The organism is Blautia sp. AM47-4 (assembly GCF_003479865.1).
Taxonomy (GTDB): Bacteria; Bacillota; Clostridia; order Lachnospirales; family Lachnospiraceae; genus Fusicatenibacter; species Fusicatenibacter saccharivorans.
The window spans coordinates 54,751-112,421 of record NZ_QUHY01000002.1 but is presented as its reverse complement, the minus strand read 5'-3'; the positions used below and the strand labels follow the sequence as shown (position 1 = coordinate 112,421).

The following is a 57,671-nucleotide window of genomic DNA, read 5'->3' as shown; positions in this document are numbered from 1 at the left end:
TGCACAGCAAGAGGTGGAAAATACATCTGCATATGTAAAAAAAGGCTTAAAGATGAAAATGAAACGAGGAGAACTCGTTGGATTTCAGGGATGCTTAGGTTATGATTATGATGTGGTGACTAAATCGCTTTCTGTTAATGAAGAAGGTGCGGAAACAGTTCGATACATATTTGATAGATATGTTGCAGGAGCTGGAAGTACGATGATTGCAAGGGAATTAAACGAACAGGGAATCCCAACCATTAAGGGAAATCCATGGACCTCTTCCAGTGTGATGGGAATTATTAATAATGAAAAATATAAAGGAGATATTTTATTAGGAAAGACTTTTACAGTAGATCCAATATCAAAGAGAAGGTTGGAAAATCTTGGTGAAGAAGATAGGTTTTATATAAAGAACCATCATGAAGCAATTATATCAGAGGAAACTTTTGCAAGAGCCCAGGAAATACGAGAACGTCGTAATGGAGGACGTAAAAAGGGAGTTGCCCCTGGGAAAAGAGAAAAATTCAGCAGACAGTATGCATTTAGCTGTATGTTGGAGTGTGGATTTTGTGGTGCGAATTTATCAAGGCGAAGGTGGCATAGCAGCTCAAAATATACAAAAACTATTTGGCAATGCGTGGAATCAACGAAGCATGGTAAAAGGTTTTGCCCAGACAGTAAAGGAATTCCAGAGCAGGTTATAGAGGATGCTTTTATTGAATCTTACCGCATGTTATGTATGGATCATAAAGACGTGTTGGAGGAATTTATTAAGAGAGTTGAGAAAACTTTATTGGAAGATTCGATAGAAGATAAAATTGAAAAGCTTAATAGAAGCGTTTATAATATTCAATACAAGAGAAAAAAGTTGCTGGAAAATTATTTAGAAGGTGTTGTGGCTAAAGACATTTATGAGGAAACAGATATGGGATATGAAAAGCAATTGTCTGAAGCAAAATCACAGCTGAGTATGTTGGAACAGCAATATGACAATGAGGGAAGCTTACAAAGAAGACTTGCAGATTTTAAGAAGGCATTGTCAAAAAATCAAGTATTAGAAGAATTTGACAGAGGAATATTTGAAAGTATCATCGAAAAAGTTATTGTCGGTGGTTACGATGAAAATGGAGAGAAAGATCCCTATAAAATTATTTTCATATATAAAACAGGATTCAAAAATGAAATTGGAAACGCAAAAGAACGATTTGGGAAGAAATCAAAAGCAGTAGAAACAGTGAAAGAAATGTGTTCCCATATCGTAGACGAGGTAAAGGATGTGTGTTCCTATGTTAGTGACAACACATGTGGAAACGGTTGTCTTGCTTTCCAAGGGCGAGGTCGACTCGAAAAAGATTCGGGTTGAGTTCTCTTTGGAAGATATGGATATGTCCGAATTTCAGGATGGGGCAACCTACACCCAGATCAAAGACTATGTGCTGGAGCATAGCGGGTTAAAGGTATCCAATCTTTATATCTCACAGATTAAGAGGAAATGTGGGATTGAAGTTGGCAAGAATTACAATTTGCCGAAGTCCGAGGATTCCAGACAGCCCATGTGTCCGCCGGAAAAAGAGAAAGCAATCCGAGAAGCATTCAAATATTTTGGGATGATCTAACATCCCGCAAAATGGAGGTTTCTTATGGATAGATTGATTTCTTGTGAGTTTAACATGGATACCGCTTGTGTAGAACTGAAATTCTTAGATGGCAGCATGATTGCCATTGATACCATCGCCGTGGAGAATGAGGTTGCCGATAATATGTATCAGCGGTCAGAACTGGATTATCTGATTTACAATGACCCGGTTGGATATGCAGACTTGATATTGAACGGAAACCCCGAAATTTATCTAAAAACTGTAACTGAATGTAAACCCTTAGATTAAAACTCAGCCCTCTGCCTTTTCATTGGCAGAGGGCCGTTTTTTGCTTAACAGTTATTGAGCATCCCTTAATTGCTCTACAACGCTGCATTTCGCTGCGTTGTCATACATCATGCAAGGAATCAGCCACCCCAGCAGAAGAAATACCGGAATTGTCAGCAGGACAGGCAGAATGGTGAATCGATACTCAAAGAACCAGAACATACTGCCCAGCATTTTTCCCGCAAGAGGTCCCATCACCAGCGACAGCATAAAGGCCGCCGCTACGGAAGACATTGCGTAAAACAACCCCTCATAGATCAGCATGGTTTTGAGCTGCCGGTTCGTCATTCCTACAGCCTGAAGCACAGCAAATTCACGGCGGCGGGAAAGAATACCGGTCATCATGGCGTTGAAGAAATTCAAGAGTCCCACCAGCCCGATGATAGCACAGAGGATACCACCGATCAGAAGGAACATCTGCCGGAACTGAGCAAACTCGGAGCGAGCCGTGGCCTTGCTTTCATACATCAAGGGCGAAAACTCACCGGCAGTGAGCTTCGATAGATATTGCTCTGCTTCGGTCTCGTCAGCTTCGTCTGCTGTGTCGAACAGGTAGAGCATCGGAATGGCCGCACCACCGCTGTCCCTCTGTGCGGTATCCACAGACAAAACTGTCTCATATCCAATACCACCATAACGATAACTCATGGAATACGGAAGCTCTACCAAGGCGCAGACCGTGTACGCTACATCTCTGGCTCCATACAGTTTTTCCTGAAAGTACTCCTCCGGTGTATCTTCGGTGCGGAGTTCCCCGGTGCGGCTGTCGATATATTTCACATCGTCCGCATAGGTGGCGGTGATCGTGTCTCCCACCTTGGGGTAGTATTCAGGATTGGGCAGATTACCGTAGTCATCTAAGGAAACCGCAATGGCAATGGCGTTATTGTCCGGCTCCAGCATAGGAGAAATATCTCCGTCGAACACTTGCAGCTTGTCAAACAGGCTGTTATCCAGAGCCTCGATTCTGGTATCTCCCATCACCATATTGCCCCGGTGCTCCAGACGGCTCATATGGCTGTCCAACTGCTCGGCGCTTTCGTACCTTGCATAGTCCTGCCGCAGAGCATCCTCCGTCATCCACAGATATGCGGGTTTTCGCACAGCATATCCCGTGCCGGAAAGACTGGCCTTTGTGTTTGCTGCGATCTCTTCGATCTGTTCCGGCGTGATGAATTCATCTGCCGGGTTGTAACGGAAATAGTCGGGCGTGCTGACGATAAAATCGGCGCAGGTCATGAAGGATACATACTTCTCCATGCTGAAGCCGCCCACAAAGGCACACAGCGCATTGAACAGTGTCACCGACAGTGCCAGAGACAACACCACCAGTACCGTCTTTTTCTTGTTTCGTCCCAGATTGGCAAAGGCCATCTGATGGAGCTTTGCTCCCCGGGTGCTGCGCCGTTTTTTCTTGGTCTGCATTGCATCCGTATATTTGGTAGCCTCCACCGGAGAAACCTTGGCTGCCATTTTTCCGGGCTTGGAGCAGGACAAGAGCACTGTCAGCAGAGCAAACAGCACGGAGCCAACAAAGATCACAGGCGAGGTGCTGATGGTAGTGATGCCCACCTCCAACTGGGTGGAGCGCAAGACAACAGGTACCAGAACAGCGCCGATGCCGTAGCCCAGCAGCAGCCCCGCCGGAATGCCGATCAGACAAAGCAGAAGTGCCTGCTGGCGAATGATGCGTTTGAGCTGCCGGGGCGTTGTGCCAATGGTTTTCAGAAGCCCGTAAAACCGGATATCCCCCGCAACAGAGATCTGGAAAATGTTATAGATGATAAGATACCCGGTGAAAATCACCAGCAGCAAAAAAGCTGCTATGGCGATCACAAGTTCCGGATCGAGCTGCGACTCCAGCTGGGATGAGGTATATCCCCAGTTGACGCCGATCCGGACGCTGTTGGGATCGGTATAGCTGTCCCATGTGTAACCAAGATCGGTATCCACCTGCTCCATCTGCCCTTGAATGTTTGTGCCGGAGGCCAGCATGATATTCAAATCGGTGCGGAAAGGCTGTAAACCTGTTTTCACTGCCTGCGCTTCGATGTCATCTGCGTAATCACGGCTGATGTTGATGTAATGAACAGGCATTAGTTCATCATAGTCCCAATAGCCCACCAGCGTAAAGGTATCTGTTACAGTAAAGGCGGTTTGGTCCTTGTCCGTAATGGAATAGGAAACCGTGACCTCGGCGCCCAGCTCCGGCGTTACGCCAAGCAGCTGCAACGCTGCCGTATCCATGGCTACCTCTTTGCCGCTTTCGGGCATCCGTCCGGTAGTAGGGGTTGCATAGCTCCATTTAGTGCAGTTGGCATCCATGTAGCTGATCTCTGCCGGTATTTTGGCAAAGACCCCCTCCGCAGTGATACCGATTACCTTCCGTGCCCCCGCAGCCTTCACCTTTGGGTGGGCAGCGATGCGTTCCGCCTGCTCGGGGGAAACATCCTTAAAGGTGCCATGCGCATAGCCGCCTACCTGCCGAAACTGGTAGGTTTCATAGCTGGCGTTCAACGACAAGACAATGGTGAACATGGACGTAAATAGCAGCGTTGTCAGCGCAATGGCAAAAATGGCGATCAGATTGCGACGACGGTTCGCATAAAGAGATTTTAAGCTGAGTTTCCGAATACATTTTCTGTTTTTGACATTCATCGTAACCACCTCCCGTTAGTTTTGGGAGACGATCCGACCATCTTCGATACGGATAATGCGGTCTGCCATCTGTGCAATTTCTTCGTTGTGAGTGATCATTACGATTGTCTGGGCGAACTTTTGACTGGTGACTTTCAAAAGGCTCAATACATCCTGACTGGTTTTGGAATCCAGATTACCTGTCGGTTCATCTGCCAGAATGATAGCGGGTGCTGCCGCCAGCGCACGGGCGATTGCCACACGCTGCTGCTGACCGCCGGAGAGCTGATTGGGCAGGGCATCCAGACGCTCATCCAGCCCAAGGGTCTGCACGATCTGCTGTACGAAATCCTTGTTGACCTTGCCACCGTCCAGCTCAATGGGTAGAACGATATTTTCATACACATTCAGCACCGGAACAAGATTATATGCTTGGAACACAAAGCCGATTTTCCTGCGGCGGAAGATGGTCAGCGCTTCCTCCTTCAGGGAGAAAATATCCTGTCCGTCCACCATGACCGTGCCACTTGTAGGGCGATCCAGCCCGCCCAGCATGTGCAGCAGCGTGGATTTGCCGGAGCCGGATGTGCCGACAATTGCAACAAATTCGCCCTTCTTTACACTTAAATCAACTCCATCCAACGCATGAACTGCGTTATTGCCGGAGCCATAAATCTTTTTCAGGTCTTTTGCCTGTAAAACATCCATAAATGAGTACCTCCATGAAAAAATCTGTATGTATGAAAGGAAATCATCCTTTGATACATACAGATTATCGCATAGGAATCTTTCCACATTCTTTCCGGCGGAAAATGAAATCTAACAGTTTTGATAGAATTGTTGTTATTTCGGCAGAAATATGGAAAACGTACTTCCTTTTTCCGGAACGGAAGCAATCTTGATATAACCTCCCTCGCCGGATATGATCTGTCGGGCAAGGTATAAGCCGATGCCGACCCCTTCCTGCTCCTGAACCGCCTTTGAGCGGTAAAAGCGAGCAAATATCTTCGCTTGCTCAGTTTCCGGTATGCCTGAACCGGTATCCGATATATCGATCCTTGCAAACATTTCGTAACTTACGGCAGAAATCCTGATTGTGCCATGCTCTGTATATTTGATGGCATTGTCTACGATATTCGCCAGCGCTTCCGCTGTCCATTTGAAGTCGAATACAGCAAAAGCATCTGTATCCTGCATTTGCAAAGACAATCCTTTTTCAGAAGCCTTGGCAGTATATTGTTCTACCACACTTTCAAGTAGCGGCTGCAGCGTTGCTTGCTGAGGGGAGAGTGAAATGATCCCGTTTTCCAGTCTGGAAAGCTTTACGAGAGAATCGATCAGAAATCGCAGCTTTTCCGATTGTTTGTACAGCGCCTCCACATTTGCCTTCGCCGATGCAGGCAGAGTTTCCTCCATCAACAGCTCGCTGTATAACAGCAGATTTGCAATCGGCGTTTTCGTCTGGTGTGAAATGTCCGCAATCAAGGTTTTGATTTTGTCTTTTTCCTGCGCTACATTTCGAGAAGATGCTTCTGCGGCAGAAAGATAGTGTGCAAACTTTGTTTCCAATGCAGACAGCTGGCTTTCATCAAAATTGGTTTCAGAAAAGGAGCCGGTCATGGCAGCGTCCAGCATCCTTTCGATTTCTTCCATCGTTTTTCTGGTCTTTCTCCGCTCCCATAACACAACAGCTGCCGCCGCCAGAAAACACAGCAGTATGATCACAATACCGGTTTTATTCATCTTTTGTCACCCAGCTATAACCGATTCCATAGACAGTTTTAATGTATTTCTGTGCACCAAGCTTATCCCTCAGACGCTTGATCGTAACAGACAAAGCGTTTTCATCCACATATTCTGCGCCATCTGTCCAGATCCGGTCGACAAGGTCTCCACGGGTCATGGTTCGACCACGATTTTCAACAAGCAGACGCAGTAATTTTTGTTCTGTTTTGCTCAATTCCACTTTTGAATCTCCCACATAAAAGGTCATAGTCTCAAAGTCAAAGTGAAATAGATCCATATGGAACGGCGCATTTTTATGGTTTGACGCTTGCTTTCGCAGTTGGGTATTCACCCTTGCCCGCAAAACCGAAAGAGAAAAGGGTTTGGTAATATAATCATCAGCGCCCCTCTCCAGTCCGTCTACGATGTCCAGATCGGTGTCGTTGGCAGTCAGCAGAATAACAGGAACTCCGGGCAGGTTTTCCTTGACCTCCCGAAGCAGCTCAAGCCCACTGCCATCCGGCAGATTGATATCCAACAGGATCAGGGATACACCGCTGCAAAGCAGCTGTTCCTTCGCCGTTTTTAGGTCTTGGCAGGATATAATCTGACGGTCATCTGCTTTCAGTGCTTTACTTAAACCCTGATTCAACCCTATATCATCTTCAATAATCAATAATTGTTCCATGTATCTCACTCCCTCGTTATTCAAAGGCCACCATTATTTCCTTGGGCAATTTTTCGTTCTCACAGTTCAGAAGATAGGCGATTGCTCTGCTTGCAAATTTGTTTGTTTTCACTGTATCCCAATCGGCAAGCAAAATAACCTCTGCTGTACCGTTCTCGAAATCCAATGATATTTCGCCCCATTCTCCGTCGCAGTCTACCTGATATTCGTAGATTGCGGCGGCGATTTTCTTTTTGCGTTTGGTTTTGGATTTTTGTTTCAGCCGGACAGCATGGATTGCGCCCTCGGCAACCAAAAACTCGGTCAGCCTGTCCACTGCTCTGCGGTAGGCTCGTTCTGCACCACTGGCTGTGCTTCCCTCAAACATAACCGCCAGTTCTTCAAAGGTGGGGCGGTCTTTCCATGAGCTGACACGCCCACAGGTCATGCAAATTGCTAACCGTTTTTCGAGCAAGGTCTGTTCCCGGTAATTCAGTTTCTCAAATGCCCGCTGCACCTTTTCTGCCTGTATGCTGTTCCAGAGGATGTCGGTATAGTTCCAAGTATCATCCAAGGCAACATCTTCGCCGGTTTCCTCGCCGTCTTCGTCTGTCACATAGAAAGGCTGCTGATTGCGGATGCCACGGACAACTTTCAGATATTCTTCCGCAAGGGCAAGATCACAGTTGTATTTCTTGGAAAACTCGCTGACCGCATCCTTGGTGTTATGGTACAGCCATGCCATTGACCGCACCATTTTATAATTGGTCAGAGAAGATACCGACCATTTTTCTTCGCCCATGCGAAAACGGAGCATAGCATCCCGGATGAACGGATAGATGTATGTAGCATACTCTGCGCCCTTGGCAAGGTCATAGTCCATCAGTTTTTGGAGCATTTGTTCCCGGCAGGAGAGCTTTATATCTATAAATCGGTCTGTGTCGTACAAATCGCCGCCATCCACACCGAGAAAGTCTTTGATGCGCTTGTTAAGCTGCGGCTCGTAGTGGTGTAGGAAGAATGAGAAATATATCAAATTCTTTTCCTGCAAGGCAGACAGGATATATTCGTTCAGATTGCCCACCGCTGGAGGCTCCGGTGCCAGTTGGAAGATGCGCTCTGCCACATAGGGGATGATGCCGTTAACAGACGGATTGACAGGGTGTTTCAGTATGTATCCGGTCATATTCCATGTAAAATCATTCAGCATAGCGCACCTCCTTCCGGTTTACCATATCAGTATTTAGAACTTTCTTTGCAAATACACCATATCCACCAACTGTACACCACCTTCATATATTGGGTGGTCATAATTGTCTGTAAAGAAATTTGGTATTATGTGAGAACGGACAAAACCACATTTTTCATAGAATGGTATTGTCAGTGGACTATCGCCCGTTCCAACTTGCAGAACAGCATATTGTCCGCTGTATTTCTCGATGATAAAGTCAATCAAAGCTTTTGCATAGCCTTTGCCTTGATGTTCTGGAACTGTTGCAATGTTCTTAATTTCAAGCACACCATTTCTTTCGCCGGTTATGACACATTTGCTTTTAACTCCATTATCATCGAGGATATACATCCTGCCATTATCAAGATAGCAATCTACCATGTTTTCCTGCTCATCAGCCAATAACAGCAAATCCAGATATTCCTTTTTGTTTTCTGTAACCTCAATAATTTTCATTGTTTATACCTATAAGTTACTTTCAATGCTTCTTTTTTCAAAGCAGCCTGTCCCATTTCCTTTTCGTAATCGCCCTTGGCATAGGCTACATTGCTCAATGCCCGGAGCATCTTATCTTTTGCCAGCTTCTTCATAACCTCCGCAAGATCAGCGTCCAGAGTACCACGCTTCACATAGCGGTTTATGGTATTCAGCCGTTTCTCATAAATCTGCTTCAGCGGATGATCGTCCGCAAGTTCTCGCTGTTCTCTACCTTTCAAGTTGCCGATCTGTCGGCAAGTGCGGTGCAGCTTGTCCCCCGGTGCATAGCCGCCGCAGTATTTGGTGTGCCTTGCGTTGGTGGTGAGGAACCATTTGCCGCAGATTTTGCATTTCTTCGGGGCATGGCCGACACATAAACCCTCAAAGAGATCAGAACGGAACATCCCCACAAAGGAGACATAGTGCATCCGCTTGACGAGCTTTGCAACTTTTTCGCCGGGAAGGATGACCGATACATACTGAACGGAATTGTTCAGGGTAGACATCCAAGCATTGCACTCTGTGATAGAAAACTCCGGCGGGAAATAGCTGCCGAACATTTTTGCAAAGCCCTCTGCGGTGCGGTCTGCTTCGTTGCCGTCTGATTTTTCTGCAAAATCAAGCATGGCCGTTTGGTATTCCCCAAGGGAGTATGCCAGATGCCCGAAAACTGCGGTATAGCGTTGGAGCATCATCGCATCGGTAAAGTTCTGAATTTCTTCAAACTGCAAGGAATTTGTTGCGGCTTTTGTGGCAAACTCCACATATTTCAGCGCATTGTCTACAGTAAAGACTTTTTCAATCCGTTCTCTGTGCTTTGGTATATCCATATAGGAGAACGGCGGCGTTTTGCTGAGAATCTCTAACATTGTCAATGCAGCTTCCTTTGCCATAGGAAAGAGTGCAGAAGTATCCTGTCCGGCGTTTAATATTCCAAGCAGCAGATTGATTTTCTCGCATTGCTCGTTTATTTTTGCAATGGTATTCACAGGAACATTCAGTGCATCACAGGCAAGCGTACCGACAGGAAATGTTTTGCTCTCATATATGACCGTATCCTGCCAGAAATCCAATGTCATCAATTCTTGATTCATGCTTGCCCTCCTGTCCTGTTTTTTCATTTTTTTAATTATATCATGTAAATGTGAAGAAATCTACGTCCTCAGATAAGTTGTCCTGTTTTTTGAAACAGGATTGTCCTGTCATTAGCCTGTTTTTTGAAAAATCCGTCATAACCATAATAGAAGGAGCGAAGCACCTGCCAATCACGGCGGGTGCTTCGTGCTTTCCAGAATATTATGAACGGAGGGTTTTTTATGACGATCTATGGAACCATCAAAGCGGCAATCAGTGTCAAGCAAGCCGCCGAACACTACGGGCTGAAAGTCAACCGAAACGGTATGGCTTGCTGCCCGTTCCACAATGACAGGCATCCGAGCTTGAAGCTGAATGAGGACTATTTCTTCTGCTTCGGCTGTGGAGCAAAGGGAGATGTGATCGACCTTGTGGCAAGGCTGTTCAATATGAGCAGCTATGAAGCAACGCAAAAGCTGGCTTCGGACTTCGGACTTGACCCGAAACCGCCCACTGCCGCAGCTATGGCCAAGCCAAAGCGTCCTTATATCCGTCAGTTCCGGGAGGATGAAATGCTGTGTTTCCGGGTGCTGACGGATTATCTGCATCTGCTGGAAGATTGGAAAGTGCGGTATGCACCCAAAACACCGGAGGAGGCTCTGGATGATCGTTTTGTGGAAGCCTGCCAGATGCACTGTCCTATCGAATATATGGCAGATGTGCTGACCGTGGGTGATCTGGAAGAGCGGGTGGCATTGGTGGACGAGCTGATGAAGGAGGGAAAAATTACTTTTCTGCAAGAGTACATCACACGAAAGAAAAAGGAGGTGGCGCACCATGGCGAAGAACCGGAAAACGCCTGATATGAATTTGCCTGTCTGGTTTGACGGGCAGAACATCAACGAAGCTCTGTTTTGTGAAGAATTTCTGCAGGAGCGCAGAATCATCTTCGCAAACGGAGCTTTTTTCACGCCCAATGGTCGAGTGACGGACGATCTCCCTCTGCGTGGGGAGATTTACGACAAGCTGAAATTCTGTGCCGTAAACAATATCCCCCGGAAGATCACCAACATTCTGGAAGTGCTGAAACTGGAAGCGCAAGTGCCGGACTTTCCACCGGAGCAGGATCGGATTCATTTGTCCAACGGTACGCTGCTATTGAACGGCACATTTACCGAGGGCAGACCGGCTATCGTGCGGAGCCGTTTGCCGGTTGCTTACAATCCCGATGCTACTGCGCCGGTGATCTGGCTGAACTTTCTGGATGGGTTGCTTTACGCCGAGGACATTCCAACTTTGCAGGAGTTTATCGGCTATTGCCTGATTCCCTCCAACAAGGGGCAGCGCATGATGGTGATTAAAGGCAACGGCGGCGAGGGTAAATCTCAAATCGGTGCGGTACTGTCTACCATCTTCGGCACGAATATGAAAGACGGCAGCATCGGCAAGATTTCTGAAAACCGCTTCGCCCGTGCCGATTTGGAACACATTCTCCTGTGCGTGGATGATGATATGCGGATGGAAGCTCTGCGCCAGACCAACTATGTAAAATCCATTGTCACCGCACAGGGCAAGATGGATTTGGAACGCAAAGGCAAGCAGAGTTATCAGGGTTGGATGTTCGCCCGATTGCTGGCATTCAGCAACGGTGATCTGCAAGCCTTGTATGACCGCAGTGACGGATTTTATCGCAGACAGCTTGTGCTGACCACCAAGGAAAAGCCAGTGGACAGAGCTGACGATCCCGACCTTGCGGAGAAGATGAAAGCTGAAGCCGAGGGTATCTTCCTGTGGGCATTTGAAGGCTTACAGCGGCTTGTTGCCAACAACTTTAAGTTTACGGAGAGTGAGCGTATCCGGGAAAACCGGGAAGCGGTCAAGCGTGACAACAACAATGTCTTTGATTTCATGGATTCCGAGGGATACATCCAGCGTAAAGCGGATGCGTCCATCAGTTCCAAGGATTTCTATGAAATCTACCGGATGTGGTGCGAAGAAAATTCCCTTGCACCGCTGAAAGCCCGCAGCTTCAGCGACGCCATGATTGCCAATGCCAAGAAATTTAATCTGGAACATTGCAACAATATCACCAACTCTGCCGGACGGCGGGTTTGGGGATTCATGGGAGTGGAAGCCATTGCACGACCTCATATAAATGGGTTTTACGGAGATTCGCCGTGTACGTACGTACCGGAGGACATTCCGGAGGAATGGCGGCAGGTCGAGTAAATCCCATTGGCTGGTACGTATGTACGCAGCAAAAGAGCGTGAAACGCTTGTGATAGAAACAGCTCATTCCCTTTATTTGGGCTGTTTCTATTGCAGTGAAAGATTTGATTTTCACTGCCGCCGGGATGGGTGGTGTTTCGCAAAACAGCAGCTATCCGGGCTGAACAACAGAAAACGATGCAGACAGTTTTCGGGCAGTTCAGCAGAGGTCACCGCAGTGACCGCATTCCCCCTCGGGAGAGCCCTCGGAGAGCCCACGGCACTTTGCAGCCAGTATGGATGAAAGTGTCATAGTGGGTTATTACACTTTGAAAAAGTGCCTCTCCGTAGTTCTCCGCTGTCTGCAAATCTCAAAGAAAGGACAAAAATTCTATGGCAAGAAATGATGGAATAGACCGTACCGTAGCCAGAAATCAGGACTTGGAAACCCCGGCAGATGTGGCTAAGGTACAGGAACACAATGAGCGTGAAAAGGACAGCTACAGCAATCAGGACATCGTGCCGGAACGCACTTCTCTGAACGTTCATTTCAAAGCACCCACGGACGATTATGTAAAAACGTTTGAGCAGATGGAACAGGACGGCGTAATTTCCACCAGAGGTCTGAAACCGGATGCCGTCAAATACGGCGAGTTAGTATTTGATGTGAACTCTGCTTATTTCTACAATCATGGCGGCTATGAATTTGCAAAACAGTTTTATGCTGATGCTTACAAAGCCGCCGTGGAGATTGTAGGCGGTGAGCAGTATATCCTCTCCGCTGTGATGCACGCCGATGAGCGCAACCGGGCAATGTCCGAAGCTCTGGGCGAGGAGGTGTACCACTACCACCTTCATGTGGTTTATATCCCGGTGGTGGAAAAGCAGATCCTTTGGTCGAAGCGATGCAAGGATGAAGCCCTCCGGGGAACCGTTAAGGAGGTCATCACACAGGTCAGCCGCAGTAAGAAATGGGAGTCCAAGCCGGTGCTTGACGAGGACGGTAATCCAATGTTGAACGCAAAAGGAAAAAAGATTTTGAGGTCATCCTACAGTATGTTGCAGGATGACTTTTTTCATTTCATGCGAGTTGCCGGATATACCGATCTGGAGCGTGGAGAACGTGGAAGCACCGAGGAACATCTGACTGTGACCCAGTTCAAGGTGCAGGCAGAACAGCAGCGGCTGGAAGCTGTGACCGGGCAGGTGGCACAGGCAGAACAGAATTTGGAGGATGCCAAAGCTGCCACAGCAAAACAGAAAAAGAAACTGGAATCTTTGCAAAAGGAAACCAAGGCGGCAAAGACCATTGCGCTGACAGTGCAGGACATTGAAGCAATGGGCAAAAAAGCCACATTCGGAAACAATATTACGCTGACACCGGATGAATGCGACACACTCAAACGCTATGCGGTCAATGGCATTATCGCCAATGCTGACAACAAGCGTCTGAAAGAAAAACTGGCTTCCGCAGAAAAGACGGTTTCCATCTGGAAGCAGCGGTATGAAGCGGTAAACGAAAAATATATGGAACTCAAACAGAAAGCCCAACCCTTTCTGGATGCACTGGAAATCGCATCCGAAAAGGTTTGGGCTTTTATCAATTCTATCCTCATCAGAGGAAAGGAAACACAGGAACACGAACACCCTGCCCGGAAGCGTGGACAGGATATGGAACTTTGATGGAGGAATCGCCTATTGAAGAAATATTATGAGGAAGCGAAATATAATGCGGCATTTGACCGCTGTGTGGATGTTATGAGCCAGATGCTCCAGAAATATGGACATCAGGTTTTGGATAAATTGGAGCAGGACGCACCGCAGGAAGTGGAGCATTCCGAGGAAAGTAATCAAGCGCAGCTTTTGACGGATAAGGCTGCGTAAAATTTGCAATTTACACGTTGCGTATTCACTATGGCTATGCTATAATGATTACGCAACGTGTATTTTTGCTTTTGTGGAGAAAAGACGGATGGATTGTAAAAACAGAATTATAAAGTTACGTGAAAGCACAGGACTGAATCGGAAAGATTTTTGCAAGCTCGTCCATATTCCTTACCGGACTATGACTGAATGGGAATTGGACAACCGCCATGCACCGGATTATGTGCTGTGGCTTTTGGAGTATTATATCCGCAACGAGGGACTTATGGTAAAAGGAAGGAATGAGGGAGGTGGAGATTCTGAAAAAGAAACAACTTAAATGCTATCTTTATACAAGAGTGTCCACCTCGATGCAGGTTGACGGATACAGTTTGGATGCCCAGCGTGACAAGCTGCGGAAGTATGCGGCATACGAGGATATGATCGTTGCCGGGGAGTATTCTGACGAGGGCTTTTCCGGAAAGAACATTCAAGGGCGGCAGGAGTTTCAACGGATGCTGAATGACATCCAGGACGGCAAAGATGATGTTTCTTATGTGTTGGTCTTTAAGCTGTCCCGATTTGGCAGAAATGCAGCGGACGTTCTGAACTCTTTGCAACTCATGCAGGATTTCGGTGTCAATCTGATCTGCGTGGAGGATGGCATTGACAGCTCCAAGGATGCAGGAAAGCTGATGATCTCTGTGCTGTCTGCGGTGGCAGAGATTGAGCGAGAAAATATCCGCACACAGACAATGGCAGGACGGGAGCAAAAGGCTCGTGAAGGCAAATGGAACGGCGGTTTCGCTCCATATGGATACAAACTGGAAAATGGAAACCTTGTCATTGCAGAGGATGAAGTGGAAGTAATTCGGGTCATTTATGACCGTTACATTCACACTAATGAGGGTGTTGCAGGAGTTGCAAAATATCTGAACCGCAATGGTTATACTAAGAAACTAAGACAGAATAATACCATTCCGGGATTTTCAAGGGATTTTGTGAAAAATGTATTGTACAATCCTGTTTATATGGGAAAGATTGCTTACGGCAGACGAAGAACAGAAAAGAAACAGGGTACAAGAAACGAGATGCACGTGGTTGAGCAGTCGGAGTTCCCGGTTTATGAAGGGCAGCACGAAGCTATCATTTCCGAAGAAGATTGGTATCTGGCACAGGAAAAGCGCAAGATCAATTCCTTTAAGCGGGAAAAGGTCAATAATCCAGACCATGCACACATCCTGTCCGGTATCTTGAAATGCCCATGCTGCGGCAAGAGTATGTACGGCAATATCGCCAAGGCGCACAGCAAGGACAAGAAAACACGGTATTATTACTACTGCAAAAATACGGTTACACCGACAGGGCATGAGTGCAGTTTCCGTCTGAATATCGAGCAGATGGAAATCAACAAATTTGTGGCGAAGGTTATCTCCGCTATGGTCAACAATCCACGATTTGTAGAAGCAATTCAGGCGAAAATCGGAACAGCAGTTGATACAGAAGATATGGAAAAGCAGATTGCTGTCCTACAAGGGCGGCTAAAGCAAGCCTTTGGAACGAAAAGCCGCTTGGAGCGTCAGATGGATACCTTGGACATCAATGATGTCCACTATGACAGAAAGATTTTGGACTTGCAGCGCCGCTATGATGAGCAGTATGATACGATAGAGGAAATCGAAGCTCAGATTGGCGAATTGCAAAGTCAGATCCGCAGCATCCAGCAGGAGAAGATTTCCGGTGACAATATCTATCGCTTGTTGCTGGCATTTGATGAAGTCTACCATCCGCAACAGAAGCGGAGCAGAAAGAGTTTATGAAAGCCTTTATTGAGCGAATTGAGATGTTCCCGGAAAAGAGAAAAGACGGTAGTTGGATAAAGAAGATCGTATTCAATTTTCCTGTGCCTGTTGATGGTGAGGAAGTGAAAGAACTTCCCTTGGAAACTGAAACAACTGTTGAGACGGTTGTTTTGATGTCTAAAAAAGATAAATAAGTGCCATAAAATGGTGAATTTCCGGGCTTTTCGGAAGTTGGGACAAGAAGACTGACTACTGAAAAGCCTTGGTTATTTTGTGGGGAAATGTATCAATGATATAGGATGTGATAGGTTGTGGCTTTGGATTAGATAACAGAAATTGAGTTAGTGAATTAGTTGTTATAGAAAGGATGAATGCAATGGGGATAAAAGCTATTGAAACAAAGTACAATGGTTTCAACTTCAGAAGTCGCTTAGAAGCAAGATGGGCCATTTTCTTTGATATGATTGGACTTAAGTATGAATATGAAGTTGAAGGTTATGAGATGAATGGGGTACGATATTTGCCGGACTTTTATATTCCGAGTCTTGATAGATGGTTTGAAATTAAAGCAAAGCCACTAAGCGAATATGAAATGAAAAAATGTGAAGAATTTTGTTTTAATAAAGATAATGAGAATATAAAGTTTTCAGTGCTAATTGGTTCCCCAGAAGCTGTAAAAATTGATAATTTTGCTGGTGTATTTGAATATGTATGGGAGTGGCCATCTGAGAAGTACCCATCAAATTATAGATTTCTTGCACCTGCTGAATTGTCAGAAAAAGAATTCTATTCTCGTTTTATGCAAGGGCTTTGGGTTGTTCCAGGTGTAACAGAAGAAGAACTTACGCTAGCAGCTTCTGCAGCTAGAGAAGTAAGGTTTGAGTTTGGAGAAGTACCGAAATATAGAAAGGAAGATTAAAGATGGCTGATGATTTATTGAAGAAGGATTTGATTACACATAAAATATATTCGTCATGGCAGTTTGTAGAGTATACTGAAAAAAATATAGCCACAGTACACTACTGTGCCGATACGATAAATAATATTATTAGCAAGATGACAATGAAAACTGTACGATGGCAACAGGATATAGCCTCTGATTTTATTGACGATGTAACTGAGAATGGAAAGAAAGTAAAACGTTTATCGGTAACAACAGAAAATGCACCTACTTACGAAGTAAGGGTTGCAGGAGAAAAAGTAGACCCTTGGTTCCTGTTTGATAAATTGTTGCGTGATTTCTTTCAGTATACGATGAATGCGTTTGATTCTATTAGTCAGATAATAAATGCAGGCTTATTAGAAATTAAATTGATATATTGTCGAAAATGTTTTATGTGTATAGAGGAAAGGAGGCAGCAGATGAAACTTACAGATATGACAATTGAAGAAATGTGTACGACTACAGAAAAGCAGTCATTTGACCGTAAGAGTGCAAAGATAGAAGCGACAGCAATTGCTACTCCGATGATTGCATTTGCAAATGCAGATGGCGGACTCTTAGCTGTAGGTATTGAAGATAATGGAGAGATTACCGGAATTGATGATTACACTAAGAATATCAATGAAATACTTCGTGCCGGATATGATTTTTGTCAGCCATTTATTTTCATTGAAAAAGAAACTATAGATTGCATTGATAAAAATGGTAATGCAAATCATATTTTACTTATTAAGGTTCCGCAAAGTGCAGACATGCATGTAAATCATAGAGATGAAGCGTTCTTGCGCGTTGGCGACAGGTCAAAGAAACTAACCTTTGATGAGCGTATGGAACTTATGTATTCAAAGGGAATGCGTTTCTATGAGGACGAGCCTGTATATCGTAGTACTTTGGATGATATTGATATGGAGTTTGTTGCAAAGTACTGTGAGAAAATTGGCTACGGAAAGACTCCGGAAGAGTATATTAGGCAAAATAAGGATTATATCGTAAGTGTAGCTGGTCGACAGGAAATGAGCGGTGCCGCTATTATGATGTTTGGAAAAGATCCACAGAGATTTTTCCCAAGGTCACGAGTTCGTTTTATACGATATGAAGGAACTGAGGCAAAAGTCGGCGCAGAGATGAATGTTATCAAGGATAAGATGTTCCAAGGCCGTATTCTTGATTTGGTAGAACAGACTATTGAGTATGTGAGAACACAGATTAAGGAGCATACCTATCTTGGACCAGATGCTCGTTTTGTGACAGAACCAGAATATCCGGAATTTGCATGGAAAGAGATTATTGTAAATGCAATTGCACACCGTGATTACAGCATAAAGGGTACGGACATTCAAATTAAGATGTTTGATGACCATATTACAGTGGAGAGTCCGGGAACACTACCGGGAACGGTGCGCCTCAAATATGCGTGAGATACATTTTTCAAGAAATCCGAAGATGGCACAGCTTCTTCATGAGTATGAATATGTGCGTGAGTTTGGTGAAGGCGTAGACCGTATGTATCGTGAGATGGAAGAAGCAGGTCTTCCGGAACCAGAATATAAGACAGTTGCATTTATGGTGCATGCTACGATTAAGAATAAGAAGTATCTTGTGGGTTCTGAATCGACAACTCCACAAGTTAACCCACAAGATAAAACACAAGCTACTCCACAAGATAAAATATTGGAATTTTGTAAAATTCCACGAAGTAAGAATGAAATCGTTGCTTATATGGGCTATAAAGATCCAAGATATTTTACGAAAGAGTATATGAAGCCGTTACTTAAAAATGGGGAATTGGTAATGACGATACCAGATAAACCTAATAGCAAAAATCAAAAGTATGTGACTAAGAAGTAGCATTGTATCTAAGAAACATTTGCAAAAAGGTGTGATTAAAAGATGAAACTTGATGAAGAAATACTTAAAGGAAAGCAATATATCGATAAATTGAGACTAGAATATATTGAGAATCATACTCGCTTTCAGGAACGTGATGAACTTATTGCTGAAAACAATATAGAAAAAAGAGATATAAAGGGATATCATGGACGCGAAATACTTGAATTATTACAAAATGCAGATGATGCTTACCAAAAGAGTATTGATAAAGGGGAGAAGCCTCAATGTGAGCTTAAAGTAACTATTTGCTATAAGGGGAATGTTTTAACTGTTACAAATACAGGAACTTGCTTTGATGAAGCAGGAATTAAGGCAATTGTACAAGGAAATAATAGTCCTAAATCAGGAAAATACATTGGAAACAAGGGGACAGGATTTAGATCTGTCTTAAATTGGGCAGAAAAGGTTAGAATATTTTCGGGGAACTATAATGTTGAATTTTCTAAAGAAATAGCCGAGAAAATTCTTGAAGAACACAAGGAGAATCCTCAGATAAAAAAGCAAATACAGAAGAACAAGAACCTCTATATTCCCATGTTGGCAGTTCCGGTTTATATTGAGAATGGTAGATATAATGACACCACAACTATAGAGGTTGTTATTGATTCGATGAAATTAAATGATGATTTTTCTGTGTCTAGGCAAATTGAGAATATAGACCTTAGGATACTGTTGTTTCTCCCTAATATTAGCCAGATTGAAATTATTACGGATGATAATTGTATAGTTTATAGAAGAAATAATAATCAAGGTGTTGCAGAGAGTATTACCTTGGAAAAAATTGTTGATGAAAACGTGGAAATGCAAGAGGAGTTTTACCTTTATAGAAAAGTAATTACTAATGCAATTGAGGAAGATGAAGTCTTGAAAGATATTCAGCTTTCTATTGCAGTACCTCTTGACATGGATACATTTATGAGCAGATATATTTATTCGTATTTTCCTTTGTTGGATACGGAATCACCTTTTAATTGCGTTTTGCATGCATCATATGCACTTGGAGATCACAGGAACACGGTTAATGTTAGCAAAGAGAATAAAAAAATAATAGAAGAGCAGTTATTGTTTTTAGTTGAGGTTGCTAATCAATTTGTAGATAAAGAACAGTATGATATTGCATATAATCTTTTAATTCCTACTAATTTTTCAAGTAACAAGTGGAGATTTACTTCTCCATTTGCAAAGTTTGAACTAGAGGATTACTATTTGGAAATATTATCAGAACAGAAAATTTTCCGAACTGTAAATGATGAAAATATTTCAGTTAAAGATAAACCTAAGATGATAAGTGGAAATTATCCAGAGTTTTTCAGAGATAAAGGATTTGAAGGTTTATTGAACTCCTTGTTAGACAATAGGATGATATCGTTGATTGAAATACTAGCAAAGAGAAAAGAAATTGATTTATATTTTGAAGAGAGAGAATTGTTACAGATTATTAATTCGCTTTCCAATGATTGGGATATAAAAAAACAAGTGAACAATTTGTGTGGTGGAATACGAGATATAGAAAGTCAATTCCGAATTTGTTAAAAACACAAGAGGATAAATGGCTAAAATATCAAGAAGAATGTTATTTTCTAATCGGTGATTTTGATGAAAAAGGGTTGCCGTCTTGGGTTAAAATACCGGCACTACATAAAGAGTATCAACAAGAATTATTCAACATGGCTGAGGGAGTACAAGAAGTAATAAATGTAAGAGAGCGAGATAAGGAACCACAAATCTCACGTATTATTTGTCAAAATAATATATTTCCTACAATTAATTTTAAATACAGAGATCGTAGCAATATCATATCAACAGTAAATTCATCTGTGGACACATACAATAAGGCGATTGATTTTGTCAAATGGTTATGGGGGAATTATAGAAAAGAAATTGATTGGAATCCGCCGGGGCGTACAGAAGGAACAAGATTTAAATATAATTTTCCTAATGCGAGAGATAAGAGTACCCAAGATGGTGAAAAATTATTTTGGGGATTACAATACAACAATTTTTTAGCGGAAAAATTGTTTGATAATAGCTTTGGTCAGTTTCCACAAATAGAGGTTTTCAATATTAGTGTAGAGGAGAGTGCTGCGTTTCAAGAATTTATAAGTAAGTTTGGTGTTAGGAAGTATCCTGTAATAGAAGTACAAAATGTATACCCGTTGGATTCGTATTCAAATGAATATGAAAATGAAATAAAATTACATGGGGATATAGGTTGTTCAACAACTGTTACTTGTAGGTATCGATTACCATACATTAAGAATCTTGTAGATTTATTAAGGAAATTATCAACTCGAGAAATTGTTGAATGGATAATTAAAGATTCAGAACTTTATGTTTGTTTGAGTAGTCCATTCTATTTTCAAAATGCAAAAATATCTTATTATGGTAGCCGACAACAAGTAGAACGTTATTATTGGGATAAAATAAAAAATTACATTTTGGAAGTGTTTAATGAGGTAAGATGGATTGAAATCGATGGCAAAAGGTATTCGCCAAGACAAATTTTGCAGAATTTTAGGTCTAGAAACAATCAAAGATTTGTTGGCATTGTTCCTGTTATTGGCATAGAGATGCTGGAAAAGATAGCAGAAGAATTGCATGTAGACATAGGTGTAGTGCAAGAGATTTTTAATAAATTTAGTTTTGGAGATAAGATTACAGATTTGAGTTCGGAAGACTTTTATGGTTTAATGCTGCGACTTCCGGAGTTAGATTTTTCACGTAGTGCCGAATTATCAAAAGCTATATATAGAATTATTGAGCAACCAGCGTTTTCGAGAAAATTTGAAAACTCTGATAGCAAAAACAGGTTTTTTGTTGAAGGCAAGATATTAGTCAAATATAAAGGGCAGTTGCAGTATGTTTTAGCAAAAAATGCTTACCTTCCAAGTTCAAAAATAATAAGTAAAAAGAATGTTCCAATAGTTGAAAAGGGACAAAGAACCAATAACAGAAATTTTGTCACATTATTTGGATGTCAGGAGTATACTAAGGAGTATACTGTTGACCCTGGTAGTGTTTCTATTAGTGATGCAAACAGTAGTTTTCAACAATATTATCAAGATTTTAAGAAGTATGCTCGTGCTTATGCAGAGAATAATGATAATATAGAAAAGTATGGTAAGAATCTGAATATTAATCTAGTGAATCGAATTACAATATTAGAAGTTGGGAATCGAATCACAATTGATGAAGAATATATGTGCATTCGTGATACTATGACTAATTGGTACATAACTGTGTTTGATAAAGAATTTGATGTCAATACTGTTTCTGAAATAATAGAAAATATTTATACAAACATAGCGAATACACCCGGCTTTGAGGCGAGTAAGCTAGGTGAATTATTTAGAACAAAAGATAATAGTAACAGGGAGTTTTTGATAAGAAAAGATTTTGGTTCATTAAGTGTTATAGAAGATGCATTCTATCAGAATGAAATTAGAAATAACTTCATAAAAGTACTTAAAATTATTGCACCAACATATGAGATTGATAAAATCTTGATTGATTTTGAAAATTTTTTTAGTATTAAAAATGGAGCTTGTATTATTAGTTTGTTCAGAGAAATAGGGACAGATGTTGAAGAGTTTAGAAATAAGGGGTTTGTGTACAATTTGGATTTGCTTCCTTATTATTGCGAAGTGCTTAAGAATTTTCTGCAAACTGAAAAAAGAAGGTTTAAGGATTATTTGTTTACACGAGCAAAGTCGGATGACAAGTTACAAAAGGACTTTGTTAGTACAGTTTATAGATTTGAGCAATTTTCAATTACTAAGTATATAAATTCTGTTATGTTTAGTGTTGAAGATAAAGTTGTTGAGACTTTTGGTGAATGGAAAACTTCGGAAGATGTATTTTCTGCGGATGATGAGTATGTAAAGAATTATGAAAAAATGAATCCTCAAAAGCTGTATGAAGATGAAATCTCTAATGATGTGAACGCACAACAAATGATTTACTTTGGGAAAGAAAAAGCGTTCAATGAATGGCTAGATTTACATAAAAGATTAGAGGAAAGAAATAATATGCCGGAGAATCCTTATTCAAGATATATAGGGGTGATACCTAAGGTTAATGAGGTTTCATATCACCAAGGTGCAAGTACTACAGGAGGGGCTAATACTGGTAACAGGAATAATAAATCAACAGGAACTTATACTCAAAGTCATGATGAAAAACGTAATAGAAACAAAAAAATACTTGGTAATAAAGGCGAGTTGTTAGTTTATAATTTGCTTTGTAAACGGGTTGGAAAAGAAAAGGTGTTTCCTAGATCAGAAGCTTTTATTGAATTAGGAATCATAAAACCAGGTCAAGCTGTATCTGGAGGATATGATATTTCATATTATGGTGAAGATGGAATAGAGTATTTTGTAGAAGTAAAAACTGGCGACGGGAAAAGTTTTATTATTTCACCTGGAGAACTTCAATATGCGAAAGATAATGCAGAAAAGTATAAGCTGATTATTGTTTATGATGTAGATGCGGAGGAACCTAAGTGTATGGAGTTACCAATGAGGTTTTGGGAAGATTCAAAATTTAGAAAGAGAGAAATTGTAGAAAGAATTGAATTTGAATTTTAGGTTTCTCAAAAGCGTAATGATTCTAAGAAATAGAGTGATGTTGAGGCGTATGTTCCCGACATTGATATCGGGAACATACCTTGAGTGCATGGCTCACCCATCTCGAGTGTATGGGAGAAATCAAGGAAATACGGAACATACATAACTATAGAAAGAACTACTTTCTTCGATATGTTCCCTTTAACAGTAAAACCCCTTGATTTATTCCCGTATACTTCGGTACAATAAATCAAGGCAGACATCAAATCGGAACAATCGAGCCATGTAGAAACAATCTGTAAACTTTGCCGTAAATAAGCGGTTTACGACATGATGTTCACGCAAATTTGGCGGCAATGCCGCCATAATTAAAAAAACATACTAAAAAAGAATAAGAGCACTGAACATCCGTGAATTATGTTCACAGGTTCAGTGCTCTTATTGCAAATTCCGGCTCATCTGACCACGCATTCCGCTAAGAGCTGATCAGTCTTTCCGGATGTAACTGAACGCGTTTCCGCTTCAGCTGTAAGCGCCAAGTATTCCTGCGGATTTTCAAATCCTTAGATTTCCCCTATAATTGCAGCTGATAGATACTTAGATTATTTCACTACAATTATGGAGGATAGGTTATGGCAGGTACTCGCAAGACCCGCGTTCCGATGGTGGAACAGATCAGACTTATCAATGAATGCCGTCAGAGCGGCATGACAGATGCTGACTGGTGTCGTGAAAACGACATTGCAGTAAGCACCTTTTACAACTGGGTCAGCCGTTGTCGGAAAACAGCAGCGGATCAGATCCAAGCGGCGAATTATGGTCATCTTGAGGTTCCACGCCCCAAACAGGACGTGGTTCCCATTGACATTGTTCCGGATCACATTCCGGAACAGCATACCGCATCGCAGATGCTAAATTCGAACCTTGACAATCCACATACGATTGAAGTTTCTATGAAGGATATCACAGTCCGCATCAGCAATGATGCGGATCCTGTTCTGCTCACCAGGACTTTTCGCATGCTTCAGGAATTTTCATGTTAGGTGATGTTTCCGGACTTGAGAAGATCTACATTGTCTGTGGCTACACGGATATGAGGAAATCTATTGACGGACTCTGCACCGTTATCGAAGACCAGCTTAAGATGGATCCGTCGTCCAGTGCTCTCTTCCTTTTCTGTGGAAGAAGACGGGACAGGATCAAAGCCTTGTTCCGCGAACCGGATGGCTTCGTTCTGATCTATAAGCGATTGTCTGTCCGCGGCGGTTATCAATGGCCCAGAAAGCAGTCAGAGGTCCGGAATCTTTCCTGGCGGGAGTTTGACTGGCTGATGTCCGGGATTGATATTGACCAGCCAAAAGCCCTCAAAGCAGAATAAAAAGCGCGTGGATCCTGGCAGAAATCCTGCATAGAAAAATCCGGAAATCCCTTGTAAATCCGGCATTTTTCAGGCGTTGTTTTCCTTTAGTAAAAGCCCCCTTTCTGGTATAATAAAGGAATCAAATCCGAGGAGAGAAACGATGGCTTCCAGTGCAAAAGATATCCAGCTTCGAGAGCTGAAAGATACCGTATCACAACGGAAAACAATGATAGCGGAGCAGACGGAACTGATCAAAGCTCTCCGTCTTATTATTGACGAAAAAACCAGTCATGAGAAAGCTCTTCAGGAACAGGTAGATTATCTGACAAAAAAACTCTTTGGTCCCTCCAGCGAGAGAAGATCTGATGATATTCCGGGACAGCAGAATCTCTTCGATGAAGCAGAAGTGGAACAGGATCCATCCCTGTTGGAAGGCGAAACGGTAATCCGGGAGCATACCCGTAAAAAGAAGGCAGCACATGAGGAACTCTTCAAAGGCCTGAAAGTTGAAAAAGTAGTGGTCCCACTTCCGGAAGAGGATCAGATCTGTCCGGTATGTGGTACGCAGATGGTCCTGATCGGCGAGGAATATGTCCGCCGGGAACTGGAATTCATTCCTGCCACCTGTAAAGTGATCGAATACTACAGCCAGAGCTATGGATGCCCCTCCTGCAAGGAAGGACTCGGCGATACAGAAAAGCCTGTGATCGTAAAGTCTCAGGTTCCGCCAGCTCTGCTTGGAAAAGGACCTGCATCAGCATCTGCAGCTGCATGGACTATGTACCAGAAGTATGCCAACGGGCTTCCACTTTACCGGCAGGAAAAGGACTGGAAGCAGTATGGGGTGCAGATCAGCCGGACGACCCTTGCAAACTGGATCATCTACTGTTCAAAGAACTATTTTCAGCCAATGTACGATTACTTTCATCGGGAGCTGCTGAAACGTAGTTTTGCGATGGCAGATGAGACGCGGGTCCAGGTATTGAAAGAGGAAGGACGCAGGGCACAGACCCAGTCATTCATGTGGCTGTTCCGAAGCGGTGAGGACGGACTTGCGGAGATCATCCTGTATGGCTATTCCCCGACCAGGAGCGGCAGCCATGCAAAGGAGTTTCTGGAAGGCTACAGCGGATATCTGGAAACGGACGGCTATCAGGGTTATAACAGTCTGCCTGGGATCAGGCGCTGCTCCTGTTGGGCACATATCCGCCGATACTTTATCGACGCTGTTCCCAAAGGGAAGCAGTATGACTACAGCCAGCCTGCAGTACAGGGAGTCCAGTACTGCAATCGGTTGTTTGCCATGGAAGACTCCATTAACAAAAAGTATCCCGGTAATTATGAAAAGCGGAAACAACTGCGTCTCGAGAAGGAAAAACCTGTTCTGGAGGCTTTCTGGTCGTGGCTTGACCAGCAAAAGCCCGTCCGGAATACCCGGCTGGATAAAGCCGTGAATTATGTTCTCAACCGGCGTGATATAGCGGAAACCTATCTGGAAGACGGGCGGTGCAGCTTTACCAATAATCTCAGTGAGAATGCGATCCGTCCGTTCGCAGTGGGGCGAAAAAACTGGCTGTTCAGCAGTTCCGTGGACGGAGCGAATGCCAGCGCAGTAGTCTACACAATGGTTGAGATGGCCAAAGCACATGGGCTGAACATCTACGGATATCTTAAATTTCTGCTGGAGAACCGACCGAGTAAAAATATGACCGATGAACAGCTGGCGGAACTGGCACCTTGGAGTGAAAAACTCCAATCTATCAAAAATCGCATGTGAATTATAGTGAATTACTCCAACTCGTAAAGGGCTGGAGTAATCTTGTATCTAACCGCATTATTATTTGGCGCTTACTAAGCAACCCTATGTGCAGATTGACCTGTTATCCTATCTGCGGGAGTTTGAGCCGAGCAATCTTGTTAAGGTCAAAGGCACAAGCAATGTGTACTGTACCGCAGAACACGACAGCTTAAAGATTTCCAACGGTAAATGGTATTGGTGGTCGAGAGGTTTCGGCGGCTATTCTGCCCTCGATTATCTTATCAAAGTCAAGGAATATGACTTTGTGGAAGCCGTGGAAATTCTCACGGGACAGACGATGGCGGACTGGAAGCCACCCCCTGCTCCCAAGAAAGATAAACCGAAAGTTCTGCTCCTGCCGCCAAAAAATAAGGATTGTAACAGAGTGATACAGTATCTTTTCGGGCGTGGTATTGACTATCAGCTCATACAGGAGTGTATCTCAGACGGTACGCTTTATGAGAGTGCCGATTATCACAATGCTGTTTTTATCGGCAAAGATGAAAGTGGAACACCGAAATATGCTGCCCTGCGAAGCACTCTCGGTAGCACTTTTAAGCAGGACGCATCGGGCAGCGATAAGCGGTATTCGTTCCGACTTCTGGCGAGAGAGCCGACGGATACCGTGCATTTATTTGAAGCCGCCATTGATTTACTGTCCTATGCCACTTATGAAGGAATTATCAGCGAGGAATTGTGGCAAAAGGTTCACGCAAAGCGTATGGCAACAGGAATTAAACAGCCATCCAAAATCGGTAAGGATAGGTCACACCTTTTGACGGGGATATTAAAGTGTCCCCTTTGTGGAAGTTCAATGTATACGAACAAACACGCTTGGACAAATAAAGACGGCACATACAAAGAGGTTTACTTCAAAAGAGTGTCCCTATTTTTTATATTAGGGCATTCCATTAGGAGTGCCTTTTTCAATTCAATTTAAAAGGGGGTTCACTATGAACAACACAGCGTTAGGAGCAGAAAACAAAAAGGAACAGACAATCAATTTTATCAGCGAAGCACATGAAAAATTCTACTATGAAAAATTAAAAGAGGTACGCTATCAGGATGTGTACCACAAGGCACTTTGCTATTGCCTTGGTATCAGCGATGATACGAGAAGAAATGTTGATAGCATCTATGATTTTAAGACGTGATGTGTAAAAACTGAGTGTCTGCATGAAGGCTGGCAGACCAGTGGCAGTATGAAGGTGGTGCGAATGGCATTAAACCTGTATTGCAACGGCACATGCCATTATAGGCGGAGTCGTTGGTGTGGTTGTCCTTGCCATAAAAATAGCTGCGATCATCAAAGAAATAATAAATATTATACTGGAATATGCAAGGAGATAGTTCATTTGCTGAAATGCAGGGCAGATATGAGATTGTGGATTTTGTATCTGCCCTCTTTATAACTTCTGGTCACAACGTCCAGAAGTGGAAAGGAAAAAAAGATGGAATCAATGCGTGATACGAAACGGATTATGGAGCGGGAAATTAAGAAAGGCAGTACACCGCTTCAATTTGAACGGATTGAACTGGATGCAGACTGTTATCAGGAGATCGCATCAAAAGAGAAATTGACAGAGGTATTGCAGTATCTCCATAGAGTGGGGGGGATATAAGGCATTGGCGGGCAAGACCGTAATCAATAATGTCTATACGTTTATGAGAGGGAAAACATCGGATTTTACAAGGGCAAGAAGTGTTTTTGACAGGGAGAAAATCTATCAGCAGATGCTGTGGCAGGAGAAAAAGTTACAGCCGACTTATCAAGGGGATTGCTATGTCGAGACGGCAAGATGTTACTTTTCTTTGCCAGAGGATGAATGGGATAAACATAAAATGACGTATCAGAAGAATGAAGCGTTTGGATTTATCATGTCAAACAAGTATATTTTGGGATTATATAAGTATTGCAGGGAAGCTAGGCGGGATTTTGCTGTATGTTCAGCCAAAGCACCGAACAAAGGGGATGAGGTGGTTAATCGGCTTATAGATATGGAGAATGTAAAGGTATTGGCACATTGTCTGTTGCTGGATGATGTATGGGTAGAAAATGAACAGGTTGAGGTAAAATTATACACAATATATGTATTGCGATAATTTTTAAGCCTTGAGAATTCAAAAAATCAAAAATATATTAAAAATATCTTTTTATTTTGGTATAATTGTTTTGGTGTTTAATGGCACTTTCTACTATACTATTGAAAATAGATTCGCATTGGAGGGATGGATAAATGATTAAAAAAAAGGATATTTATGATAAAATCGTTCATGCATTGTCAATTTTTATTGATGAAATAGAAACAAAGGCAAAGAATAATTTATTAGATGATAATGTATTTTCAGAAGACTTTATTAAAGATTTATTGAATGTGTGTATGGGGTGGAATTTAGTAAACCTAAATGAAGATGTAAATGGTTTTCCTGGAATTGATTTGGGAGATAAAAAAAAGACATATTGGTGTTCAGATAACATCTACTAAAACGAGTAAGAAAATAATAGATTCATTAGATACAATAGTTGACAATAAAGTCGATAATGAGTTTAACGAAATATATTTTTTGATTTTAGGAAGAAAGCAAAAAAGTTATGCCGTTGATTTTTCAAAATATAGCACATTAGATTGCTCAGAGAATAATATTTGGGATATTTTAGACATAGGTGAGTGGTGTGCTCATTATGATGCAGTTCATATGGAGCAGGTTTGGAATGTAATCCAAAGAGAAATTGCTGTGGGAGATTCAAAACCAATAATTTCGCTTGAAGTTAAAAAGAATATTTTTGAACTAAAAACTGTTGTACACATGATTTTAGAAATGGCTAGTCAATTAAAGCAAACTCATTATACAGTAGATAATCATGTGGATGAAATAGAAAATATATTAGGCAAATTAGATGAAGTGTTTTCTTATTTGGATGAAAATACATATTTAGTATGTAAAGAAATTCTTGAAGAAGGTTTAGAACTAGGGAATATAGTAAAGAGATACCAAAAATGGGAATGGAAAATTGAAGCAAGATGTATTCGAATATTAGATAGAAGCTTAATAGAAAAAAATTTACAGGAAGTTTCAGAACTGGTTTCTAATAATATTTTAGGAATGAAAAATGGAGTAGATATTATAATTGATGGAGATAGTTTGTTTGATAGACTTATTGCCTTACAGATTGATCAGGATATCTTGTATAAACAATTTTCTGTTACTAAATTTCAGAAAATTGTTGAGCGTAGCATTATGAGGAATAGTAAAAAATGCATAATTGCGTTTTCGAAAGACATAGGTCAGTATAATGATGAATTGATAAGTAGATTAGAGTCTGAAGGTACGAAGGTAAGAAGTTTTGAAAATAGAACCCAGACGATAGAATTTTTGAGCGAACAATTAAGGGGAAAAATTGAACTTACGTTAATAAGCTCAAGGGGAGATATACTGAGAAAGGTATCTTCTGATAGGGATCAGTGTTATTTATATACGGTTTCGTTTAAAAATGACTTACCATCACATTTTATGCCTGTTTTTTTCTCAAAAGGAGATATATCAGAAATAGAATTGAATAATTGTTTTAATTATAAGGAATGTAAAATAGTAAATATTAAGGATATCACAGAATCAATATATAAAGATATGATTGCTAATGCAAATGATTGTATATCACATCAATTAAGAGTTGGCTGGTCTGGAGATGTATATATTTCAACAATAACAGGAGCAGAAGAGATTGAGGATGTAAAATTTAGATGGGAAAGTTGGGACGCAGGAAATGGATACACTGGACCTCGTGCAGCTTCTGATCATGAATATATTAAACAGTCAGTAAAATCATTAAAACAATGTTGGGAAGATGGAGTTCGTGGGTATTGCGATTATTATGCGATAATTTAATCATACAAGTGGTTTATAGGGAAGTAACAGCGTTAAGGCAGGTATGAGTTGTATGTTCAAAGAAGGGAATTATTAAAACAGATAGGCATAGTAGTATCTTTTGAACAATTAGTGAGTTATTATTGAATGATAAGACATTAAAATGAAATTTTATTTTGAGAAAAACTTGATGAAAAATCTTTTTTGAGCATTTTAATGTATTAAAGATTATGATTCAATCGATATAACTGTTATAGTAAAGACGTTTTAATATGGATGAGAAATAACCAGAAGGAGGCCTCTTATTTGAAAAAGAAAAAAGATGAAATATCCATTCGTTCCAGCGCAGCGGAATATCTGACTTATGTTGCATCTATCGGTGATCAGCAAGACAGTATTGAAATGCGCTATGAGGATGAGAATATATGGCTGGCACAGAGGATGATGGCCACACTGTATGATGTGGATGTTCGTACAATCAATGAGCATATTAAGAAGATTTATTCCGACTCAGAACTTGAGGAAGAAGCAACTATCCGGAAATTCCGGATAGTTCAAACCGAAGGTTCACGCCAGGTCACTCGTGATACGAAACATTATAATCTTCAAATGATTATTGCTGTTGGATTCAAGGTAAACAATGAGCGAGCGGTGCAATTTCGTAAGTGGGCAAATGGCATCGTAAAGGACTACACCATCAAAGGCTGGGTTATTGATGACGAGCGTCTGAAAAATGGTGGTTCAGTTCTCACAACAGAATATTTTGACCGCCTGCTTGAGCAGATTCGTGAGATTCGTTTGTCTGAGCGTAGATTCTATCAAAAGATAACGGACATTTATGCAACAGCTCTTGATTATGACCGCACAGCAAAAACGACAAAGCAGTTCTTTGCAAAAGTGCAGAACAAGATGCATTATGCAGTTCACGGTCATACGGCAGCAGAGTTGATTTACGAGCGAGCAGATGCTGATAAGCCACATATGGGGCTGACCACGTGGGCACAACGCTGGAAGGTAAGATAGTAAAAAGTGATGTGAGCGTTGCGAAGAATTATTTGAGTGAGCAGGAAATGCGTTCACTGGAGCGTATTGTATCTGCTTATCTGGATTTAGCAGAGGACCGTGCAGAACGTCATATTCCAATGACGATGGAGGATTGGTCAAAGCGACTGGATCTATTCCTGATGGCTGATGACAGAGAGGTTCTTCAGGATGCAGGAAAAATTACGGAAGAGATCGCCAAGGCTAAAGCCGAGACTGAATTTGAAAAATATCGTGTTATTCAGGACAGATTATTTATATCTGATTTTGATAAGTACATGCTGGAATTGGAAGAGAATGCGAAGAAGTAGCAGCATCGCCATTAAAATTTCAACTTGCCAAGATCGAGTGCATGGGAGTTGGGGTATTAGTCGTGGCGAAAAATAGCTGTTGACCTGTTCTTTGTAGGAAGAACGGACAAGGTTGAGGCGATGGCGGTTTCACGCAAAATTTGACTTTTATGTTGGAATCACTATAATAGTAGAAACGAATAAAAAAGTTGAACTTTTTCCGTGAACAGGCGAGGTTCAGACTGTGATATGGATAGCGAGTTGTATTAATACTTTTTTTCTACAGAATTTGTTGATATGTTTCCGCAAACAAACGGAGATATTTTGTAACACTCTATATTAGTCTGGATCGGTTCCCGAAAACTGACATCAATCTGGACGTATCGTGCCATGTCGAGACGGTTGTTCTTTTGTCCCAACTGAAACAAAAGCCGGATGATTACATTAATGTCACGATTGAACTTGATAATGTGGATATAACATCTGCAGAGACTAAGGCTACATATGATGAGATAAAGAAGTATGTGGCTGAACATAATGCCGGCATGAAGGTTTCCAATCTGTATATCTCACAGGTAAAGAGAAAATGCGGAATTGAGGTTGGAAAGAATTTGCGCGTTGCAACGAGGAGAATGGACTGCTTGCAGGGCAATTCGACGACTGCCGCGACAGACTTGGAACTTGTTCCAAGTCCTAATTTACCTAAAAATGAAGATAGCAGGCAACCGCAGTGTCCAGAAGATAAAGAGAGTGCAATTGTGGAGGCATTGAAGCATTTTAAGATGAATAGTTAATAAAGAGAGGTGCAGATGCTATGCCAGGTATACTCGTGGTTGAAGATGATGAAAATTTAAATCGTGGAATTACATTTTCACTGAAAAAATCCGGATATGAGGTTTTTCAGCAGAATCAGTGAAAAAAGCGAAAAGAATTGCAAGTGATCATAATGTGGATGTTACCATTTGTGATGTGAATCTTCCGGATGGGAATGGACTGGAATTTGTAAGGTGGATGAGATGCAATTATAATACATACATTATTTGTCTTACAGCACTAGATCAGGAGATGGATCAGGTCATGGGATATGAAGCAGGGGCAGATGATTATATTACAAAGCCGTTTAGTCTTTCGGTACTTCTTTTGAAAATAGAAGCACATTTCCGCCGCAGACAGGAGAAAACGGAAGCCGGAAAGATGATTTCGGGAGATATCGTATTTATCGCAGGAGAAATGAAAGTCCTGATAAAGAGTCGTGAAATCAGTCTGACAAAAACGGAGTTGAAAATGCTGACTTTTTTTCTTCAGAATCCGAAACAGATTCTTTCAAAAACACAAATATTGGAAAATGTGTTTGATCTGGAAGGGGATTTTGTGGATGAAAATACAATCGCTGTCAATATCAGAAGACTCCGTGAGAAAATCGAAGACAATCCGGCTGCACCGGTCTATATCAAGAATATCAGAGGTCTTGGGTATATATGGAATCAGGAGGTAAGGCAGTGACAAAGAGATATCGCAAGAAGATTACAGTAGTGCTCTCCTTGGTATTACCTGTCATAGTATTGTTTGCAATATTAAATTGCTTTACCACGTATGTGTTTTATGAAGATTACAAATATAAAATGAATCTTATGACAGAGATTGCTGCAAAGGAAGAATTTTCCGGGCTGGATGCTGTTTCGGAATTGCTTAAGGATAAGGATATTGAAACTAACGAACAGGGAAGGCGATTATTGGAGCAATATGGATACTGGGGAAATAAAGGGAATGTGTTTTATTCGCAATTCCGGCATCAGGTTATGGTGACCGGTGCTGTAAGCACTGTGATATGCGTGCTTCTTTTGATTATTTTATTTTATTGGAAGAAGACAGAAGATGCGTGTCATCAGAAAATTTTAGACCAGTTAGAAGAAATTCTGATCAGATTCCGTGAAAATAAATTTAATGATTTACTGAAAACGGAAAATCACGCTGAACTGGAAAAATTGAATGACCAGCTTGAAGCAATCGGACATCATATTCAGTTGCTAAAGGAAGAAGCACGGGAAGAAAAAGAGAGCACGAAAGAAATGGTTTCTGATATCTCTCACCAGTTAAAGACACCGGTTGCAGCTTTGGATATATGTTTTAGTGTGCTGATGCAGAATGACTTAAGTGTCACAGAACAGGAGGAGTTTCGTATTCGTTGTCGGAGTGCTCTGGATGGACTGGAGACATTATTGCAGTCGCTTCTTGAAATATCCAAGATGGAAACTGGACTGATTCAGATGAATAAGAAAAAACTTCCACTTATAGATACTGTCATATCTGCTGTGAATCGTACATATCCAAAAGCGGATGAGAAAGAAATTGAATTCGTTTTTGACTATGAAAAAGAGCTGGAAACATGCACGATTATGCAGGATAAAAGGTGGCTTGGCGAAGCTGTGATCAACGTTCTGGATAATGCGGTCAAGTACAGTCCGGGTGGTTCAAAAATATTTATCCGGTTACAAAAAAGAAACGATCTTGTAAGAATGGAAATTGAGGATCAGGGAATTGGTATTCCGCAGAATGAGTATCACAAAATTTTTCAACGATTTTACAGAGGAAGTTCCAGGGAGGTCATGGAAAAGAGTGGTACAGGAATCGGACTTTTTCTATCGAGAGAAATTATCGAAAAGCACGCAGGTATGATTACGGTAACCTCCGGTAAAAAGAAAAAAGGAAGCACGTTTGTGATTCAATTACCATATGTTAGTTAAATTTTAAATGAGCAGAAATCTTACAATTCTGTAAGACTTCTGCTCGTTTTTGAAAGTGAAATGAAAGATTATCCTGATACAATTTGGATGTAGGTTGAAAAATGACCAAATATATAAACAGGCAAAGAAAGCGTGTTGAAAAGGTACGTTTTACAGAATTGAAAAGGAGGTAGCACATTGAGTGTGATATTAGAAACCAAGCAGCTTTGTAAGTTTTATGGCGCAGGTGAGAATCAGGTCAAAGCGGTCAATCAGGTGGACATTCAGATTGAGCAGGGAGAATTTGTCGCAATTGTTGGAAAGTCAGGTTCCGGTAAAAGTACATTACTTCATATGCTTGGAGGGCTAGACACCCCTACAAAAGGCAGTGTTACTTTAGCAGGGAAAGATTTATACAGGATGAAGGAAGATGCCCTTGCTGTTTTCCGCAGAAGAAAAATCGGATTTGTTTTTCAGGCATTTAATCTGGTTTCATCTGTTAATGTCTGGGAAAATATTGTACTGCCACTGGGGCTGGATGGAAGAAAAGTGGATGAAGCGTATGTAAATGATATTATTGCAACTCTGGGGATTGAAAACCGGATTTATAATCTGCCAAATCAGTTATCCGGAGGACAGCAGCAGAGAGTAGCAATTGCAAGAGCACTGGTGAATCGTCCGGAAATTATATTTGCAGATGAGCCGACAGGAAATCTTGATTCTAAGACCAGTGATGAGGTAATCGCTCTGCTTAAGATGACAGCAAAAAAATATGGACAGACAATTGTAATGATTACCCATGATGACGAAATTGCACAGGTCGCTGACCGTATTCTGGTGATTGAGGACGGACAGGTGGTGGATTTCAGATGAAGACAATAAGCAGGATTGCATATAGCAATGACAAAAAGAACAAGACAAGAAGTATACTGATTATGATGTCCATATGTCTGACTACGATGCTGCTTGTGATTATCAGTACTGTGGGAAATGGAATGATACGTTTGCAGAAAAGTCAGGCGGCAGGCTCATATGGAAGCAATTATGGTCTGTTTGTCGCAGCAGATGGTACGCAATTAAAAGAAGTGGAACGCAGAGCTGAGATATCTGATATCGGCATCATGTGTACGGAGGGCATCCTGAAAGGAAATGAAAATGGCGGGTTTGTCTGCATGGATGAGACTGCAAGAAAAATGCTTCCCTATAATAAGGAATATGAGTTAAAGGAAGGAAAGTATCCGGAAAAAATGCAGGAAATTGCCGCCGGAAGAGCTTTTTTTCGTGCAATGGGATATGATGATGTAAAGGTCGGAGATACGGTTACACTGGATTACCGTGTAGGGATGCGGTCAGAATATAAGCCGGAAGAGTTTGTTGTCAGCGGAATCCTATATGATCGGGATGAGTATACCATCGAGGCATCTTATGTTGCTTTCGGGTCACAGGAGTTTTATGATGAGCACGTCGCAGAGAATGACAGACAGTATAATATCTATTTTACGTTAAACGATTCTGCAAATGTATCTATGAATAATATTGAACCGGTTATAAAGCAGATTGCAGCAACTTGTGGAATCGAAGAAAAAAACGTTATAGTCAATGATCTCTATTTGCAATGGGTCTTGCAGCCGAGTTATGAAACGATTGCGGTATGTGGAATTCTGATTCTTGCAATTGTACTTTTCTCTGTTGTGGTCATTTATAATATTTTTCAGGTCGGTATTGTCAACAAGATACAGGAGTATGGAAAAATCAAGGCTCTGGGAGCGACAAAAAAGCAGATGAAACAACTGATCTTCAGAGAGGGCATTTTTTTGACCATTTTTTCCATACCAGTTGGATTGATTCTTGGTTTTCTGATTGCAAAATGCGGTTTTAACTGGCTGGTAGAACAGGGAAACCTTGTATCAACCGGAACTGGCTCTATGGGAGTTCAAAATCAGCAGGTGCCTCTGTTTTCCCTGCCTGTTATGCTTCTCTGTATTTTCGTATCATTTCTTACCGTTGCTTTGGCACTGCGTAAACCAATGAAAATTGTTTCACGGATTTCACCTATCGAAGCAACACGGTATTTAGAAAATGCAGAAACACACAAAAAAGGAAAACGAAATGGCAGAAAAAATGTCACCGTGTTTTCTATGGCAATGGCAAATGTAACGGGTAATCCCAAAAGAACTATTGGTACTATCCTCACAATGGGTTTTTCTTGCGTATTGTTTGTGATTATCTCTAATTATGTGGGAAATATTGACACGGAGCATGAAGCACGTCTTTCCGTTAATCATGGACAATTTGAACTGCAGCTTGACTATTCTGCTGAGTATGATGAAAGATATCCGGAGAATAACCTGGATACGATTCTGACGGATGATCCATTGAATGATTCGCTGATTGAAGAAATCAAAAGCATTCCGGGAGTAACAGATGTCATGACGAGAGAGATTGTCTCTGTAAATCTGAACGGAACAAGATTTCCGGCTGATATTGTGAGTAAAAATGATTTTGATTTTATGCGCCAAGACGGGGACATTGGCTCTATGGACTATGATCAGGCGGTAAAGAATGGTGAAATTTTCTTTGGCTGGTCAACGTGGATGGAACAAGATGGATATGCTCCGGGTGAATCCATTGCATTTGACTTTGAGAATGGAAGTGAAACCTATACCTATCAGGGAAAGATTGCAGGATCCTTTGTAAGCGCGGACACTTATCTTGTCATTCCGGAAGGTGTATACCGTTCCATGAATCCGAGAGGAACAGCCTATGGCTATCTGTGGGTGGACTGTGATAAAAAAGATGTGGCATCTGTAGAACAAAGTCTGAATACTTTGATTTCTAATACTTCGCATATAAAAATGGATACTTATCATGCGCAGTTACAATCTGCCGAATTTGCAAGCAGCATGATGAAGCTTGGCTGTTATCTGTTTATGGCTATTGTAGGACTCATCGGGTTTATGAATATGGCGAATACCATGATCATGAATATTACGACAAAAAAGCAGGAATATGGTATATTACAGGCTGTGGGTATGACAAATAAACAATTAAATTTATGCCTGCAGTTACAGGGACTGATGTTTACGGTTGGGACCATATGCGTAGCTTTGATCATTGGTCTGCCGCTCGGCTATGCACTTTTTTTCTATGCAAAACATAATGGAATATTTGGAATGAATATCTATCATGTTCCAATCGTACCAATTTTTATTATGATTTTTTTGGTCGGTCTGTTGCAGATTGTACTTTCCTGCGTTTTAAGCAGTAATCTGAAAAAGGAAACGCTGGTAGAAAGAATAAGGTATCAGGGATAGCAAGTAATATGTAATGAACTAGGTCTTAACGAAGAGGAGAAATAGATAACTTCCATTTTGTATGTATGATAAATCTAAACAGTATTTTAGCAACATTTCCTGAGTGGGGGCAGAAAGTGCCCCCACTTTCACTATTTGGGGGCGAAAAGCGCCACCATATATCATAAATGATGGGTTCAAGGGGAAAATCCCTTATAAGTTTTTTTGAAAACTGTCGTTTGGTAAAATCTATTCCATTTTTAAAAGCCTTGCGATAAAATATGTTCTGTGAGACGGTAGTTCTTTTGTCCCAACAAAAGCCAGATGACACGATAGAGATCGACTTAGATTTAGAAGTTGGATGCAACCAGTGCTGAGTTGAAAGCTCGTGATCAGATGGAATGGGTCAGATTGGTAAATGGTATTCGTAATATGGCAGAAGAACTTGTGCTAAAAGAATTGGTGTAGATCTAAAGCGTGGAAAACTCCTTCGGGAGCTTTTGGCTGTTTATAAGATAAATTCTGTCGGAGATTTATTATAAAACATTACTTTACAAGAAGAATAAAAAAGCATATAATTCTTTTATAATATATTTAATAAAAGAGGGTAAGAAAACGGAAAATAAAGATAAAAAAAATACAACAAGAAAAAAATAAATTAATTATGTGCTAAACAAGCATGTTACATCCAAGGCGGAAATCGCAAAAGAGTTAAACTTGAGTATGCCGACTGTGTTAGCAAATGTGAATGACTTATTAGAAAAAATGGTGTTGGAAGAAACTGGGGAATATGCTTCGACCGGTGGACGAAAGGCAAAAAGTATAGGGATTAATAAGTCATACTGTCATGCAATGGGAATTTTGATTACAGCGAATCATATAGAAATGGTATTAGTAAATCTTGGAGATGAGATTATAAAAAAAGATCGCATCCGTTTAAAATTTACGGCAGAATTATTCTATTGTACAGAGGTGGCACAAAAGGTCAAAAATTTTCTTGAAGGCGAATTAGCGAAGGACACGCTACTTGGGATTGGAGTGGCGATTCCAGGAATTATTGATCAGAAAGAACGGATCGTTTTAAAATCCCATGCTTTAGGTATAGAGAATTATAGTCTGCGCTTTTTAGAGCAGGCGTTGGAAATTCCAGTATATTTTGAAAACGATGCTAATGCTGCAATGCTTGCAGAAAAAAAGCAAAAGTATCCAAATGCGATATATCTGTCTTTGAACCACACCTTAGGAGGTGCATTCTGCATAGATGGAAAGCTGTTTCGAGGGCAGAACCAGAAAGCAGGGGAGTTTGGTCACATGATACTCGTTCCCGGTGGAAGAAAGTGTTATTGTGGTAAATCAGGATGTGCAGATGCATATTGTGCAGCAAGTGTACTGACACAAGATAACAGGCAGTCACTGGATGCATTTATGGAAAAAATTGAAAGTGGTGATGAAAAAAATTTGCAGACATGGAATGAGTATTTGGATCATCTTGCTGTTTTGATATCAAATCTGCGGATGGCATATGATATGGACATCATACTAGGAGGTGATGTGGGAGGCGTATTGTCAGATTATATGATACCACTGGGAGAAAAAGTGATGGCATATAATGGCTTTGAGCATGATGTTTCATACTTGAAAAATTGTTCGTATAAGAAAGAAGCGTCGGCTGTTGGAGCCGCGAAATACTTTTTTACAAAACATATGGTAGAATTGTAATTTTTTTGAATGCAGATAAGCAGTCCACCGCATCTGGTGCGTAGGGAATTAAGCGTTGGGTAAGGGGATGTTTAGTCTGTTGGAGTTAAAAACTCCCACTGACAAGTTGCAAAGCGAATGCGATGTCCGATTTATATGTGTGAAAAACGAGAAGTTGTGTAAAATTAGAAAAAGATATTATAGTAAAAAAACGGAAAGAAAACAGTAACTACGGTTTCCTTTCCGTTTTTTTGCATATTAATTGTGAAAAATATACAAAAAATATATTTTGAAATTATGAAATATATAAAAATATGAAAAAACATATTGACAAATTGTGTTTATAGGACAATAATATAATTACTTTAATAAAACGTTTTATAAAACTCATAACAATATAAAAAAGGAGGAAACAACTATGTTACAGCAGGTAATGACAAATCCAGGAGAAATTATTTTCAGAGAGATTCCGGTTCCGGAGGTAAAGGAAAATCAGGTGTTGGTAAAGATTATGAATATTGGTGTTTGTGGATCAGATATTCATGTTTATCATGGAAAACATCCGTTTACAAAATATCCGGTAACACAGGGACATGAGGTTTCTGGTGAGATTACAGAACTTGGAAAAAATATCACCGAGTTTCATGTGGGACAGAAGGTGACGATAGAGCCGCAGGTATATTGTGGACATTGCTATCCATGTCGTCATGGAAAGTATAATCTCTGTGAGGAATTAAAAGTAATGGGATTTCAGACGACAGGAACAGCATCTGAGTATTTTGCAGTGGATGCATCTAAAGTAACACCTATTCCGGAAGATATGTCCTATGAAGAAGGAGCTATGATCGAACCTCTTGCTGTGGCAGTTCATGGTGTAAAACAGATGGGCGATGTGGCTGGCATGAATATTGCAGTCCTTGGAGCAGGACCGATCGGAAATCTCGTGGCACAGACAGCAAAAGGAATGGGAGCAGCGAAAGTGATGATCACAGATATCAGTGATCTTAGACTTGCGAAGGCAAAAGAATGTGGAATTGATGTGTGTGTGAATACCAAAAATAAAGACTTCGGTGAGGCGATGATCGAAGCATTTGGACCGGACAAGGCGGATGTGATCTACGACTGTGCCGGAAACAATATCACAATGGGACAGGCAATTAAATATGCAAGAAAAGGAAGCACGATCGTACTGGTGGCTGTTTTTGCAGGAATGGCAGAAGTAGATCTTGCAGTGGCAAATGACCACGAACTTGACATTAAGAGCACGATGATGTACCGCCATGATGATTACATAGATGGAATCAGACTGGTAAATGAGGGCAAAGTTCATTTGAAACCGCTCATCTCAAAGACATTTGCTTTTAAAGATTATCTGAAGGCATACCAGTATATTGATGATAACCGCGAGACAACGATGAAAGTAATTATCAACGTCAGTGAAAAGTAAGGAGTTCGTATGGAAAATAAATATGGAATTGTCGGAGTTGCCCATGTCGGGCTTCCGACAAACGATTTACAGAAAACAGTTGAGTTTTATAAGAGTCTTGGATTTGAAGTGATTATGCAGTCTTATAATGAAAAAGCAGGGGAAAAAGTGGCATTTTTACAGATAAAAAATTATTGTATAGAGACTTTTGAAAATGGGCAGGCGGCAATGTCAGACGGTGCATACCAACATGTTGCACTTGATGTGGAAGACATTGAAAGTATGTATCAGAAAATCTGCAATGAAAAATACACAATTATTACAGACGGAATCGAAGAACTACCATTTTGGGAAAATGGTGTGAAGTATTTTATGATTAAGGGACCAAATGAGGAAAGAATAGAGTTCTGTCAGAAACTCTGATAAAAATAGGAGAGACATATGGGAAGCGAAAACAAAAATGGAAAAGTACCGCTGATCAGTAAGATTGCATATGGGTTTGGTGATGTTGGATGTAATTTCAGCTGGATGTTCGTCAGTAATTTTCTGATGATATTTTATACAGACGTGTTCGGAATCAGTATGGCGGCTGTGTCAGCACTTATGCTTTTTTCAAGATTCTGGGATGCAATCAATGATCCAATCGTCGGGGGATTTACAGATAAAACAAAATCGAGATGGGGACGGTACCGTCCATGGCTGTTAGTAGCGGCACCAATCACAGCGATTCTTCTTGTTATGACATTCTGGGCAAGACCCGACTGGCCGCAGAATGGAAAGATCATTTATATGGTAATTACATATTGTCTGCTGGTTTTGGGGTATACCTGTGTGAATATTCCATATGGAACCTTGTGTGGTGCTATGACACAGGATATTGATGAACGTGCAAAAATAAATACATCCCGTTCGGTTGCAGCGATGATTGCAATTGGTGTGTTAAATATTATCACAGTTCCACTGCTCAGCAAATTCGGCAGTCACAGTGCAAAGACAGGATATCTGACGGTTGCGGTCATATATGGATGTATTTTTACAGCCTGTCATTTCTTCTGCTTTGCGAAGACGAAAGAGGCAGTGATTACTCCGGAAAAAGAAAAAATTTCTGTAAAGATACAGTTGAAAGCAGTTATGCAGAACAGACCATATCTTCTTGCATTGGCAGGACAGATATTATTTGGATTTACATTGTATGGTAGAAACGCAGATATTCTGTACTACTTTACATATGTGGAAGGAAATGCCTCCTACTACACAACTTATTCGATGTGCATCATTATTCCTTCTATCATCGGGGCAGCCTGTTTTCAACCATTATTCCGCAAGCTGAATAATAAAGGAAGAACAGCATCTCTCTTTGCTTTGTTTACAGGAATTTCCATGTTGTCTATGTTTTTCTTCAATGCCAAAGAATCATCAGCTATTTTTTATGCATTATCTGGTCTCACACAGTTTTTTTTCTCTGGATTTAATACCGCAATCTATGCAATTATTCCAGACTGTGTGGAATATGGTGAGTGGAAAACCGGACTTAGAAATGATGGTTTTCAGTATGCATTTATTTCACTTGGAAATAAAATCGGAATGGCAGTTGGAACAGCACTTTTAGCAGGATTACTTGGAAAATATGGTTATATTGCAAATCAGACACAAAATGCAATTGTACTTTCAATTATGAAACATGCATTTACGACGATTCCAGGTGTACTGTGGATTGTGACTGCGGTTGTATTATTTTTCTACCGGTTAAATAAAAAACGTTATAACGAGATTGTGGAAGAACTGAAAAATGGAAGAAAAAGTTGACATCGTGGCATTGGAAGAATTGCTGATTGATTTTACGGAAGCAGGACACAGCCAGGATGGGAGGAAATTAAAATACCGATACCAATAGAAATTTTAAAATCGGATACAATCTGAATGGCGTTTGCTTTTCTTCCGCCGGTGGATGCAAAAAGCCGTTTTTTTTTCTATCAGACCTTCCTGCTCCAGAAGGTTGAGGTTCTGGCTGACTGTGGATAAACCCATCTGCAGTTCCTGAACGATCTGCTGCTTGGAGGTCTTTTTCTTTCTGTAAATATATTGGTAAACCTTTGAGTTATTTATTTTTTGAGACTAATGTTGGTCAGTCCCTTTTCATTCATGATGTTCTCCTGATTGTGTTACAAGATAATATTAAGTATCAAAATTATTGTAGCATAGAACGAAAAAAAGCAATAAAAAGGATATGCATTACAGAAAGCTGACGGAAAAGCAACAACGATACACAAATATGTTGGAATGATTTCTGGAAAGGGTTTACATATCTTCAAAATGCCATTAATATAAAGAAGGGATCTTCCCATCCATAAAAAATAAGATACGGAGAATTAACATGAAAAAACAATTGAAGGATACTCAGATTCTGTTGGAAATCCTGATCCTGACAGCAGCTGTTGCTATTATTGCAGCGGCAGTCTATTTTTTTCTGGTACCAAGCCATACTTCTGTCAGCAGTATTTCGGGTCTTGGTATCGTACTTTCCAACTTTGTACCGTTGCCCCTTTCCGCCATCACCATGATTCTGAACGTAGTACTTCTGATCATCGGCTTTTTTACCTGCGGAAGAGAATTTGGTGTAAAAACCGTCTACACCAGTATCATGCTTCCTGTTTTTCTTGGACTTTTTGAAAAAATCTTCCCGGATTTTGGTTCGATGACAAACAGTCAGGAGCTGGATGTTCTGTGCTATACACTTGTAGTCAGTGTGGGACTCAGTATTCTTTTTAACAGAAATGCTTCTTCCGGCGGACTTGATATTGTAGCAAAGATCATGAATAAATATCTTCATATGGAGCTTGGAAAAGCCATGTCTCTGTCTGGTATGTGTGTTGCTCTGTCTGCAGCACTCGTTTACGACAAGAAAACGGTAGTTTTGAGTATTCTTGGAACGTATTTTAACGGAATTGTTCTGGATCATTTTATTTTTGACCATAATATCAAACGCCGGGTATGTATCATCACTCCAAAGGAAGAAGAACTTCGGGAATTTATTCTTCATGAGCTGCACAGCGGTGCTACGATCTATGAAGCCTATGGTGCCTATAACATGCAGAAGCGCAAAGAAATCATCACGATCGTAGACAAGACCGAATACCAGAAGCTGATGAATTTTATCAACAAACTTGATCCGAAAGCGTTTATCACAGTTTATAATGTATCCAACATGAGATATCAGCCTAAAATGTAAAAAAGTTCCGCAGCACCTCAATCACAGAAGTGCTGCGGAATTTTTTTACCGTAATTTCCTGTGAAAACGTTTCTTGAATTACCCCATGGAGCAAAAACTCCGGCGCGGCTGAAGGAGAAGAAGAGCGAACGGATGCAGATGGATACGATCAATGACATCGTTATAGTGCAAATAAGGACACTTTTTTAGACAAAGCGTGTTCTTTTTTTACCACATAAAGTTATCTATAATTAGAGACAGAAAATGGAGGAAGGGTATGAAAAGATATTATTTAGCAATTGATATAGGAGCATCCAGCGGAAGGCATATTCTCGGGCATATGGAAGATGGGAAAATGGTTCTCGAGGAAGTTTACCGTTTCCCGAATGGAATGCAGAAACGGGACGGTGAGAAGGTGTGGGATATCGAGGCACTCTTCGAAGCTGTGTTGGCCGGAATGAAAAAATGCAGAGAACTTGGAAAGATCCCGGTGAGTGTCGGAATTGATACATGGGCAGTTGATTTTGTCCTTCTGGACAAGGATGATCAGCGGATCGGAAATGCCGTTGCTTATCGCGATGACCGCACGAAAGGAATGGATGATGAGGTTTATCGCACAGTGCCGGAGGAAGAACTCTATGCATCGACCGGTATTCAGAAACAAATTTTTAACAGTATTTATCAGCTCATGGCGTGGAAGAAGAAAAAGCCGGAACAGCTGGAAAAAGCAGAGACGTTGCTGATGATTCCGGATTACCTGAATTTCCTGCTTTCCGGCGTGAAAGCGCAGGAATACACAAATGCAACAACGACCCAGCTCGTCAATCCGGAAACCGGGGACTGGAACAGGGAGATGATTCAAAAACTGGGATACCCGGAGAAAATCTTCCTGCCGATCCGTGAACCGGGGACTGTGATTGGTCGTCTGAAAAAAGAAATTCAGGAGCAGGTCGGCTTCGACTGTGAGATTGTTCTTCCCGCAACACACGACACAGGCTCCGCAGTAGTCGCTGTGCCAAGCAATGAGGAACATGTACTCTACATCAGCTCCGGAACCTGGTCTCTGATGGGAACAGAATTAAAAGAGGCCGATTGCGGAACAGAAGCTATGCAGCACAATTTTACCAATGAGGGCGGCTACAACAGAAAATACCGTTTCCTGAAAAATATCATGGGTCTGTGGATGGTCCAGTCTGTGAAAAAAGAAATCGCAGAAGATTTAAGCTTTGGAACGATCTGCGAAATGGCATCGAAATGCACCATCCCATCTATCGTGGATGCAAACGACGATCGTTTCCTTGCACCGGAACATATGACAGCCGAGGTACAGAAGGCATGTGAAGAAAGTGGCCAGCAGATACCGCAGGGAATTGCAGAGGTTGCAGCAGTGATCTATAACAGCCTGGCAGTATGCTATGCAAAGACATTAAAAGAACTGGAAGAAAAAACAGGCTGCCGGTACCGAACTATTCATGTCGTAGGCGGCGGCGCCAATGCCGGTTATCTGAACCGGCTGACAGCAGAAAAGACCGGAAGAACCGTGCTGGCGGGACCGACCGAGGCAACTGCCATCGGAAATCTGGCGGTACAGATGATCACCGGAAAAGAATGCAGCAATTTGAAAGATGCGAGAAACTGTATTTTCCATTCCTTCGAAATCAAACAATATGAGCCATAAAAAATGAGACGAAAGGTTAAAAGAGGCAAAGAACATGTTAGTTGAAACAAAAGCAAAAGTAGGTGTATTTGCAATCGCACTGGGTGCATATCTGCCGCAGTTCCCGACGCTGGTTCCGGAATTTGAGACACAGTATGATGCGTTCAAAAAGACGATTCCGGATACCGTTGAAATGATCGATGGTGGAATCGTTACAACGAAAGAATTATCGATGGAAGCAGGAGATAAGTTTCGTGCAGCGGATGTAGATCTTGTTATTTTACAGCTTCTGACCTACGCGACCAGCTACAATATGCTCCCGGCAGTCCGTGACCTGAATGTGCCGGTTGTGCTTGTGAATGTGCAGAAACGGAAAGCACCGGATTATGCCAATACCGATACACCAAAATGGCTCGGTGAGCTGTATGCCTGTGGTGCAGTCGGCGAGATGGTAGCCGATCTGGAGCGTGCGGGCAAACGTCATGCCGTCATCACCGGTGTTGTAGAAGGCGGAGATGCTTACGTGGCAAAGGAAATCGATGAGTGGTGCCGGGCAGCCCAGGTACGCAGAAGATTCCGCTACACCAATATTGCCCAGATCGGAAGACCATATCCGGGAATGATGGATCTGTATATCGATGAAACCAATCTTTACAACCGGATGGGACTTTACACGAAACAGTTCGACTGGGAGAAAATGTGGGCGATCGCGGATCCTGTCACAGATGAGGCCGCAATCCGCGCCAAGGCAGAGGAGATTCTGGATACCTTTGACATCGAGGGCGGTGCAACGGTAGAGACCGTATGGGATATGGCAAAATATGTCGTTGCTTTTGAAGAATGGGTAAAAAAAGAAGATCTTGGCATGGTGGCATCCCATTATGACGCTTTGCCAAAGGGGTTGCCGGAAAACTGGACAGCATGCTGATTCCGGCATTTTCCATGCTGATCAAACAGGGTACAGCCTGTGCCGTAGAGGGTGATATGAAAGTTGCAATGGCAATGAGCATTCTGAAAACAATCGCCGGAACCGGTCAGCTTTCTGAGATGTATTCGATCGATTTCAATGAGGATATCTGTATTATCGGCCACTCTGGATCGGGAGATGCTGATATTTCGCAGGCGAAAAAACCGTCCATGAAAATCGTTGATGTTTTTCATGGCAAGACGGGCGGCGGATATCTGACGCAGTTTTATCCGCCGGTTGGAGATGTTACATATCTTGGAATTACGCAGGATAAAGACGGTCATTTTAAATTTGTTGCTGCAGAGGGTGTCAATGAGGATGGTCCGATCTTTACCTTTGGCGATACAAACATGAGAACACGTTTCTCCATTGGGGCAAGAGAGTTCTGCAACAGATGGAGTGAGGCGGGACCAACACATCATATGGCAGCTGCTGTCGGACATCATATTGATACGATTCTGAAAGTTGCAAAAATCCTGGATGTGCCGGTAGAGGTTGTGTGCCGGTAAATATCGATAAAAGAAGAGGAAAAGAGAGAAAGAAGAGGGAAAAAACATGAAATTTTTAGATGCAGAATTTGTAAAAGGCTTTATCCGTATGGCAAATGATGGCTGGGAGCAGGGATGGCATGAGAGAAACGGCGGAAACCTTTCTTACCGTGTGAAACCGGAAGAGGTTGAAGAGGTAAAAGAAAATTTTGAGGCCAGAGAGTGGAATTCGATCGGAACCGCCGTTCCAAATCTTGCGGGAGAGTATTTCCTGGTAACCGGAAGCGGAAAATATTTCCGAAATGTCACAATCAAACCGGAAGACAGCATCTGTATGATTGAGCTGGATGAAAAAGGTGAAAATTACCGCATCGTCTGGGGTCTCGTCAACGGAGGACGTCCGACCTCAGAGCTTCCGAGCCATCTGATGAACCTGGAGGTAAAAAAACTTCAGGACGAAAGATACCGCGTTGTGTACCATGCACATACCACCAACGTGATCGCGCTTACCTTTGTTCTGCCGCTGGAAGATAAAGTATTTACCCGCGAACTCTGGGAGATGGCAACCGAGTGTCCTGTTGTATTCCCGTCCGGAATAGGTGTCGTTCCGTGGATGGTTCCGGGAGGCAGAGAGATCGCCGTTGCCACGAGCGAGCTGATGAAGAAATATGATCTTGCTATCTGGGCACACCACGGCATGTTCGCCGCCGGCTTTGATTTTGACCTGACCTTCGGTCTGATGCATACCGCAGAAAAATCTGCAGAAATCCTGGTAAAAACACTTTCTATGCAGCCAACGAAACGCCAGACGATCACACCGGATGAATTCCGCCATCTGGCAAAGGATTTCGGTGTAACACTGCCAGAAGAGTTTTTGTATGAGAAATAAAACTGGAAACTGATAGTGAAAAATGGCCGTCTGATCCTTGCACTGAGGAATGGGACGGCCATTTTTTTGCTGTGCAGAAGAAAAAGTCTATTAATTTCTTTCGGAATTTGATAAACTATAAGATAAGATTATCGATTAGAAAACAGTGGAACATTTCATTATCAGACAGAAAATGCTGGTGTGTCTGCGCTCAGAAAGGAAAGATGAAATATGACTTCAGCGATTAGTATAGGAAAGCAGGATTTTGCTTCCCTTCGAGAAAATCATTATTTTTATGTTGATAAAACCGATTTTATCAGACAATGGTGGGAAAGTGGAGATGACATTACGCTGATCACACGTCCGAGAAGATTTGGCAAAACATTGAATATGAGCATGCTGAATTGTTTCTTTTCCAGACAGTATGCAGAAAAAGGTACCATCTTTGAAGGGCTTTCTATCTGGAAACAGGAAAAATACCGCAGACTGCAGGGAACTTATCCGGTGATTTTTCTGAGCTTTGCGGACGTAAAACAGAATAACTATCAAGATGCAGTGCAGAAGATAAAAAATATTATTGTAGATGCTTATCGCCGACATCGGTATTTGGAGCAGGAAGAATGCTTTACGCAAAATGAGAAACAGCAGATGCTGGAAATTACAGAAAAAATGAGTGATGTGACAGCACAGGATGCATTAAAAAATCTTTCCAGTTATTTGAATCTTTTATATGGAAAAAAAGTTTTGATCTTTCTGGATGAATATGACACGCCCATGCAGGAAGCCTATATTCATGGATACTGGGATGAATTTGTAGGATTTATGAGAAGCCTTTTCAATGCGACATTCAAAACAAATCCATATCTGGAACGCGCTGTGATGACTGGAATTACCCGTATTTCCAAAGAATCTGTTTTTTCGGACCTTAATAATCTGACGGTTATTACAACAACATCGGATGCCTATGCAGACTGTTTTGGTTTTACAGAAGAAGAGGTATTTCAATCATTAGATCAATTTGGAATGCCGGAAAAGAAAGATCTGGTAAAGCAATGGTATGACGGATTTTGCTTTGGCACGCATCGTGATATTTACAATCCGTGGTCTATTACAAATTATCTGAAAGAGAAAAAACTGCGGCCCTACTGGGCAGCTACAAGTTCCAATGGATTGATCAGCAAACTCCTGCAGTCAGCATCGGTAAATATGAAGGAAGAACTGGAAAAACTGATCAACAGACAACAAATTGTAGTTAATTTTGATGAGCAGATTATATTTGGACAATTAGAACAGGATGAAAGTGCGGTATGGAGTCTGTTGGTGGCAAGCGGTTATCTGAAAGTGGAGGAGATTGAATACAGAGGACTGACGCTGGAGCCGTGGTATTCTCTTTCCATCACAAATCTGGAGACTGTGAGCATGTTTTCGAATATGTTCAAAAGCTGGTTTGCAGCGGCATCTGCCAATTATAATGAATTTATCAAAGCATTGCTGAATGGGGATGTAAAAGCGATGAACCTCTATATGAATGATATTGCACTTGCTACATTTAGTAATTTTGATGCTGGAAAACATGCGTCCGAGCGGAGCCAGCCAGAGCGGTTTTATCATGGATTTGTACTTGGGCTGCTGGTGGAAGTGCGAGATCTTTATGAGGTGCGTTCCAATCGGGAAAGTGGGTATGGAAGATACGATGTGATTCTAATTCCCAGAAATTTGGATCGAGATGCTATGATTCTGGAATTTAAAGTAAAAGAAACGGAAGAAAAAACGCTGCAGGAAACGGTACAAAAAGCACTGGCGCAGATTGAAATAAAGAAATACGACGCGGAACTGAAAGAACGGGGAATCCCAAAAGAAAGAATCCGGCATTATGGATTTGCGTTTGAAGGGAAAAAGGTACTAATTGGGTAATAGAAAACGCTGTCAATGCTTCTCTGGAAGGGGAAGCGGGACAGCGTTTTTCTGTTAATTGTGATTAGAGTACCATCTGAAGCAGCATTACCATAAGCGGCATCGTCACAATAGAAGCCAGCGTAGTAACAACATTGATGGCACTGGCATAGCGCGAATCGTTGCCGTATACCTGGCACATCTGGGTAACCGTGGAAGCAGATGGCGTGATGATGGCGAGAAAAACGATCAGAATCAGTGTCGGTCCGTCAGCGGAAAGGTCGGCGAGATGGCTGAGTTTTAAGAGAACAAGCGCCATCAGCGGAACGGCGATCAGGCGGAGAAAGGTCACGAAGTAAATCCGTTTATTCGCAAAAATCTGACGGAAGTCCATGCCGGCAAAAAGCATACCCGTAACAATCATACTGGCAGGGCCAACCATGCTTCCGACAGAATGAAGCGTATTGTTGACCAGCGCAGGAAGCCGGATGCCCGTGAAAAAAAGAAGAATTTCGACGAAAATAGAAATAATATTGAGGTTCAGAACAATCTTCTTCCAGTCATAGGAAGCCTCACGGCTGATCACCTTTTTGCAGTGCGTCCAGAAAAAGACAAGCTGTACGCTCATATAAACACAGCTGTAAAGCACCCATTCCGCTCCTAAAACAGCCGTCACAAGCGGCACAATCAGATTGCCGGAATTGGAGTAGTAAACAGAAGTTATCTCAACCGCATCCAAATGAAACACCCGTCCAAGAGCTGAAACCGCAAAAAGAAGCACAACCTGCATCAGAAGCGAAGCCGCAAACGCAACCAGCAGCCCCCGCACCGTTTCCGGCGTGTAATCGACCTGAAACGCATTCAGAATCACGCAGGGAATGATCAGGTACAGCACAATTTTCGACAGAACTTTGCTGTCCTCATCCTTTAAAAGTCCGGCTTTTACGATTAAAAAGCCCATAAAAATCATAAGAAAAAGCTGCGCGATCTGCTGCGCAAGAAGAATACTGATCGTCATAAAAATCTCCCCATATGTGTGCCTTATAGAAAATATTATAAGGTGGAGAAGAGGGGATTTCAATTTCTTTTTGAGAGATTTGGGTCGAAATAATGGTGAAAATATAAGAAAAATGGCTGTTGACCAAAAGAAAATGCTGTCATATAATATATTCGACAAGAGAGCCGTTGGTCAGTGTACACCTGACCGCCGGATAAAGCTTCTAACTAAAAATAGCGCCTAACTTTACCAGAGCAGGGGCGCTATTTTGATTTGACAAAATTACACGATTGCAATATAATATACTTAACAAGACAGCCGGAAGGTGAGCGCAATCACCCGATCTGGCGAAAATATTAAATAGCTATAAGAAGTGGCCATCCATGCTTACCAGAGAGCAGGATGGCCATTTCTTAATTTCTATAATAAAGGAAGGCTGAATTATAGTCAAGAAATTTTTGCGATTTTAAAACAAAGTAATAAAAAGTGTGATATAATAACCTCATAATGAAAAGTAAAATTCCGCCTATTTTTCAACATTGTAGGCGGCAATTTTACACCTGCCAGTTAGTGAATCCTAATAAAAGTAAGATGGAGGTACCCGCCCATGATGGAATACACCAGCAAATATTGGAACATGCTGACTCCTTTAATAAAGAAAAGTCTGCTAAAACGCTACGGAAAAGAGGAGACCGCAGAGCTTCTCCGCAAGACCAACCAGATCTACCGCGACATGCTTCGCCGCGCCGATGATATCGGAAAGGACAACCCGATGGTGTCGAATCTCTATGAAGGCCTCATTTTTCTTGCGCTCTGGGATGCGTCGGACAGACAGATTTCTGTGGATGAACTGCGTACAATCTCAGAGGAGATGATGTCCTTCCCGCTTCTGAAAGCCATGGGCCTGATGATTAATGCGAATAAGAAGAGCGGCATGGCGCGGATTGCGAAGATGATGCATAAGGATGCCGCCTGGCTGGAAGCACATCCGCAGTATAAGGCGTATTCGTGGGATTTTCATTTTGATGAGACGAAGCATCAGGACGGTTTTTATTACCACTTCACCCAATGTCCCCTGAATACCTTCGCCCGAAAAGAGGGCTATCTGGAAGTGCTGCCGATTATGTGCGACATTGATTACAAGACAGCAGCCCTGATGCACGCGAAGCTCTACCGTGACCATACGCTGGCAGGCAGCGGTGAGGTCTGTGATTACTGGTTCGTGGGGGACAAGGTGGAAAATCCGAAATAAAATAAGACCGGGACGGAACCGGTGAAATGGATCGAAGAATATAAAACACAGAAGGGAGATCACCCAGAATGAGCAATGAAAAAATAAAACCAAAACTGAACGGAACTGCCGAGACGATGCTGCAGTGCTTCTACGCCCGCGCCATGCACAGCAGAAATCCGAAAAACAAGTTCCGCGACACCAAAGCAGAAGAGCTGATTGACCGCATCGACTATGATTTCAGCAATGCGAAAAAGGACACAGCAATGAGCGGCGGAATCGTAGCGCGGAGTGTTGTGTTTGATGAGCTGATCAGCGACTTTATCCGAAAGAACCCGGATTGTACCGTCGTCAACATCGCCTGTGGTCTGGACACTCGTTTTTACCGCATGGATAATGGAAAAATTACCTGGTACAATCTCGATCTGCCGGAGACGATTGAGGTACGCGATTCGATCTATCAGGAATCCGGCCGCGTTTCCACGATTGCGTGTTCCGTGCTCGATCCGGCATGGGCCGATCAGGTAAAAGTGCGGGGCAAAATACTTTTCATCATCGAAGGTCTGACCATGTACATGAAAGCGGATGAGGTCAGAACGATGCTCGCCATCATCCGCGATCACTTCGACAATGCCTACGTCTGCATGGAAACGCTGTGCCCGCACTTTGTAAAGAAAGAAAACATCGAAAAATCCATCCAGGCGACAGGCGCGACATTTACCTGGGGTGCGAACAGCTTTGCCGACCTGGGCAACATTGCCGCCGGTTTCCGAAAAGTAAAAGACGACAACATCGCCCGCGGTATGGAAACACTGAATCCCATCTACAAGCTGGTGATGTGGATGCCGATCGTCCACAAATTCGCAGAGAAAATTCTGGTGTTTGAGAAAGCGTAAGAAAAAACGAAAAAAATAAAAAGAAACAGGCAGCCCGGCAGCGGAAAAGCTTAAAAAACTTCCGTGCAGGGAACCTGTTTTTTTGTTTGTGCAGGCAATCAACAAATCATTCATCCGGCCACACAAAATGTGCATTCCCCGCTTCAAGGCCGTCAATCAGAATATTCTGTCCCGTGCAGAACCGGTTCGTCACGGTCATAAAATACGCCCAGTCCGCTGCTTCCTCGACGGTCATCCACCGTTTCAGCGGCGTCAGCTCCATGATCTGATCCCAGAGCTTTTGGTCTTCTGTGACAGGCAGATTCAACTCGGTCAGTACGCCGCCGAAATCAAGGCTGTTGCACGTTCCGCCATACGGTGCAATGCGGAGTGCCACATTTTTTGTGTAGGCGAGAACGCCGCCCTTGCTTGCGGTGTATTCCGGAAATTCAGCTCCGGTATGGCCGCTGGCCGAGCCGATCATGAGGATGGCGCGGATGTTGTCATGAATTCCGTACGCCTCCGTGATTGCGATGGTTCCCTTTAAATTGATATCAATATCATCCTCGTTCTGCACACCGGCGTTGTTGATGACAATATCAAAAGGCGCAAGTGCCGGATACTGTTCTCTGGCGCGGATATCAAGGCAGAAATGAGTATACGACTCCTGTCTGATCGAAGCTTCCTTCCGGTCAAATCCGGTAACGTCAAAGCCTTCTTTTAAAAATTTCTCCGCAATCGCCTTCCCGATTCCAGAACTGGTTCCTGTAATAAGTACACGCATACGATAACCTCCCGATGAAATATTACCCTCATTATACCGCAAACACAGCATGCGATCCAGAAGAAACGAAAAAGAATGCAGGAAAAGAAAATGTTACGGGAAAAATCACTGCATAAAACAAAAGAGTCTCTCAAAACCACAACAAATAATTGACAGATTTTAGGAGAAGGAGTAGAGTTTTTGAAAGGGGGATTATCCCTGCAAAGAGTGAAAACAAAAGAGGTGCAAATATGCTGAAAGTAGACAATCTTACCTTTGAAGTAAACGAAGAGGGAAGAAAACGCTGCCTCGTCAACCACATCAGTTTTGAGGTAAAGGACGGGGAAATGCTGGTGATTACCGGACCGAACGGTGGCGGAAAATCAACGCTGGCCAAAGTGCTTGCAGGAATTGAGGACGCCAATGGCGGAGAAATCTTCCTGGATGAGGAAAATATTACCGGTTATGATATTGACCACCGTGCAAACGCCGGCATCGGCTATGCATTCCAGCAGCCGCCGCGTTTTAAAGGAATGACGGTGAAAAAAATGCTGTCGCTGGCAGCCGGAAAAGAACTGACGGAAGCCGAGAGCTGTAAACTCCTCTCCGCCGTCGGACTCTGCTCTGCAGATTACCTGAACCGCCAGATGGACGGTACGCTCTCGGGAGGAGAGATGAAGCGTCTGGAGATCGCAACGGTTCTTGCAAAACCGCATAAGGTCAGCATTTTCGATGAGCCGGAGGCTGGCATTGACCTGTGGAGCTTTTCCATGCTGATCAAACGGTTTGAAGAAATCCACAAAGAGAAGAAAGAATGTCTGATCCTCATTTCCCATCAGGAACGCATTATCCAGATGGCAGACAAGATCATGGTGATCGAGGACGGACAGGTGAAAGAATACGGTACAAAAGAAGATGTACTGCCGACTCTGTTCCAGCAGAAAACAGGCCGGATGTGCGGTCAGGAAGGAGGCACATGCTGATGGTACAGGTAGATGAGACAACCCAGGGCGTATTAAATCAGATCAGCGAAGGATTTGCGCAGAAAGGGGCGTATAATCTCCGTCAGAACGGCATTCCGCTCTGCCACGGTGACAGTGAACATATCAAAATCCGCAAAAAAGAGGATAAGCCGGGCATTGATATTTTGATCGACGGCGAGACGAAGGGCGAAAAAGTATTTATCCCGGTTGTCGTCAGCGTTTCCGGTATGACGGATCTTGTTTACAATGATTTCTACGTTGCGGACGGCGCCGATGTTACGATTGTAGCGGGCTGCGGTATTCACAACGGCGGCTGCAACGACAGCCGGCACGACGGTATCCATACGTTCCATGTAGGAAAAAATGCCAACGTGCGCTACGAGGAAAAGCATTATGGCGAGGGAAATGGAACGGGACAGCGGATTCTGAACCCGGTGACAAATATTGAAATCGGAGAAAATTCCGTTTTTACGCTGGATACCGTACAGATTAAGGGCGTTGACTCAACAATTCGTACGACGAATGTTGTGATGGATGCAAACTCCAAACTGTTCGTGCTCGAACGTCTGATGACAGACGGTGACCAGAAGGCAGAGTCGGATATTGAAGTATGTATGAACGGAAGCGGTTCTTCCGCACAGATTATTTCACGTTCTGTCGGAAAGGGCAATTCCTCACAGGTCTTCCATCCGAAGGCAGTCGGCAAAAACAAATGCCACGCCATATCCAGTGCGATTCTATCATCATGGATCACGCCCAGGTCGGATCTATTCCGGAGATCCAGGCAAAGCATGTGGATGCGGCAATCATCCACGAGGCGGCGATCGGACGGATCAATGATGAGCAGCTATTGAAACTCAGAACGCTCGGCATGACGGAAGCGGAGGCGGAAAACGTCATTATTGAAAACTTCCTGAGCTGAAGAAAAAAAGGAAACAAGAGAACAAAAAAGAGGCATTTCCAGTCTGCATAGATGGAGATTCCTCTTTTTGTGCATTTTTCACAAAAACAGGTAGTAAATTTTACTAAAATAAAAAGTAAAATATTTTGACTTTTAACATATGATAAATTTGTACTGTTGAAAAAAGGAAAGATACAAGATAGAGAAATGGGGAAAGCGAAAATGGGTATTGTGATCAATCATTCCGAAAATATTTTCCTGCTGCAGACCAGATCCAACAGCTATGCGTTCGGCATTGACGATCAGGGACTGGTAAGACATACAGAGTTTCTTCCGTGATATGAAAAAATACGAAGAGGCGATGGAGGCTCCGGTGAAGAACGAGGTGGCGATCGTGTACGATTACGATTCCCTGGCATCGTTCCGTATCCAGCGCCAGAGCATTCTGCTCGATCCGGCGGAACCGTAATCGTGACGTACCGCCACGCCGTGAAAGATGCGGACAACAACGTTCCGTTCGGCGAGACACTGCCGGTGCACTACAATGCGCTTGCGGGGCTGACCGTAGAAGAGACGGAGAGACTGCAGGACTATGATGCATTCCCGGTTGTGGGAAGCGGCGTGTTCGAGGGCGTGGAAGGCACAGGCGGAATTTTCTGTGATATAGGCCTTGTGGAGCTCGAGCTCATCCCGGGAACGCGGAACAAAAAGAGGATTCTGCTGACGGATGCCGGACGGGAACTGGAGAAAAATACGACGGACCGGCTGCGTGGGGCGGAGATCCGTGCATATGGAAAACTCTCGGCAGAAGAGCTGAACAGCTATCTTGAGATGACAAGAAAGCTGACGGCAGCGCTGCGCGAGGAGACGGAAAAACTTTAAAGAGAGAGCAGAAATGAATCAGAAAAAAGACAAAATTCAGTTATCCGATCATTTTACATACGGGGCGGTCTATTTCCCGACAGTCCCTTTTCTTTTTGTCTGGAAAAAACTTGTAAATAAGACGCGAGTGTGCAAAAATAGACATAAAACAGATGCGGAGGCATCCTGAAAAAAAGAGGAGAACAACATGGAAAAACAGAAAAAGATAGCACTGATTAACGATCTGACAGGCTTTGGCCGGTGCTCGACGGCTGTGATGGCGCCAATCGTGTCGGCGATGAAGATTCAGGCGGTGGCAGTTCCGACCGCAATTCTCTCAGCACACACGCAGTTTCCGACGTATTACTTTGATGATTATACTGACCGGATGAAGGATTACATTCAGACCTATAAGGAGCTGAAGCTCGATTTCGATGCGATCTCGACCGGCTTCTTAGGATCGGAACAGCAGGTGGATATCGTGCTTGATTTTATCCGCCATTTAAGACGGACCGCAACTTTGTCATCGTCGATCCGGTCATGGGAGACTATGGGAAGCTGTATCGGACGTACACGAAAGAGATGTGCGAAAAGATGAAAGAACTGGTTCACTACGCGGATATCATCACGCCGAACCTGACAGAACTCTGTACACTGCTCGATGCGCCGTATCCGAAGAACGGGGCTTCGATTGAGGAGCTGAAAGAGATGTGCGGAAAACTGGCGGAGCGGGGACCGAAACATATTGTTGTGACGGGCATCCACTTTAACCAGACGCAGATTGCCAACTTTATCTATAACAAAGGCGAAGACTTCCAGATTGTCATGGTAGACCGCATCGGCGGCGACCGGAGCGGTACGGGAGATGTCATTGCGGCAATTATCGCAGGCATGTATCTGAACGGCCACAGCCTGTACGAGTCGGTGAAAAAGGCGGCGGATTACGTATCGAAATGCATCCGCTACTGCGAAGAAAACGAAGTGCCAAGCTACTGGGGACTCTGCTTTGAAATGTTTATGAAGGACTTAACGGAGGAAGCGTAATGTATTTATATACTGTAACCGGAGCCGTCGGCGAGGAAGGGTATCTCGACCTTGCAAAGAGCGGCGATCTTACCGGAAAAAATGTCTATGTCAACATGACAAATAAATGCCCGTGCAGCTGTGTGTTCTGTCTGCGCCAGACGAAACAGCAGCAGGAGGGAAATACACTGTGGTTAAAAGAGGGCGAGCCATCCGTTGAGACGATGCTGGAGCTGTTCGCACAGTACGATCTGAACGTGATCAATGAACTGGTCTTCTGCGGCTTCGGAGAACCGCTTGAGCGGCTTGAGGATGTCTGTCGGGTGATCGATTCCTTAAAAGAAACGTATCCGAACCTGAAAGTGCGTCTGAATACGATCGGTCTTGCCAACCTGATCTATGGAAGAGATGTCACCCCGGAATTAAAGGGAAGATTCGATACCGTCTCGATTTCCTTAAACGCGCCGG

General features: G+C 42.5%; 51 protein-coding genes and 8 pseudogenes (2 of these 59 only partly in view). 50 read left to right on the top strand and 9 right to left on the bottom strand.

Translation table 11 applies throughout. The annotated features are described in order from the left end of the window. From DW965_RS01920 to DW965_RS01910, 3 genes and pseudogenes are all read left to right on the top strand, one after another. Positions 1-1,348: the 3' portion of a recombinase family protein gene (locus DW965_RS01920; RefSeq protein ID WP_119197960.1), read on the top strand. 446 nt of this gene lie to the left of the window's left edge; the window shows 1,348 of its 1,794 coding nt (coding positions 447-1,794); its start codon lies off the left edge, out of view; the stop codon is at positions 1,346-1,348. A gap of 40 nt (positions 1,349-1,388) precedes the next feature. Beyond that, positions 1,389-1,601: pseudogene (locus tag DW965_RS22390) on the top strand (23S rRNA (uracil-5-)-methyltransferase RumA); the annotation flags it as partial. 24 nt (positions 1,602-1,625) lie between these two features. Further along, positions 1,626-1,871, top strand: coding sequence for a DUF6061 family protein (locus tag DW965_RS01910; RefSeq protein ID WP_117598365.1), 246 nt, complete (start codon positions 1,626-1,628; stop codon positions 1,869-1,871). Between the two features lie 51 nt (positions 1,872-1,922). Here the strand turns inward: DW965_RS01910 and DW965_RS01905 are convergent, their stop codons facing one another. The 7 genes from DW965_RS01905 to DW965_RS01875 all read right to left on the bottom strand — a co-directional run bounded on the left by DW965_RS01905 (position 1,923) and on the right by DW965_RS01875 (position 9,741). Next, the gene (locus DW965_RS01905) at positions 1,923-4,568 is read right to left on the bottom strand and encodes an ABC transporter permease (protein WP_117760540.1); all 2,646 of its coding nucleotides are present in this window, start codon (positions 4,566-4,568) and stop codon (positions 1,923-1,925) included. 15 nt (positions 4,569-4,583) lie between these two features. After that, positions 4,584-5,255, bottom strand: coding sequence for an ABC transporter ATP-binding protein (locus DW965_RS01900; RefSeq protein WP_117760539.1), 672 nt, complete (start codon positions 5,253-5,255; stop codon positions 4,584-4,586). 135 nt (positions 5,256-5,390) lie between these two features. After that, positions 5,391-6,290 (bottom strand): sensor histidine kinase, encoded by a 900-nt coding sequence (locus tag DW965_RS01895; protein ID WP_117760538.1) that lies wholly within the window; start codon positions 6,288-6,290, stop codon positions 5,391-5,393. Continuing rightward, positions 6,283-6,960: a response regulator transcription factor gene (locus DW965_RS01890; protein ID WP_117760537.1), complete on the bottom strand. Its 678-nt coding sequence runs from the start codon at positions 6,958-6,960 to the stop codon at positions 6,283-6,285. Before DW965_RS01890 ends, DW965_RS01895 begins: the two co-directional genes overlap by 8 nt. Positions 6,961-6,976: 16 nt before the next feature. Next, positions 6,977-8,149, bottom strand: coding sequence for a hypothetical protein (locus DW965_RS01885; protein ID WP_117760536.1), 1,173 nt, complete (start codon positions 8,147-8,149; stop codon positions 6,977-6,979). A 33-nt stretch (positions 8,150-8,182) separates the two neighbouring features. Then, on the bottom strand, positions 8,183-8,626 hold the full coding sequence (locus DW965_RS01880) for a GNAT family N-acetyltransferase (RefSeq protein ID WP_119197958.1): 444 nt from the start codon (positions 8,624-8,626) through the stop codon (positions 8,183-8,185). Further along, on the bottom strand, positions 8,623-9,741 hold the full coding sequence (locus DW965_RS01875) for a DUF6076 domain-containing protein (RefSeq protein WP_117760535.1): 1,119 nt from the start codon (positions 9,739-9,741) through the stop codon (positions 8,623-8,625). Before DW965_RS01875 ends, DW965_RS01880 begins: the two co-directional genes overlap by 4 nt. Positions 9,742-9,963: 222 nt before the next feature. Between DW965_RS01875 and DW965_RS01870 the strand changes: the two genes are divergently transcribed. From DW965_RS01870 to DW965_RS01690, 37 genes and pseudogenes are all read left to right on the top strand, one after another. After that, positions 9,964-10,584, top strand: coding sequence for a CHC2 zinc finger domain-containing protein (locus DW965_RS01870; RefSeq protein ID WP_117760534.1), 621 nt, complete (start codon positions 9,964-9,966; stop codon positions 10,582-10,584). After that, a complete protein-coding gene (locus tag DW965_RS01865) occupies positions 10,559-11,950 on the top strand; it encodes a DNA primase family protein (protein WP_117760533.1) in 1,392 nt (463 codons plus the stop codon). Before DW965_RS01870 ends, DW965_RS01865 begins: the two co-directional genes overlap by 26 nt. Before the next feature lie 372 nt (positions 11,951-12,322). After that, positions 12,323-13,612, top strand: a complete 1,290-nt coding sequence (locus DW965_RS01860) for a plasmid recombination protein (protein ID WP_117760532.1) — start codon at positions 12,323-12,325, stop codon at positions 13,610-13,612. 15 nt (positions 13,613-13,627) lie between these two features. After that, complete coding sequence (locus DW965_RS01855) at positions 13,628-13,813, top strand: hypothetical protein (RefSeq protein WP_117760531.1); 186 nt, start codon at positions 13,628-13,630, stop codon at positions 13,811-13,813. Positions 13,814-13,901: 88 nt separating this feature from the next. Then, complete coding sequence (locus tag DW965_RS01850; protein ID WP_015540908.1) at positions 13,902-14,132, top strand: helix-turn-helix domain-containing protein; 231 nt, start codon at positions 13,902-13,904, stop codon at positions 14,130-14,132. Then, a pseudogene (locus DW965_RS01845) lies at positions 14,113-15,788 on the top strand (recombinase family protein). Before DW965_RS01850 ends, DW965_RS01845 begins: the two are co-directional and overlap by 20 nt. A gap of 182 nt (positions 15,789-15,970) precedes the next feature. Next, positions 15,971-16,513 (top strand): hypothetical protein, encoded by a 543-nt coding sequence (locus DW965_RS01840; RefSeq protein WP_117760529.1) that lies wholly within the window; start codon positions 15,971-15,973, stop codon positions 16,511-16,513. Positions 16,514-16,515: 2 nt separating this feature from the next. After that, positions 16,516-17,955 carry an RNA-binding domain-containing protein gene (locus DW965_RS01835; RefSeq protein WP_117760528.1) on the top strand — a complete coding sequence of 480 codons (1,440 nt, stop codon included), beginning with the start codon at positions 16,516-16,518 and terminating at the stop codon, positions 17,953-17,955. Between the two features lie 25 nt (positions 17,956-17,980). Then, entirely contained in the window at positions 17,981-18,385 is a 405-nt protein-coding gene (locus tag DW965_RS01830) for a Fic family protein (RefSeq protein WP_158568535.1), read from the top strand. A gap of 42 nt (positions 18,386-18,427) precedes the next feature. Beyond that, positions 18,428-19,960: a sacsin N-terminal ATP-binding-like domain-containing protein gene (locus DW965_RS01825; protein ID WP_119197957.1), complete on the top strand. Its 1,533-nt coding sequence runs from the start codon at positions 18,428-18,430 to the stop codon at positions 19,958-19,960. After that, complete coding sequence (locus DW965_RS01820; RefSeq protein WP_158582777.1) at positions 19,915-23,013, top strand: protein NO VEIN domain-containing protein; 3,099 nt, start codon at positions 19,915-19,917, stop codon at positions 23,011-23,013. Before DW965_RS01825 ends, DW965_RS01820 begins: the two co-directional genes overlap by 46 nt. A 611-nt stretch (positions 23,014-23,624) precedes the next feature. Then, entirely contained in the window at positions 23,625-24,035 is a 411-nt protein-coding gene (tnpA, locus tag DW965_RS01815) for an IS66 family insertion sequence element accessory protein TnpA (protein WP_243004534.1), read from the top strand. Continuing rightward, positions 24,029-24,370 (top strand): IS66 family insertion sequence element accessory protein TnpB, encoded by a 342-nt coding sequence (gene tnpB / locus DW965_RS01810; RefSeq protein WP_055228707.1) that lies wholly within the window; start codon positions 24,029-24,031, stop codon positions 24,368-24,370. The genes tnpA and tnpB overlap by 7 nt, the downstream gene beginning before the upstream one ends. 142 nt (positions 24,371-24,512) lie before the next feature. Further along, positions 24,513-26,129: an IS66 family transposase gene (gene tnpC / locus DW965_RS01805; protein ID WP_117760525.1), complete on the top strand. Its 1,617-nt coding sequence runs from the start codon at positions 24,513-24,515 to the stop codon at positions 26,127-26,129. Between the two features lie 88 nt (positions 26,130-26,217). After that, positions 26,218-27,090: a DUF3991 domain-containing protein gene (locus DW965_RS01800; RefSeq protein ID WP_243036249.1), complete on the top strand. Its 873-nt coding sequence runs from the start codon at positions 26,218-26,220 to the stop codon at positions 27,088-27,090. A 13-nt stretch (positions 27,091-27,103) separates the two neighbouring features. Then, positions 27,104-27,397, top strand: a pseudogene (locus tag DW965_RS21930) (DUF6075 family protein); the annotation flags it as partial. A 204-nt stretch (positions 27,398-27,601) separates the two neighbouring features. Further along, entirely contained in the window at positions 27,602-27,772 is a 171-nt protein-coding gene (locus DW965_RS19530) for a hypothetical protein (protein WP_243004532.1), read from the top strand. Positions 27,773-27,884: 112 nt separating this feature from the next. Further along, on the top strand, positions 27,885-28,253 hold the full coding sequence (locus tag DW965_RS19525) for a hypothetical protein (protein ID WP_243036248.1): 369 nt from the start codon (positions 27,885-27,887) through the stop codon (positions 28,251-28,253). Positions 28,254-28,387: 134 nt separating this feature from the next. Beyond that, the gene (locus DW965_RS18945) at positions 28,388-28,636 is read left to right on the top strand and encodes an SMEK domain-containing protein (protein WP_147398765.1); all 249 of its coding nucleotides are present in this window, start codon (positions 28,388-28,390) and stop codon (positions 28,634-28,636) included. Next, the gene (locus DW965_RS01780; RefSeq protein ID WP_119197955.1) at positions 28,569-30,038 is read left to right on the top strand and encodes a hypothetical protein; all 1,470 of its coding nucleotides are present in this window, start codon (positions 28,569-28,571) and stop codon (positions 30,036-30,038) included. Before DW965_RS18945 ends, DW965_RS01780 begins: the two co-directional genes overlap by 68 nt. A 285-nt stretch (positions 30,039-30,323) precedes the next feature. Further along, positions 30,324-31,369, top strand: a pseudogene (locus tag DW965_RS01770) (virulence RhuM family protein). A 323-nt stretch (positions 31,370-31,692) separates the two neighbouring features. After that, positions 31,693-32,142: pseudogene (locus DW965_RS01765) on the top strand (hypothetical protein); the annotation flags it as partial. A 20-nt stretch (positions 32,143-32,162) separates the two neighbouring features. Continuing rightward, positions 32,163-32,851, top strand: a pseudogene (locus DW965_RS01760) (response regulator transcription factor). Further along, a complete protein-coding gene (locus DW965_RS01755; protein WP_117760522.1) occupies positions 32,827-34,092 on the top strand; it encodes a sensor histidine kinase in 1,266 nt (421 codons plus the stop codon). Before DW965_RS01760 ends, DW965_RS01755 begins: the two are co-directional and overlap by 25 nt. A gap of 177 nt (positions 34,093-34,269) precedes the next feature. Continuing rightward, positions 34,270-34,944: an ABC transporter ATP-binding protein gene (locus DW965_RS01750; RefSeq protein WP_006426335.1), complete on the top strand. Its 675-nt coding sequence runs from the start codon at positions 34,270-34,272 to the stop codon at positions 34,942-34,944. Beyond that, positions 34,941-37,385, top strand: a complete 2,445-nt coding sequence (locus DW965_RS01745; RefSeq protein ID WP_117760521.1) for an ABC transporter permease — start codon at positions 34,941-34,943, stop codon at positions 37,383-37,385. The genes DW965_RS01750 and DW965_RS01745 overlap by 4 nt, the downstream gene beginning before the upstream one ends. A 348-nt stretch (positions 37,386-37,733) precedes the next feature. After that, positions 37,734-37,832: pseudogene (locus DW965_RS20605) on the top strand (TnpV protein); the annotation flags it as partial. Between the two features lie 255 nt (positions 37,833-38,087). Continuing rightward, entirely contained in the window at positions 38,088-39,083 is a 996-nt protein-coding gene (locus DW965_RS01735) for an ROK family protein (protein ID WP_173827272.1), read from the top strand. A 397-nt stretch (positions 39,084-39,480) separates the two neighbouring features. Further along, a complete protein-coding gene (locus DW965_RS01730; RefSeq protein WP_055268459.1) occupies positions 39,481-40,509 on the top strand; it encodes a zinc-dependent alcohol dehydrogenase in 1,029 nt (342 codons plus the stop codon). A gap of 9 nt (positions 40,510-40,518) precedes the next feature. Beyond that, positions 40,519-40,911, top strand: coding sequence for a VOC family protein (locus tag DW965_RS01725; protein WP_117760520.1), 393 nt, complete (start codon positions 40,519-40,521; stop codon positions 40,909-40,911). Between the two features lie 18 nt (positions 40,912-40,929). Next, positions 40,930-42,294 carry an MFS transporter gene (locus DW965_RS01720; RefSeq protein ID WP_117760519.1) on the top strand — a complete coding sequence of 455 codons (1,365 nt, stop codon included), beginning with the start codon at positions 40,930-40,932 and terminating at the stop codon, positions 42,292-42,294. Between the two features lie 568 nt (positions 42,295-42,862). Further along, complete coding sequence (locus tag DW965_RS01710) at positions 42,863-43,717, top strand: YitT family protein (RefSeq protein ID WP_022461234.1); 855 nt, start codon at positions 42,863-42,865, stop codon at positions 43,715-43,717. Positions 43,718-43,973: 256 nt separating this feature from the next. Then, a complete protein-coding gene (rhaB, locus tag DW965_RS01705; RefSeq protein WP_117760518.1) occupies positions 43,974-45,374 on the top strand; it encodes a rhamnulokinase in 1,401 nt (466 codons plus the stop codon). A 34-nt stretch (positions 45,375-45,408) separates the two neighbouring features. Then, complete coding sequence (locus tag DW965_RS19510) at positions 45,409-46,281, top strand: hypothetical protein (protein WP_243036246.1); 873 nt, start codon at positions 45,409-45,411, stop codon at positions 46,279-46,281. Continuing rightward, entirely contained in the window at positions 46,275-46,829 is a 555-nt protein-coding gene (locus DW965_RS19505) for a hypothetical protein (RefSeq protein WP_243036244.1), read from the top strand. Before DW965_RS19510 ends, DW965_RS19505 begins: the two co-directional genes overlap by 7 nt. A 46-nt stretch (positions 46,830-46,875) precedes the next feature. After that, complete coding sequence (gene rhaD, locus DW965_RS01695) at positions 46,876-47,697, top strand: rhamnulose-1-phosphate aldolase (RefSeq protein WP_117760516.1); 822 nt, start codon at positions 46,876-46,878, stop codon at positions 47,695-47,697. A gap of 210 nt (positions 47,698-47,907) precedes the next feature. Then, positions 47,908-49,590 carry an AAA family ATPase gene (locus tag DW965_RS01690; RefSeq protein ID WP_117760515.1) on the top strand — a complete coding sequence of 561 codons (1,683 nt, stop codon included), beginning with the start codon at positions 47,908-47,910 and terminating at the stop codon, positions 49,588-49,590. 64 nt (positions 49,591-49,654) lie between these two features. On the opposite strand, the gene DW965_RS01685 is transcribed toward DW965_RS01690, so the two are convergent. Beyond that, a complete protein-coding gene (locus DW965_RS01685; protein WP_117760514.1) occupies positions 49,655-50,587 on the bottom strand; it encodes an AEC family transporter in 933 nt (310 codons plus the stop codon). Positions 50,588-51,173: 586 nt separating this feature from the next. Between DW965_RS01685 and DW965_RS01680 the strand changes: the two genes are divergently transcribed. Continuing rightward, the gene (locus tag DW965_RS01680; protein ID WP_117760513.1) at positions 51,174-51,818 is read left to right on the top strand and encodes an L-2-amino-thiazoline-4-carboxylic acid hydrolase; all 645 of its coding nucleotides are present in this window, start codon (positions 51,174-51,176) and stop codon (positions 51,816-51,818) included. A 68-nt stretch (positions 51,819-51,886) separates the two neighbouring features. Beyond that, a complete protein-coding gene (locus DW965_RS01675; protein ID WP_117760512.1) occupies positions 51,887-52,693 on the top strand; it encodes a class I SAM-dependent methyltransferase in 807 nt (268 codons plus the stop codon). A gap of 106 nt (positions 52,694-52,799) precedes the next feature. On the opposite strand, the gene DW965_RS01670 is transcribed toward DW965_RS01675, so the two are convergent. Further along, on the bottom strand, positions 52,800-53,456 hold the full coding sequence (locus tag DW965_RS01670) for an SDR family NAD(P)-dependent oxidoreductase (RefSeq protein ID WP_117760511.1): 657 nt from the start codon (positions 53,454-53,456) through the stop codon (positions 52,800-52,802). A gap of 230 nt (positions 53,457-53,686) precedes the next feature. Between DW965_RS01670 and DW965_RS01665 the strand changes: the two genes are divergently transcribed. The 8 genes and pseudogenes from DW965_RS01665 to DW965_RS01645 form a co-directional block, all read left to right on the top strand. Beyond that, entirely contained in the window at positions 53,687-54,418 is a 732-nt protein-coding gene (locus DW965_RS01665) for an ABC transporter ATP-binding protein (protein ID WP_055227049.1), read from the top strand. Further along, positions 54,418-55,340 (top strand): annotated as a pseudogene (locus DW965_RS01660) (SufB/SufD family protein). The gene DW965_RS01665 and the pseudogene DW965_RS01660 overlap by 1 nt, the downstream one beginning before the upstream one ends. Positions 55,341-55,526: 186 nt before the next feature. Then, on the top strand, positions 55,527-55,658 hold the full coding sequence (locus tag DW965_RS20335) for a hypothetical protein (RefSeq protein ID WP_256372640.1): 132 nt from the start codon (positions 55,527-55,529) through the stop codon (positions 55,656-55,658). 1 nt (position 55,659) lies between these two features. After that, positions 55,660-55,788, top strand: coding sequence for a hypothetical protein (locus tag DW965_RS20330; protein WP_256372840.1), 129 nt, complete (start codon positions 55,660-55,662; stop codon positions 55,786-55,788). A 2-nt stretch (positions 55,789-55,790) separates the two neighbouring features. Beyond that, positions 55,791-56,201, top strand: coding sequence for a hypothetical protein (locus DW965_RS01655; protein WP_117760510.1), 411 nt, complete (start codon positions 55,791-55,793; stop codon positions 56,199-56,201). Positions 56,202-56,388: 187 nt separating this feature from the next. Then, the gene (locus DW965_RS20600) at positions 56,389-56,778 is read left to right on the top strand and encodes a hypothetical protein (RefSeq protein ID WP_330420794.1); all 390 of its coding nucleotides are present in this window, start codon (positions 56,389-56,391) and stop codon (positions 56,776-56,778) included. Then, positions 56,721-57,224 (top strand): PfkB family carbohydrate kinase, encoded by a 504-nt coding sequence (locus DW965_RS20595; RefSeq protein WP_330420793.1) that lies wholly within the window; start codon positions 56,721-56,723, stop codon positions 57,222-57,224. The genes DW965_RS20600 and DW965_RS20595 overlap by 58 nt, the downstream gene beginning before the upstream one ends. Beyond that, positions 57,224-57,671, top strand: partial view of a TatD family nuclease-associated radical SAM protein gene (locus DW965_RS01645; RefSeq protein ID WP_117760508.1) — the 5' portion only. Its footprint extends 212 nt past the window's final position; only the first 448 of its 660 coding nucleotides appear in the window; its start codon is at positions 57,224-57,226; its stop codon lies off the right edge, out of view. Before DW965_RS20595 ends, DW965_RS01645 begins: the two co-directional genes overlap by 1 nt.

Bases quoted from the DNA above. Each gene is read 5' to 3' on its own strand.
- DW965_RS01910 (WP_117598365.1), top strand. From the start codon at position 1,626: ATGGATAGATTGATTTCTTGTGAGTTTAACATGGATACCGCTTGTGTA.
- DW965_RS01905 (WP_117760540.1), bottom strand. From the start codon at position 4,568: ATGAATGTCAAAAACAGAAAATGTATTCGGAAACTCAGCTTAAAATCT.
- DW965_RS01900 (WP_117760539.1), bottom strand. From the start codon at position 5,255: ATGGATGTTTTACAGGCAAAAGACCTGAAAAAGATTTATGGCTCCGGC.
- DW965_RS01895 (WP_117760538.1), bottom strand. From the start codon at position 6,290: ATGAATAAAACCGGTATTGTGATCATACTGCTGTGTTTTCTGGCGGCG.
- DW965_RS01890 (WP_117760537.1), bottom strand. From the start codon at position 6,960: ATGGAACAATTATTGATTATTGAAGATGATATAGGGTTGAATCAGGGT.
- DW965_RS01885 (WP_117760536.1), bottom strand. From the start codon at position 8,149: ATGCTGAATGATTTTACATGGAATATGACCGGATACATACTGAAACAC.
- DW965_RS01880 (WP_119197958.1), bottom strand. From the start codon at position 8,626: ATGAAAATTATTGAGGTTACAGAAAACAAAAAGGAATATCTGGATTTG.
- DW965_RS01875 (WP_117760535.1), bottom strand. From the start codon at position 9,741: ATGAATCAAGAATTGATGACATTGGATTTCTGGCAGGATACGGTCATA.
- DW965_RS01870 (WP_117760534.1), top strand. From the start codon at position 9,964: ATGACGATCTATGGAACCATCAAAGCGGCAATCAGTGTCAAGCAAGCC.
- DW965_RS01865 (WP_117760533.1), top strand. From the start codon at position 10,559: ATGGCGAAGAACCGGAAAACGCCTGATATGAATTTGCCTGTCTGGTTT.
- DW965_RS01860 (WP_117760532.1), top strand. From the start codon at position 12,323: ATGGCAAGAAATGATGGAATAGACCGTACCGTAGCCAGAAATCAGGAC.
- DW965_RS01850 (WP_015540908.1), top strand. From the start codon at position 13,902: ATGGATTGTAAAAACAGAATTATAAAGTTACGTGAAAGCACAGGACTG.
- DW965_RS01840 (WP_117760529.1), top strand. From the start codon at position 15,971: ATGGGGATAAAAGCTATTGAAACAAAGTACAATGGTTTCAACTTCAGA.
- DW965_RS01835 (WP_117760528.1), top strand. From the start codon at position 16,516: ATGGCTGATGATTTATTGAAGAAGGATTTGATTACACATAAAATATAT.
- DW965_RS01830 (WP_158568535.1), top strand. From the start codon at position 17,981: ATGGCACAGCTTCTTCATGAGTATGAATATGTGCGTGAGTTTGGTGAA.
- DW965_RS01825 (WP_119197957.1), top strand. From the start codon at position 18,428: ATGAAACTTGATGAAGAAATACTTAAAGGAAAGCAATATATCGATAAA.
- tnpA (WP_243004534.1), top strand. From the start codon at position 23,625: ATGGCAGGTACTCGCAAGACCCGCGTTCCGATGGTGGAACAGATCAGA.
- tnpB (WP_055228707.1), top strand. From the start codon at position 24,029: ATGTTAGGTGATGTTTCCGGACTTGAGAAGATCTACATTGTCTGTGGC.
- tnpC (WP_117760525.1), top strand. From the start codon at position 24,513: ATGGCTTCCAGTGCAAAAGATATCCAGCTTCGAGAGCTGAAAGATACC.
- DW965_RS19530 (WP_243004532.1), top strand. From the start codon at position 27,602: ATGGAATCAATGCGTGATACGAAACGGATTATGGAGCGGGAAATTAAG.
- DW965_RS19525 (WP_243036248.1), top strand. From the start codon at position 27,885: ATGCTGTGGCAGGAGAAAAAGTTACAGCCGACTTATCAAGGGGATTGC.
- DW965_RS18945 (WP_147398765.1), top strand. From the start codon at position 28,388: ATGATTAAAAAAAAGGATATTTATGATAAAATCGTTCATGCATTGTCA.
- DW965_RS01780 (WP_119197955.1), top strand. From the start codon at position 28,569: ATGGTTTTCCTGGAATTGATTTGGGAGATAAAAAAAAGACATATTGGT.
- DW965_RS01755 (WP_117760522.1), top strand. From the start codon at position 32,827: ATGGAATCAGGAGGTAAGGCAGTGACAAAGAGATATCGCAAGAAGATT.
- DW965_RS01745 (WP_117760521.1), top strand. From the start codon at position 34,941: ATGAAGACAATAAGCAGGATTGCATATAGCAATGACAAAAAGAACAAG.
- DW965_RS01735 (WP_173827272.1), top strand. From the start codon at position 38,088: ATGCCGACTGTGTTAGCAAATGTGAATGACTTATTAGAAAAAATGGTG.
- DW965_RS01730 (WP_055268459.1), top strand. From the start codon at position 39,481: ATGTTACAGCAGGTAATGACAAATCCAGGAGAAATTATTTTCAGAGAG.
- DW965_RS01725 (WP_117760520.1), top strand. From the start codon at position 40,519: ATGGAAAATAAATATGGAATTGTCGGAGTTGCCCATGTCGGGCTTCCG.
- DW965_RS01720 (WP_117760519.1), top strand. From the start codon at position 40,930: ATGGGAAGCGAAAACAAAAATGGAAAAGTACCGCTGATCAGTAAGATT.
- DW965_RS01710 (WP_022461234.1), top strand. From the start codon at position 42,863: ATGAAAAAACAATTGAAGGATACTCAGATTCTGTTGGAAATCCTGATC.
- rhaB (WP_117760518.1), top strand. From the start codon at position 43,974: ATGAAAAGATATTATTTAGCAATTGATATAGGAGCATCCAGCGGAAGG.
- DW965_RS19510 (WP_243036246.1), top strand. From the start codon at position 45,409: ATGTTAGTTGAAACAAAAGCAAAAGTAGGTGTATTTGCAATCGCACTG.
- DW965_RS19505 (WP_243036244.1), top strand. From the start codon at position 46,275: ATGCTGATTCCGGCATTTTCCATGCTGATCAAACAGGGTACAGCCTGT.
- rhaD (WP_117760516.1), top strand. From the start codon at position 46,876: ATGAAATTTTTAGATGCAGAATTTGTAAAAGGCTTTATCCGTATGGCA.
- DW965_RS01690 (WP_117760515.1), top strand. From the start codon at position 47,908: ATGACTTCAGCGATTAGTATAGGAAAGCAGGATTTTGCTTCCCTTCGA.
- DW965_RS01685 (WP_117760514.1), bottom strand. From the start codon at position 50,587: ATGACGATCAGTATTCTTCTTGCGCAGCAGATCGCGCAGCTTTTTCTT.
- DW965_RS01680 (WP_117760513.1), top strand. From the start codon at position 51,174: ATGATGGAATACACCAGCAAATATTGGAACATGCTGACTCCTTTAATA.
- DW965_RS01675 (WP_117760512.1), top strand. From the start codon at position 51,887: ATGAGCAATGAAAAAATAAAACCAAAACTGAACGGAACTGCCGAGACG.
- DW965_RS01670 (WP_117760511.1), bottom strand. From the start codon at position 53,456: ATGCGTGTACTTATTACAGGAACCAGTTCTGGAATCGGGAAGGCGATT.
- DW965_RS01665 (WP_055227049.1), top strand. From the start codon at position 53,687: ATGCTGAAAGTAGACAATCTTACCTTTGAAGTAAACGAAGAGGGAAGA.
- DW965_RS20335 (WP_256372640.1), top strand. From the start codon at position 55,527: ATGGGGAAAGCGAAAATGGGTATTGTGATCAATCATTCCGAAAATATT.
- DW965_RS20330 (WP_256372840.1), top strand. From the start codon at position 55,660: ATGAAAAAATACGAAGAGGCGATGGAGGCTCCGGTGAAGAACGAGGTG.
- DW965_RS20600 (WP_330420794.1), top strand. From the start codon at position 56,389: ATGGAAAAACAGAAAAAGATAGCACTGATTAACGATCTGACAGGCTTT.
- DW965_RS20595 (WP_330420793.1), top strand. From the start codon at position 56,721: ATGGGAGACTATGGGAAGCTGTATCGGACGTACACGAAAGAGATGTGC.